This window comes from Streptomyces sp. NPDC056987, assembly GCF_042673865.1.
GTDB lineage: Bacteria > Actinomycetota > Actinomycetes > Streptomycetales > Streptomycetaceae > Streptomyces.
The window spans coordinates 54,469-109,262 of record NZ_JBHURV010000032.1 but is presented as its reverse complement, the minus strand read 5'-3'; the positions used below and the strand labels follow the sequence as shown (position 1 = coordinate 109,262).

The following is a 54,794-nucleotide window of genomic DNA, read 5'->3' as shown; positions in this document are numbered from 1 at the left end:
GTCGAGCCGACCGTCAGATGACCGTGCGGCCATGCGGCGGCCGTGCTCGACCACGCTTGAGGTGAGTGCGGTGAGCAGCGGCATCGCACCCGGGCGGGCGCGGGGATCTTCGATCGGCTCGCCCACCACATAGAGCGTGCCCCCCTCGCTCACAAAAGAATCCAGCGCGAGGGCATCGGTTCTGTTCGGCGTGCAGGCGTCGCGGATGTGCACCGATGAGAGGGCGGCGAGCGCGCGGGCCGTCAACTGCTGGGCGACGTCGCGGCGTTCGGGGTGCGCGGTGAGGGCGGACTCCAGCAGTCCGGCGAGGCCGGAGGCGGCCTTGGGGTGCGTACGGAGGATCCGTACGGCTTCCTGGGCGCCTCCGCCCTGTGCCCAGCGCAGCACCTGTTTCACCGGCCGCCCGTCCACGGCCGCGGCATGCAGCCAGCAGCGCAGCAGCGTCTCGGCCGTGTCGGCCATGGCGGCGTCGAGCAGTGCGCGCGGGCGTACGGGGGAGAGCAGGGCGGTCGCGCGGGCGCCGGCGACGGCGGGGTCCTCGCATCCGGCGGTGGGGGACCAGTGGAGCCGGTCGGGGGTGTTGCAGAGGTGGCCCGGGTCGTAGACGAGGACGGGGCCGAGCTTGGCGCGCGCGTCCTTGGTCTCGTCCCAGACGGCGGGGGCGGAGGTGACGACGAGGGCGGGGCCCGCGGCGTCCAGGACGGCCTGGACGGCGGCGGGGCGGCGGGTGGCGGGGTCGCCGTACCGTACGCGCGGGGCGGGGACGGACACCGTGGCGGGGGCGGGCGCGGCGGTCTGCGCGGGGGGTGGCTCCTGGAGCGGGGCCGATGCCGGGTGCGGGGGCGGTGCGGAGGCCGGGGCGGGCACGGGGGCCGGTTCCTGGGCCTGACCCTGAACCGGTGCCGGGCCTGGTGTCGAGCCCGGTCTCCCCTGTGGGGCGTGAAGCGGGTCCCGCGTCGGCGGCGCGTGTTCCAGGGCGGGTTCCGGTGCCGGCTCGTGGACGGGGTGGTGGGCTTGCGCGGGAGCCGGCGCGGGGGTCTGCCGGGGTACGGCGTCCCGTGGGTCCCGTGGGTCCCGTACGTCCCGTGGGTCCCGTACGTCCCGGGTGTCCCGGGTGTCCCGGGTGTCCCAGCCGTGCTGTGCCTCGCGTTCGTTCTGTCCGTACCGTTCGTACCGTGCGTCCTCCGTGCCCCGTCCGTCCCGCTCGTCGCGTGCGTCCTGCTCGTACCGCTGTTGCTCCTTGCGTCTCGCCCGTACCACCCGGTACCGCGCCGTCACCCCGAGCACGAACACCGTCAGGACGGTCAGCACCATGAGCTGGCTGATCAGCAGGCCCCAGAACAGCCCGTATCCCGACAGCTCCCCCGGTGGGGTCTCCGGCCAGGCGCCCGGGAGGTCGTGGGGTGCGGAGGCCAGTTCGCGCATGGCCATGGGCGTACGGACGAAGGTCACGCCCTGTGGCCAGGCGCCGTGGGTGAACAGTCCCGCCAGCCCCGTGGCCGTCCAGACCAGCAGCGTCAGCCCGAGCAGGAAGCCCAGCAGGCCCACCAGCAGCCCGTCGGGGATGCCGCCCGGCCCGCCCTGGCCGCCCGGTCCTGGCCGCCGCTCCTCCTGGTGGCGCGACATGTCATGCCACCGTCGACTCGGAGGACTCGTTGTACTGCCGTTGCCGTTCGAGCAGGGCCGCCCGCTGTTCCGCCTCCCACTCCGCGGCCCGCATGTCCTCGTGCGGCTCGCGCGGTTCGTACGGAGCCGGTGGCAGCAGTCCGGCGCGCCGGGCCTGGGCCGCGTCGGCGGCGTCCGACGCCTCGGAGTTCTCGGTCATCGCCCGGTCGGTGAAGACCAGCGGCCGTTCCGCCTCCGTCACCAGGTGTTTGACGACCTGGACATTGCCGTTGACGTCCCAGACCGCGATGCCGGGGGTGAGCGTCGGGATGATCTCCACCGCCCAGCGGGGCAGGCCGAGGACCCGGCCCGTCGCTCTGGCCTCGTCGGCCTTCTGGGCGTAGATCGTCCGGGTCGACGCCATCTTGAGGATGGCCGCGGCCTCGCGGGCCGCCGCCCCGTCGACCACGTCGGAGAGGTGGTGGACGACCGCCACGAAGGAGAGGCCGAGCCGCCGGCCGAACTTCAGCAGCCGCTGGAAGAGCTGGGCCACGAAGGGCGAGTTGATGATGTGCCAGGCTTCCTCGACGAGGAAGATGCGCTTCTTGCGGTCGGGGCGGATCCAGGTGTGCTCCAGCCAGACGCCGACGATCGCCATCAGGATCGGCATCGCGATCGAGTTGCGGTCGATGTGCGAGAGGTCGAAGACGATCAGCGGGGCGTCCAGGTCGATGCCGACGGTCGTCGGGCCGTCGAACATGCCGCGCAGGTCACCGTCGACCAGCCGGTCCAGGACCAGGGCGACGTCGAGGCCCCAGGCCCGTACGTCGTCCAGGTCGACGTTCATGGCCTGGGCCGACTCGGGTTCGGGGTGGCGCAGTTGCTCGACGATGTCCATCAGCACGGGCTGCCGTTCGACGATCGTCTCGTTGACGTAGGCGTGCGCGACCTTGAGGGCGAAGCCGGAGCGTTCGTCGAGGCCGTGGCCCATGGCGACTTCGATGATCGTACGGAGCAGGGCGAGCTGCCCGGTGGTGGTGATCGACGGATCGAGCGGGTTGAGCCGGATGCCGTCGTCGAGGGCGGCCATCGCGTCGAGCCGGATGGGGGTTATGCCCAGTTCCTGGGCGATGAGGTTCCACTCGCCGGCGCCGTCCTCGCCCTGGGCGTCCAGGACGACGACCTGGCGGTCGCGGAAGCGGAGCTGGCGCAGGACGTAGGTCTTCTCCAGGGCCGACTTGCCGTTGCCGGACTCGCCGAGGACCAGCCAGTGCGGGGCGGGCAGCTGCTGTCCGTACAGCTGGAAGGGGTCGTAGATGTAGCCCTTGCCGCTGTAGACCTCACGGCCGATGATCACACCCGAGTCGCCTAGGCCGGGGGCGGCGGTGGGCAGGTAGACGGCCTGGGCCTGGCCCGTCGACGTACGGACGGGCAGCCGGGTCGTCTCCACCTTCCCGAAGAGGAAGCTGGTGAAGGCTTCCGTGAGGACGGACAGCGGATCTCGCACCACAGGCCCCTTTCGACTCTTCCTACGGCGGCTACGGCGGATGTGACGGGTACAGCGGATAGGGCGGGTACGGCGGACAGGGCAGGTGAGGTGGACAGGGCGGGTACGGCGGGTACGGCGGTGAGGGATGCCGTGGCCGCCGGTGTCAGCGGCGGATACCGGTCGCGAACGGCAGGGTGTTCACGAAGGCCCGGTGGTGCTCGCGGTCGCACCACTCCAGCTTCAGGTACGACTTGCCGGCCGACGCTCTGATCGTCCGCTTGTCCCTGGCCAGGGCCTCGGGGGACCTGGACGAGACGGTGATGTACCCGACGAGGTTGACCCCCGCCGCCCCGCTGGCGAGGTCCTCGCCCCGCTGGTCCAGCCGGCCGTGCGCGGCGATGTCGCGCGGGTCGACCGTACGGTTCATCTTGGCGGCGCGGCTGGCTTCCGCGTCGTCGTTCGTCTTCTCCGTCAGCATCCGCTCGATGGCGATCTCGGTCGGTTCGAGGTCCATCGTGACCGAGACCGTACGGATCACATCGGGGGTGTGGACGAGCAGCGGCGCCAGGAAGTTGACGCCCACCGGGGTCATGGGCCACTCCTTGACCCAGGCGGTGGAGTGGCACCAGGGGGCGCGCGTCGACGACTCACGGGTCTTGGCCTGGAGGTACGTCGGCTCCATGGCGTCCAGCTCGGCCGGCCAGGCGTTTCGTTTCGTCATGGCCTGGATGTGGTCGATGGGGTGGTCCGGGTCGTACATCGAGTGGACGAGCGAGGCGAGCCGTCCCTGGCCGAGGGGCTGCCGTACGCGGATGTCCGCCTCGGCGAGGCGGGCGCAGATGTCGGTCAGCTCGCGGGCCATGACGACGGCGAGGCCCGCGTCCCGGTCGAGCTTCTTCGTGCCGGCGGCCGTGCGGGCGGCGCGGGCCATGGCCTGGCCCTCGGCGGCCAGTTCGCGGGTGTAGTGCATGCAGGCGACGAGATACGCGCGGTGCTGCTCGCTGGAGGTGGAGACCATCGACTGGAGCTGGTCGTACGAGTCCTGGAGCCAGCCCGGCGAGTTGGCGTCGCCGCGCTGGGCCACGTCCTTCTCGTGCGCGTCGGGGTCTGCGGGCAGCGTACGGGCGAGCATCTGGAGGCGGGTGACGAAGCCGTCGCCGTTGGCGACATGCTTGAGGAGGGTGCCGAAGCGGTCGACCAGGGCCTCCTGGTCCTCGCTGTCGCGCAGGCCGACGCCGGGGCCCTCGATCTCGATGGCGGCGGTGACGGTGCGCCGGTCGGCGTGGAGCAGGACGGCGATCTCGTCGGGGCCGAACGGCGCGGCCAGCCAGTTGATCCGGCCGATGCCGGGCGGCGGGCCGACCTCGACCTCGCGGCCGTCGGCGCGGGTGCCGGCCTCCATGGCGCCGGAGCGGTAGGCGGTGCCGTTGCGCAGGGTGCGCTTGAAGCTGCGGTTGATCTCGAACCACTTGTAGACCGTGCGCTGCTTGTACGGCATGTAGACGGCGGCGAGCGCGAGGAGCGGGAAGCCGGTCAGTGTCACGATCCGCAGGGACAGGACGGGCACGAGCAGGCCGCACATCATCCCGACGAACGCGCCGGCGATGATCAGGGCGATCTCGCCGGTCTCGCGGTTCTTGCCGACGATCGCGTTGGGCCTGGCGCGGCCGATGAGATACGTACGGCGGGGCGCCATCGGTTGGGACTGGGTCGTCAACGCCCTCCACCTCCAGTGCTGTTGTTGCCGGTACCGGTGCCGCGGGAGCCGCGTGCGCTGTGGGGGGTGGAGCTGGTGGGGCTGCTGCTACGGGGCGGGGGCGTGGCGGAGGGAACCGGCCCGCCTCCTCCGCCTCCGCCGCCTCCGGAGGTGCCGCGGGAGCTGTGGGCGGCGACGCCGCCGGAGACCGGGTTGGCGGGGCGTGCGCCCGCGCCGCCTCCGCCGTCGCCCTGGCCGCCGCGGCCGCTGTGGGTCTTGATGCCCTGCGAGACGAGGGCGGCGGGCGAGCTGATGAGCGCGGCGGCCTGGGAACCGTCGGTGGCCTGCTTGCGGTTGGTGCGGGCGGAGGCGATCTCGTCGCCGAAGCCGGGCACGAAGCGGTAGATCATCGCCGAGGCGAAGATCGCGAGGATGATGATGGCGAGGCCCGAGACGACGGCGGAGAGCGCGTCGGGGCCGCTGTCGGCGGAGAGCGCGCCGGCCAGGGCGAGGACGATCACGATCACCGGCTTGACCATGATGACGGCGATCATGATTCCGGCCCAGCGGCGGACGTGTCCCCACATGTTCTTGTCGACGAGCCCGGCGTAGACGACGGTGCCGAGGAGCGCGCCGACGTACAGGAGGGCCGCCCGGATGACCAGCTCCAGCCAGAGGACACCGGCGGCGAGGATCGACACGAGCGAGACGACGATCAGCATGATCGGTCCGCCGCCGATGTCGTTGCCCTTCTTGAGGGCTTCGGCGAAGCCGCCGAAGAAGACGTCCGTCTGGCCGCCGCTGGAGGTGGAGATGATCTCGGTGACGCTGTCGGTGGCGGAGACGACGGTGTAGAGGATGAGCGGCGTGAACGCCGAGGCGAGGACGGTCAGCCAGAGGAAGCCGATGGCCTCGGAGAGCGCGGTGGTGAGGGGGACGCCCCGGATGGCGCGCTTGGCGACGGCGAGGAGCCAGAGGACGAGCGTGAGGACGGTGGAGGCGGCGAAGACGACGGCGTACTGGCGGAGGAAGGAGGCGTTGGTGAAGTCGACGTTGGCGGTCTCTTTGACGGCGTCGCTGAGCTTCCCGACGATCCAGGCGGCGGCGTCGGCGCAGCCGCGGGCGAGGGAGGCGAGGGGGTCGAGGGCGTCGGTGACGCTGGGCGTGCCGCCGCCGGAAACGCCGGAGTCGCCGCTCTCGCAGTACTGCTTGCTGAGTCCGGACAGCGCCTCGCAGTCGACGTTGTCGTCGTTGGGCGTGGGGGTCGGGGACGGAGTCGGTGCCGCCGCGGCGCGCGTGGCGAACAGGAGAAGTGCCGTCTGAAGGCCCGCCAGTACGGTGACGACGGAGCGTACGCGGCGCCGGGAGCTACCTGGCATAGGTGAAGCCTCCGTACTGCTCGACAGCCTTGCTCATCTCGTCCGCCGTGGACGCCGCGACATCGCCGGGCACAGGCGCCGGGCCGTCCTTCTGCGAGTCCGCGACGATCTTCCAGTCGTCGCCCACCCACTTGAGCTCGAAGGTGCCCGTCTGCCAGGTCGTACGCACGGGGTCCGTGGAGTCGGGGCCCGACATCCCGATCAGGCCCGTGTACCAGACCGACACCTTCGCCGTGTCCCCCGACATGGTCTCGACCTTCGTCCCCACGGGGATCGTCCGGGAGATGAAGTCGCTGCCCTGCGGGGGGTTGCCGTCTTCGTCCAGGCCCAGTTTGCTCAGGAACTCCGTGGAGTACGCGCGGTCCTGCGGCCCCTTCAGGCCGGCCGCCGCCTCGGGGGTGTAGACGCCGTCGACGATGGTGTGGCGGCTGTCCTGGTGGAACATGCCGTTCGAGCCCAGGACCACCGCGTAGTTCGCCGCCGCGCTCGCCGCGCCCTGTTCGTTCCTGGCGAAGCCCGACGGGATCGTTCCGTTCTTGCCCGTCACCGGTTTCACGCCGGTCGCCGCCGTCGGGTCCGCGCCCGCGCCCGCCGCGCCCTTGGTGCCGTTGCTGCCGGTGGTGCCGCTGCCGCCGCGGTTCACGAACGCGATGGCGGCGATGAGCAGGACGACGACGCCCACCACGGTGACGAGGGAGCGCGAGGTCCGGGCCGGGCGGCGCGGGCCGCCGTAGGGGTCGGTGCCTCTGCCGTCGGGCAGGCGGGTACGGGTCTGGCCCGAGCCGCCGAAGCCGTCGCCCTTACGGCCCGGGTCGCCGCCGTAGCCGTGCTCGTCGCCGAAGCTCATGCCGGGTACGCTCCCTCAGCCGTGTGCGATTCCGCGTAGTACGACGGTAGCCGTGCTGGTTCCCGCGCGGGCGCGGTGTGGTGACTCGACATCAGGGTGACGCAACCTCAGCGGGTGGATGCGAAGGACAGGTGGGGTCGAGGGGTGGACGGGGGATAGGAGGGCCAGAGGGAGGGCTGGGCCGGGGGAGGCGGGGCCGCGTCAGACGGCCATGCCGTACACGATGGTGAAGAGTGTGCCCAGCGAGCCGATGATGAAGACGCCGGTCAGTCCGGCGACGATCAGGCCCTTGCCCTGCTCGGCGCTGAACGTGTCCCGGAGCGCCGTCGCCCCGATCCGCTGCTTCGCCGCGCCCCAGATCGCGATACCGAGGCAGAGAAGGATGGCCACGGCCATCACGACCTCGATCATGACTCGGGCCTCGTTGCCCAGTGTCCCGAAGGGCCCCCAGTTGGGCGCGATGCCACCGATGATGGTGGTGATGTCGCCCTTTTCGGCCGCCAGGTACATGTAACTCACCGCCCCTGTTGGGTCATTCACGCCCGTGCCCCATGACACGGGTCACGCTCTATCTTCGCTGATGGAACGGGCCACGTATGCCGGTTGGCGGCTCTCTTTACCCGATCCCCGCACAGATGACCGACCCGGGGCGCTGACCTGCCACGGATCGGAGTATGCGCGGACGCGTATGGTTTCTCTGTCGGTTACTCTGTGTATCACGCTGCGTGACTCCGGGCAATGAGTGTCGTTGATACACCTTTATGGCCTCGGTCACCCTGGCTCGATCTCCCCCCGGTACGGGTCCGGTCCGCCGCCGGAGGTCTCGTGCGGGGGCCGGCCGCGCGGGGCCGTGCGCCCCCTGTGTCCTCATGTCCTCGGAGTGCACCCCCTGTTGCGCGGGCCTCCCGCCTACACTGGCCAATCGGCAGTGGCCCTGAGTCGGAGGGTGGGTGACGGTGCGTAAGGCATGGCTGGTCGTGGCCGGCGTGGGCGGGCTGTCGACGTCCTTCGTCGCGCTGCTCGTCGTGGGGACCTACTCAGCCGCCGCCGGGCTCGTCGGGGGTGCGGCCGGGGGCGGCCGGGCCGTGGGGCTGGCCAAGGGGGCCGTTCCGGCGGCGTACCAGAACACCGTGTCGACCTGGGGCAACCTCTGCCCCGCCATCAATCCCGCCCTGCTCGCCGCGCAGTTGTACCAGGAGAGCGGGTGGAATCCGAGCGCCCAGAGCCCGGCGAACGCCAAGGGCATCGGGCAGTTCATCCCCGGTACGTGGGAGGCCCACGGGATCGACGGGAACAAGGACGGCGTCCGGGACATCTGGAACCCGGAGGACGCGATACCCTCCGCCGCCTCGTACGACTGTGAGCTCGCCAAGTACGTGAAGGACGTGCCCGGCGACCCGACCAGCAACATGCTCGCGGCGTACAACGCCGGGGCGTACGCGGTCATCAAGTACCAGGGTGTCCCGCCGTACCGGGAGACCCAGAACTACGTCAAGATCATTCGCACGCTGGAGAAGAGCTTCGCCCGGCCGGTCGGACGCGTCGAGCCGTCGAAGCAGGCCGCCGCGGCCATCTACTTCGCGCAGCAGAAGCTCGGCACGCCCTACCTGTGGGGTGGGAACGGAACCGCCGACCAAGGGGGGCGGTTCGACTGCTCGGGGCTGACGCAGGCGGCGTACCGGACCGTGGGGATCGAGCTGCCCCGGGTGGCCAACGACCAGTACAACGCGGGCAAGCATCCCTCGCGCGACGAGTTGCTGCCCGGGGACCTCGTCTTCTTCTCGGACGATCTCACCGACTCGCGGGCCATCCGGCACGTCGGGCTCTACGTGGGGGGCGGGTACATGATCAACGCGCCGTACACCGGTGCCGTGATCCGGTTCGACAAGATCGACACCCCGGATTACTTCGGGGCGACCAGAGTTACCGAGGACGGCGCGAAATCGCTCCCGACCGATCTGCCGGGGAGCCGGCCGGAGAGCTGAACCGGGCCGCACGGCCGCCTTCTCGGACCGTGTACGGAGCGGACGTGAGCCGGGTGCGAGCCATGCGTGAACCGGCCGATTGGCCGGAAGTGGTCGTCCGCAGCCCTCCCGGAACGGCGCTGAGCTGCGACTTTGTGTCACTCTTCGATAACGTCATGGTGATCGTTCGGTAGAGACCGGAACGGCGGCGGTGTGTGGGCCGTTCCCTGGACGAGAGCTGCGGTACTGATCACTTCGATCACGCGGCAGTCCGCGCGGCGGGTGTGCAGGCGTCACGACAGAAGTACAGAAGTACAGAAGTACAGATGTCACGGCACGCGCCACGCGGCAGGCCGCGCAGCAATTCCGTACCGACCACGGGGGTTGGCGGAAGCGGCGCACCCGGAGGTGCGCCGTGGCGGGCTACAAGGCTTAAGGGGCCGCAGCAGATGGCTGGACTCGTACTGGACGGATCGAACCCCGATGTCGGTCTGCTCTACGACATCAACGGACTGGCCAAGGACGCCCCGTCCTGGTTCGACCGCGTCATGGGGTTCACCGGCGAGTACGGGATCATGCTCGCGCTCGTCCTCGTCGTGCTCTGGTGCTGGTGGAGCGTGCGCGGGCGCGGCTCCGCCGAGGACTCGGTCACGGCCGTCGCCGGGCTGGTCTGGGCGCCGCTCGCCGCGGGGATCGCGCTGCTGGTCAACATCCCGATCCGCGGGTTCGTGGAACGGCCGCGGCCGTTCGTCGACCACAGGGGCCTCGAAGTCCTCGTCACGGGCAAGACGGACTACTCGTTCGTCAGCGATCACGCCACGATGGCGATGGCCATCGGCGTCGGGGTCTTCATCGCCCACCGGAAGTTCGGTCTGGTCGCCATCGGCCTGGCCCTCTTCGAAGGCTTCTGCCGCGTCTACATGGGCGTCCACTACCCGACCGACGTGATCGGCGGCTTCGCCCTCGGCACGGCCGTCGCCCTGCTCCTCACCCCGCTCGCGCTCGCGCTGCTGACGCCGCTGGTCTCGGCGGTCTCCCGCTCGGAGCGGCTCGGCCCGCTCGTACGGTCGCGGCGGGCGCGGGAGGCGGACCGTACGGCGGGCGCCGAGGCGGTCGGCGGTACGCGGCCCCTGGGCATCCCGGAGCAGCGCCCCGACGACAACAACCTGGCCGCCTGAGCCGCCCGTTGCGGGGCGCCTACCGGACCGCCGCCGCGCTGACCACCACGTTCGAGTCCCAGTGGCCGTTCGCGTCGATGACGCCGCCGCAGGTGATCAGCCGCAGCTGCGGGTCGGGCACCGGACCGTAGACCCGCTCCGTCGGGAACCGCCTCGTCAGGTACGTGTCGACCGCCGTCACCCGGAACGGCTGCCGCGTGCCGTCGCCGGACTCCGTCTCGATCAGGTCGCCCACGTGCAGTCGGCCCAGCTTGGCGAAGACCGCGTTCTTGATGTCGTCCCGGCCGTTGCGGACGGGGACGGTGCCCGGGTTGGCCGGGGCGTCCCGGTGGCCGACCAGCACGGCGGGGCCCGGCTCGCCCGGGCGCGGTCCCGCCGCGTACCAGCCGACCTTCATCGCGTGCCGGAAACTCGGCGGGTCCAGCGTGCCTTCCGGGGCGAGGGCGAGCGGCTGGACCGCGGCGGCGACGCCGAGCGCCGGGATCCGCAGCCGTACGGGCGCGGAGGGCGGATCCGTGACCCGGACGAGCCGGGGCTCCCTGGCCGCGGCCGGCGGGGGCGGCGCGGCGGGCCGGCCGGCCGTCAGGTGCAGCAGTACGGCGGTGACCGCGCCCAGCACCGCGACGGTGAGCAGGGTGCGTATCGCCACGTCCGAGGGCGAGGTGGTGGATGTGGATGTGGATGTGGAGCCCGGGCCGGAGGCCGGGCGCGGGCCGGCGGCCGAGGCGGGCGTGCCCTCCGCCCGCCTCGCCCGTCCGGTCAGGGCTCCCCGCCCGTCGTGCGGCGCTGGAGGCGGCGTACCAGCAGGATCGTGCCCGCGAAGGCGGCGGCGGTGGCGCCGATGGCGAGGGACACCTCGGCGACCTGGTCACGGCCGGAGCGGTCCGTGTCCGCGGCGGCGGCGACCGGGTGGTCGGCCCCGCCGCGCGCCGCGCCGGACGGGGTGACCTGGAGCGCCCCTACGGACGGGAGACCGGTGACGGAGGTGTTCCGGGTGACGGACGTCCGGGGGATCGCCGATGTCCTCGGTGTGACGGGAGTTCGGGGAGTGACCGGGGCCTTGGGTGTCACCGCGGTTCTCGGCGCGGTCGAGGACTTCCGGGGCGCCGGAGGTGTGCGCGGGGGCGTGGGAGGGGGTGTGGTGGTCGGGGGTCTCGCCCTCGACGTGGCCGAGATCGTCCCGGCCGTCGACGGCTTCCGTGAGGCCGCTGATGTCGCCGGCGCCGGCCGCCTCGGTGACGCCGACGCGCCCGCGCCGGCCGCCGCCGTCAGCGCGGCGCCGTCGGGGGCGACCAGGCTGAAGCCCGGAATGTGCTGTCCCCGGGGCCGGTTGGGCCGGTCGTTCTTGTAGTAGTACAGCGGGTGGTTGTTGTAGACGACCTGCGGCCGGCCGCTGTTCGCCGCGCGCAGCAGGGTCCGGGAGGTCGTGCCCATGACGCCGCGTGCCTTGGCGGGGAAGCCTGTCGCCGCGGGCCAGGTCCTGGCGCACTCGCCCGTGCACGGCGGGGCATCCGGCCGGTCCGCCGTCCGCATGTAGAGCGGGTTGCCCGCCCGGTCGGCCAGTGCCGGGCCCGCCGGGGTGTCGATGAGCGTCAGCTCACCCGGATCGGTCGGCCGGTCCACGGCCGACGCGGCGCCGGCGCCGGGCGCGAGGAGGAGCAGGGTGGTGGCGGTGCCGAGTACGGCTATCCGGAGTCCGGTTCCGGGGCGGTTTCCGGGTCGGTGCATGAGTACGCCCTTGCGGTCGATGGCCTGGCGGGGAACCCGGCGGTGCGGGTCTGGTACCAGGTCATCGCCGGGCGTGCCGGGGGGCCACCGCGGTGGGCCGTACGGCCTAGACGAGTAAGCCCGCGGACCGTCGCGGTCGGGTGGGGGGACCACGCGGGTGTCTGAGGGGACCACCCGGGAGGCGTCCCGCAGAGCGATCTTCGGGAAACGGAGGTTCTTGACGGCCTGGCAGTCGATCAGGCGGCCCGTACGGCGTGAGCTGCCGCGGCGAAGGCTGAGCGAGCACTCCGCGCAAGCGAGCACTCCACGCGGAGCGGACGAACTCGGTCATGCGGTGAAACTCATGCTGCCCTCAAGCTGTCCCACCAGCATCACCTCCACAAATATGTGTACCGAACGATACCGAATGAGACTGTACACTTTCCGAACCGACCAGTACAAAAGAGGTACGATCCCCTGCATGGAGACACGACGGAAGGCGCCGATCGGCCGGCCGAGAGGCTTCGACACCGACCAGGCTCTTGAACACGCCATGCGGGTCTTCTGGGAACAGGGCTACGACGGAGCCAGCCTCACCGACCTGACCCACGCCATGGGCATCACCCGCACCAGCATGTACGCGGCCTTCGGCAACAAGGAGGACCTGTTCCGCAAGGCCTTGGAGCGCTACACCGAGGGCCCCGCCTCGTACGGAGCGCGCGCCTTGCGGGAGCCGACCGCCCGCCAGGTGGCCACCGCGTTCCTCAACGGCTCCGTCCGGGCCACCACCCGCCCCGGCTGCCCCACCGGATGCCTCGGCGTCCAAGGGTCCCTCGCCGCCGGTGACCCGGGGCGCAACGCCCGCGACGACCTCGTCGCCTGGCGCAACGAGCACACCTCCCTCCTGCGCGACCGGCTCCGGCAAGCCGTCGAGGAAGGCGACCTGCCCCCGGGCAGCGCCCCCGAGCTGCTCGCCCGTTACCTCATGACCGTGGCGAACGGCATCGCCGTCCAGGCCGCCAGCGGCGCCACGCGCGACGACCTCCAACAGGTGGCCGACATGGCCCTGCGGGGCTGGCCACCGGCCACGGGCCCGACCGAGCCGGGCGGCTGAGCTCGGCACTGCCGAGGCCTGAAGCTCCGTTCGGCCTGAAGCGCTCCGTTCGGGCGCTACAGCGCCTGCGGGAAGTCGAAGAGCCGGTCGGGGTCGTACTGCCGCTTCAGCTTGCTCAGCCGGTCCGCCGCCGTTCCGTAGTAGGCGGCGCGCCAGTCGGTCAGGGTGGCGTCGACGTAGTTCTGGTAGGCGGCGCCCGACGCGTACCTGCGCATCGACCCATGGGCGTTTTTCAGCCAGGCCTGCTGCTCCGTTCCCTCGATGCCGGGACGCCACGCGCCTATGTACTGGGCGAGCATCCGCGAGCGCCGGTGGACGAAGGCCGTCGCCGCCGGATCGACGCGGTTGACCGCCCCGCCGAGCGCGGTGAGCGCGACCGAACCGCCGCCGCCCTGGGCCGCCGGGAGCCGGGTGAACCCCTCGACCGCGGTGGTCAGCGCCCGCCGCCCCGCGGCGGACAGGGAGCGGTCGAAGAAGTCGGAGGCCGCGGCGTACGTCTCGCGCCCCAGCGCGCCCCTGGGGTCCCGGCCCGGGGTCGTACCGGGCAGCCGGCACTGCTCCTCCGGGTAGCCGGCGCAGCCCGCGTACCCGAGCATCGCCTCCTCGTAGCCGCGGCGGCGTACGGAGACGGAGCGCGCGGAGCCGGGGCCGCCGGGGCCGTCGGCGAGCCGGTCGACCGCGTTCTTGAGGTCCTGTTCGGTGCCGAGGGAGAGGACGGCGAGCGAGACCGTGGGCGTGCTGCCGCCGGGGCCCGCCGCGAGATGGAGCGCGGACCAGATCTCGTCCGGCTGCTCGGGCCCCCACTTCTGCCAGGCGGCGAGCAGCGTGTCCGCCTTCGACCAGGGCCAGCTCGCGTCCGCGACGACCACCTCGGGCGCCGGGTGCGTACGGAAACGCAGCTCGGTGACGATGCCGAAGTTGCCGTTCCCGGCGCCGCGCAGTGCCCAGAAGAGGTCCTGGTTCCGCTGCGCGTCGGCGGTCAGCCGGGTGCCGTCGGCCGTGACGACGGTCGCCGAGAGCAGGCTGTCGCAGGTGAGCCCGTACGCGCGGGAGGTGACGCCGTGACCGCCGCCCAGGGTGAGCCCGGCGACGCCGACCGTGGGGCAGGAGCCGGCGGGGATCGTACGGCCGCGGGCGGCGAGGGCGCGGTAGACGGCGGAGAGCCGGGCGCCCGCGCCGATCCGGGTCTCCGTGCCCGCGTACGAGAGGGAGTCGAGCTTCGACACGTCGATGACGAGCCGGCCGTTGCCGCTGGACCAGCCCGCGTACGAGTGGCCGCCGCCGCGGATCGAGACGGGCGTACGGTGCGTGCGCGCGAAGGCGAGGCACTCGCGGATGTCGTCCTCGCCGGCGGCATAGGCGACGGCGGCGGGCTTCAGGTTGTCGTAGCGGGTGTTGTAGAGCTGCCGGGCCGTGGCGTACTCGGCGTCGCCCGGCCGGACGAGGTCGCCGTCGAGCCCCCGCGCGAGGGCGTCCCAGCGCGGTGACGCCGGGGCGGCGGCCGCGGTGGAGTCCGGAGCGGGGGACGTGCCCCTGACCGGCGCCTTGCCGGAGTCGGCGGTACCGCTCGCGGCTCCCTTACCGCTCTGCCCGCCGCCTCCGGATCCGCTCTCCGTACCGCTTCCCGGGCCGGAGCAGGCCGTGGCGGTGGCCGCAAGTCCGGCCGCGGCGGCGAGCAGTGTGCGCCGTTCCATCTGTGCCCTCCCCATGACGACGTCCCGGTGTACGGGACGGTCCACGGGGTGCGGCGGGTTCCACCGGGTTCCACCGGGCGTTTGCCGGACGGTCAGCGAGGGGCTGTCCCGGTGTAGCCGTCGGCGTGGTGGTCGGCATCGGCGCGGGCCCGGTCGCGGGCTCTTCGGGCCGGGCCCGACCAGCCGCAGGTGCAGCGCGCCAGACAGAACGACCCGCGTTCGACGGTGGTGGCCGTGTGCGCCGCGGCGTCGGCGGGCGCGGGGGGCGCGGGGGACGCCAGGGGTATGGCGCGGAGGGTGGTGGGGGGTTCGGAGACGTCATGCTCGCTCACCTCTCCACCGTACCGGTGAGTTCGCGTCCCGTGACCGGGCGCGGCGTGACCGCTCCCATGACCGGGCGGGGCACCGGGCGGGGCGTGACGAGTCACGGCGGGCGTCGTTATCCGGGTTATCCGGAACGGGCGGGCCGCGGACGGGCGCCGGTCACGCGTTGGGGGTTGGCAGGCGATGGTGGTGCGGCAGCACGGACACAGAGGGGCGGCGTTCGCCGCCATGGCCGTGGCGGGGGTCGTGGCCACCGCCGGCGGCTGTGCCGCGACCGGCGGCGCGGCCGCCGACGACCGGCCGGGCAGCGACCCCGGGGCGGTGCGGAAGGCGGCCGACGTGCTCCGTGCCTCGGGCAGTTCCAGGGCCCGTACGTCGATGGAGATGGCGGCCGGCGGGACCCGGGTGACCATCAGGGGCGAGGGCGGGTACGACTTCGGCCGGCGGATGGGGCGGCTGCGGGTCCTGCTGCCCGGTGACGCCGCGGGCACCAGCGAGCACCGGCCGATCACCGAACTCCTCTCGCCGGGCGTGCTGTACATGAAGAACCGCGGCGCCGGGGTGCCCGCCGACAAGTGGGTCCGGGTGGACTCGACGGCCCTGGAGGACGGGAATCTGGTCACCGGCGGGGTGACGGACCCGCTGATCTCCACCGAACTGCTGCGCGCCGCCCGGGATGTGACCTTCGTCGCGGAGCAGGATCTGGCCGGGGTACGGGTCTGGCACTACCGGGGGGTCACGGAGCTCGGCCGGGCCGCGAGGTCGGCGTCGGCGGACGTGCGCGGGGCGCTGGCCGCGGCGGCGAAAGGGTTCGGCGAGGACGCGGTGCCGTTCGACGCGTATCTGGACGAGGAGGGGCGGCCGCGCAAGGTCAGGCTCCGCTTCAGCTATCTCAACCAGGGGCACCCGGTCGAGGTCGCCTCGACGACGCTGCTCTACGCGTTCGGTGAGCGGGTCGCGGTGACGCTGCCGCCGGAGGACGACATCTTCACCGGAGAGATCAAGACCTGAGCGAGCGGCTTCGTCCGGTCCCTCGGACGGCACGGCAAGATCAGATCAAGCCGTAACCGGGGAGGACCAAGGCGGAAATGGTCCGGACGTGCCATGCGCGGTGTGTATCACCCTCCCTACGCTAGGAAGCCGAGACCGGCGGGACCGGACGGACCGGCAGGAAGAGGTGAGGGCACGTGGCTCTGGTGCGTACGCCGCCCGTTCACGACCATGTGGCCCTCGCCGAGATCGAGTGGTGCGGCGAGCTGATGATCGCGGCGTCCGCCACGGACGGGGAACGGCTCAGCCCGGACCGCATCGACGAGGTGCTGAACGTACGGGCCGAGCGCCCCGCCCCCCGGACCGAGCGCCCCGCGCAGCCACGCCACCCGCAGCCGCCGAGGACCCCCCGCCGACGGGAGTCCTGCCCGGAGTGAGGCACGGCGGCCGGGTCAGGTGTGGCGGCCGGGCCAGGCGCGGCGGCCGGGCCGGGTGCGGCGGCCGGGCCGGGCATCGCGGCGGGGTCAGGTGCGGAGCAGCCGGGCGATCGCCTTCGTCGCCTCCTCCACCTTCGCGTCGATCTCGTCACCGCCCTTGACCGCGGCGTCGGCCACGCAGTGCCGCAGGTGCTCCTCCAGGAGCTGGAGCGCGAAGGACTGGAGCGCCTTCGTCGACGCGGAGACCTGAGTGAGTATGTCGATGCAGTAGACGTCCTCGTCGACCAGGCGCTGGAGCCCGCGGATCTGGCCCTCGATCCGGCGCAGCCGCTTGAGGTGCTCGGCCTTCTGGTGGTGGTAGCCGTGCACCCCGCGGTCATGGTCGGTTTCGGTCACGGCCGGTGCGCCGGCCGCGTCCGTGACGGCCGGGTCCGTGGCCGCCGCCGCGGGTGTTCTGCCCATGGTGTCCGTCGCTTTCGTCACGTTCGTCACGGAGGGCGCGTCGCCCGTCGCCGCGCCGGCCGCCTCTGTGGTCGTCATCGCGTCCTCCCGCAGGTGTTCTGTGCGCTCCGTGCGCGTTGCCCGAAAAGGGGGATATACCCCACGTGGGTATATCCTACCCGTCTGTGAGCCTTGGGGTAGGGCCCTGTGCTCATCTGCTTGACCTATGAGTGACACTGGTATGCCGGTTAGCTGTGGCCGGATGATGCGCCTAGCATCACCTCTGACCGAATCCATGTAACCCGAGGACCCCACGTGCGATTTCGTCTGACCCCCAGGGAGACGAGCTTCTATGACATGTTCGCCGCGTCCGCGGACAACATCGTCACGGGCTCCAAGCTCCTGATGGAACTCCTCGGTGCGGATTCCTCCGCCCGGGCCGAGATCGCGGAGCGGATGAGGGCAGCGGAGCACGCGGGCGACGACGCCACTCACGCGATCTTCCATCAGCTCAACTCCTCCTTCATCACGCCGTTCGACCGCGAGGACATCTACAGCCTGGCGTCCCAGCTCGACGACATCATGGATTACATGGAGGAGGCCGTCGACCTGGTCGTCCTGTACAACGTCGAAGAGCTTCCCAAGGGCGTCGAGCAGCAGATCGAGGTGCTCGCGCGCGCCGCCGAACTGACCGCCGAGGCCATGCCGCACCTGCGGACGATGAACAACCTCACCGAGTACTGGATCGAGGTCAACCGGCTGGAGAACCAGGCCGACCAGATCCACCGCAAGCTGCTGGCCCACCTCTTCAACGGTAAGTACGACGCGATGGAGGTGCTCAAGCTCAAGCAGATCGTCGACGTGCTCGAAGAGGCCGCCGACGCGTTCGAGCACGTCGCGAACACGGTGGAGACCATCGCCGTCAAGGAGTCCTGAACCACGTGGACACCTTTGCGCTGATCGTGACCATCGGTGTCGCGCTCGGCTTCACGTACACCAACGGCTTCCACGACTCCGCGAACGCCATCGCGACCTCGGTCTCCACCCGGGCCCTGACGCCGCGCGCCGCGCTCGCGATGGCCGCCGTCATGAATCTCGCGGGCGCGTTCCTGGGACAGGGCGTCGCCAAGACCGTCAGCGAGGGGCTGATCGCCACCCCGCACGGCGCGCGGGGCATGGGCATCCTCTTCGCGGCGCTGGTCGGGGCGATCGTCTGGAACCTGGTCACCTGGTACTTCGGGCTCCCGTCCTCCTCCTCGCACGCGCTGTTCGGCGGCATGGTGGGCGCGGCGCTCGCCGGCGGTACGGAGGTGATCTGGTCCGGGGTCCTGGAGAAGATCGTCATCCCGATGTTCGTCTCGCCGGTCATCGGCCTGGTCGCGGGCTATCTGGTGATGGTCGCGATCATGTGGATGTTCCGCAGGACCAACCCGCACAAGGCCAAGCGCGGCTTCCGGATAGCCCAGACCGTCTCGGCGGCCGGAATGGCCCTCGGGCACGGTCTTCAGGACGCGCAGAAGACGATGGGCATCGTGGTGATGGCGCTGGTCATCGCCGATGTCGAGGACTCCGGCGACGCGATCCCGATCTGGGTGAAGGTCGTCTGCGCGCTGATGCTCTCCCTCGGTACGTACGCGGGCGGCTGGCGCATCATGCGGACGCTCGGCCGCAAGATCATCGAGCTGGACCCGCCGCAGGGCTTCGCGGCGGAGACGACCGGGGCGTCGATCATGTTCGGCTCGGCGTTCCTCTTCCACGCGCCGATCTCGACGACGCATGTCATCACCTCCGCGATCATGGGCGTGGGGGCGACGAAGCGGGTGAACGCGGTCCGCTGGGGCGTCGCCAAGAACATCATTCTCGGCTGGTTCATCACGATGCCGGCGGCGGCACTGGTGGCCGCGGTCAGCTTCTGGCTGGTCAACCTCGCCTTCGGCTGACGACGTCGGGTACAGCCGTCCCGTACAGCCGTCCCGTACAACCGTCCCGTACACGTGATGGGGCCCGCCCCCCTGGGAGAGGGGGCGGGCCCTTCGTCTTGCGGTGGCACCGCCATGCAGCACCGCAGGACGTCTGTGTCGCCGTATCCGACTATCCGAAGCGGCCGGAGATGTAGTCCTCCGTCGCCTGTACGGACGGGTTGGCGAAGATCCGCTCGGTCTCGTCTATCTCGATGAGCTTGCCGGGCTGGCCGACGGCCGCCAGGTTGAAGAAGGCCGTACGGTCCGAGACCCGCGCCGCCTGCTGCATGTTGTGCGTCACGATGACGATCGTGAAGCGCTCCTTCAGCTCGCCGATCAGGTCCTCGATCGCGAGCGTGGAGATCGGGTCGAGCGCCGAGCACGGCTCGTCCATCAGCAGCACCTCCGGCTCGACCGCGATCGCGCGGGCGATGCAGAGCCGCTGCTGCTGGCCGCCGGAGAGTCCGGAGCCCGGCTTGTTCAGGCGGTCCTTGACCTCGTTCCAGAGGTTCGCGCCCTTGAGGGACTTCTCGACGACGTCCGCCAGCTCGTTCTTGCGGGCCGAGCCGTTCAGCCGCAGCCCCGCCGCGACATTGTCGAAGATCGACATGGTCGGGAACGGGTTGGGGCGCTGGAAGACCATGCCGACCGTGCGGCGCACCGCGACCGGGTCGACGTTCGTCCCGTACAGGTTCTCGTCGTCCAGGAGCACCTTGCCCTCGACGCGGCCACCGGGGGTGACCTCGTGCATCCGGTTCAGGGTCCGCAGGAAGGTGGACTTGCCGCAGCCGGACGGGCCGATGAAGGCCGTCACGGAGCGGGGCTCGACGGTCATCGAGATGTCGTCGATGGCCCGGTGGGAGCCGTAGAAGGCGGTCAGTCCGCTGACGTCGATGCGCTTGGCCATTACAACCACTGCTTCTTTCGTGGCTCCGCGCGGCGGAGCCGGGTCTCGGGCCTCAGCGGCCGGTCTTCGGGGCCTTCCAGCGGGCTACACCGCGCGCCACCAGATTGAGGATCATCACGAACGCGATCAGCACCAGAGCCGCTGCCCAGGCACGGTCGAACGCCGCCACTTCACCGATTTTGTACTGCTCGAAAATGTAGAGCGGAAGCGAGGACTGGGCGTCGGCGAACGGGTTGTTGTTGATCAGCTGGCTGCCGTAGACCAGCAGCATGATCGGCGCGGTCTCACCGGCGATGCGCGCGATCGCGAGCATCACACCGGTCGTGATGCCGCCGATCGCGGTCGGCAGGACCACCTTGAGGATCATGCGCCACTTCGGTACGCCGAGGGCGAGCGCGGCCTCGCGCAGCTCGTTCGGTACGAGCTTGAGCATCTCCTCGGTGGAGCGGACCACGACCGGGAGCATCAGGATGGTCAGGGCGAGCGAGCCCATGAAGCCGGACGGCCCGGTGCCGGTCATCAGCATCAGCGAGAGGATGAACAGACCGGCGACGATCGACGGGATGCCGGTCATGACGTCCACGAAGAACGTCACCGCCTTGGCGAGCGAGCCCTTGCCGTACTCCACCAGGTAGACGGCGGTCAGCAGACCGAGCGGGGTGGCGATCACCGTGGCGATGCCGACCTGCTCCAGCGTGCCGATCAGCGCGTGGTAGACGCCGCCGTTCGCCTCGGATCCGAGGACCCCGGCCATGGAGTGCGTCAGGAAGTCGATGTCGAGGGCCTTCATGCCGCGGACGATCGTCGTCCACAGCAGCGAGAAGAGCGGGACGACCGCGAGGAGGAAGCACACCCAGACCACGCTGGTGGCGAGGCGGTCCCTGGCCTGGCGCTGGTTCTCGACGGTGGTCGTGACGGCGTACGAGATGACGAGGAAGGCGACGACGGCGATCAGGCCCCACTGGACCTTGCTGGTCAGGCCCGCGCCCGCGCCGACGGCGGAGCCGATCAGCAGGCCGGCCGCGGCGAAGCCGGCCGGGGCCCAGCGCGGCAGGCTGCGCTGGCTGAGGCTGCCCCGCCGGCCGCTCGGCGGCGGTACGGGGGTCGGCGTGTCCTGGATGGTCGCGTGGCTCATGCGTTGGCCCCCGAGTACTCCTTGCGGCGCGCGATGATCAGCCGGGCCGCACCGTTCACCAGCAGTGTGAGGATGAAGAGGACCAGACCGGAGGCGATCAGGGCGTCGCGCCCCAGCTCGTTGGCCTCGTCGAACTTCGCCGCGATGTTCTGGGCGAACGTGCCGCCGCCCGGGTCGAGCAGGTGGAGCGAGATCAGGTAGTTCGGGGAGAGGACCGTGGCGACGGCCATCGTCTCGCCGAGCGCGCGGCCGAGGCCCAGCATCGAGGCGGAGATGACACCCGAGCGCCCGAAGGGGAGCACCGAGAGCCGGATGACCTCCCAGCGGGTGGCGCCGAGCGCGAGCGCGGCCTCCTCGTTCATCCGCGGGACCTGGAGGAAGACCTCCCGGCTGACGCTGGTCACGATCGGCAGGATCATGATCGCCAGCAGGATGCCGACGGTCAGCATGTTCCTGGCGGGGCCGGCCTGCGTCTGGTCGAAGATGTACGTCCACGCGAAGTACTCGTCGAGCCAGCTGTTGAGACCGCCGAGATACGGCACGAGCACGAGGGCGCCCCAGATGCCGTAGATGATGCTCGGCACGGCGGCGAGCAGGTCCACCACGTACGCGAGGGGCGCGGCGACCTTGCGCGGCGCGTAGTGCGAGATGAACAGCGCGATGCCGACGGCGACCGGGACCGCGATGATCATCGCGATGATCGAGCTGACGATCGTGCCGAAGAGGAGGACCGCGATGCCGAAGACCGGCGGGCTCGCGGAGGGGTTCCAGTCGAAGGTCGTGAGGAAGTTGCCCTCGTCCTTCGAGATGGCGATGGCGGCGCGGTAGGTGAGGAAGCCCGCGATCGTCGCCATGAGGACGAGCAGCAGAATGCCCGAGCCCTTGGAGAGGCCCGAGAAGATCTTGTCTCCCGCGCGGCCGGTGGAGGGGCGGGGCGCGGAGTCGGCCGGGGATAGCGGCGGACGTTCTGTGGGTGTGGTCGAAGCCATGTCTTTCCGGTCTGTGTGGGGGAGCGCCGGCTCCCCTGGCGGCGGTGCACCGGATGGGATGGGCGACGGCCACCGGCCCGGAGGGGTGCGCCGGGCCGGCTGCCGTCACCGTGGAGCGTGCGGTACGGCGGACACTTCGACTGCTGACTGCTGACTGCTGACTGCTGCCGGAAGTGCCGATGCCCTGCCGGTACGGGGATCCCGTACCGGCAGGGCGTCAGGGCCTAGGAGAGCGACGCGACGGTCTCGCGGACCTTGGCGTTGATCTCGGCCGGGATCGGGGCGTAGCCCGCCTCGGAAAGCACCTTCTGGCCGTCCTCGCTGGAGGTGAAGGTCAGGAAGGACTTCATCGTGGCCAGCGTGTCCGGCTTGTTGCCCTTGTCGCAGGCGATCTCGTACGTGACCAGGACGATCGGGTAGGCGCCGTCGGCCTTGGTGGTGTAGTCGAGGTCGAGCGCCAGGTCCTTGCCGGTGCCCTTGATCTTGGCGGCGGCGATGGCCTTGGACGCGTTCTCCGAGGACGCCTCGACGGGGGCGCTGGCACCCGTGTCGATCTTGACCGTGGAGATCTGCTGCGAGGTGGCGTAGGAGAGCTCGAAGTAACCGATCGAGCCGTCGACCTGCTTGACCTGGGCGGCGACACCGGCGGAGCCGGAAGCGGCCTGGCCACCGGGGGCCGGCCACTTCTTCTCGGCCTCGTACTTCCAGTCCGAGGCGGCGGAGGCGCCCAGGTACTTGCCGAGGTTCTGCGTGGTGCCGGAGTCCTCGGAGCGGTGGAACGCCATGATCGGCTTGTTGGGGAGCTTGGCGTCCGGGTTGAGCGCCTTGATCGCCGCGTCGTCCCAGTTCTTGATCTTGCTGTCGAAGATCTTGGCGAGGGTGGGGGCGTCGAGGACGAGGTTGTCCACACCCTCCAGGTGGTAACCGATGGCGATCGGTCCGCCGACCATCGGCAGGTTGATGCCCTGGCCGCCGTCCGTGCACATCTTCTTCGAGTCGGCGACCTCCTCGGGCTTGAGCGCCGAGTCGGAGCCGGCGAAGCCGACCGTGCCCTGGTTGAACGCGACGATGCCCTCGCCGGAGGAGGAGGACTTGTAGTTGACCTCCACGCCGGAGCAGGTGGCCATGTAGTTCTTCACCCAGAGGTCCATGGCGTTCTTCTGCGCGCTGGAACCGGAGGCGAGCAGCTGGCCCTTGGCGTCCTTGCACACCTCGCTGGAGGCGGCGGTCGGCTTCTTGCTGCCGTCGGCCCCGCCGCCGGTGTTGTCGTCCGAGCCGCACGCCGTGAGAACCAGGGCGCCGGAGACGGCGAGGGCACCGAGCGCGGTGGCGCGCAGCCCGTTCTTGCGCTTGAGCTTCACTTTTCGGGTGTTCCTTCCAGGAGCCGCCGGTCTGAACCGTTGTACGGCGGCGTGCGTCGGGGTGGCCGGTGCGGCGCTTGAACCGTCACCGTGTAAGGCCGAAATTAGGCAGATCAGGTGAAGCCGCCGACGGAAGAGAGTGAACGGAAGGTGAACCTCGTCGGACACCCTGGGTTCGGGTGCGGGCCGCTCGTGTGAGGCGCGTAGAGGGCGTAGAAGGGAGCGTGGAGGGGGGCGTGGAAGGGGCGCGTTCGGTGGGCTCGTTGGGGCCGCCCGGGCCACGGGGACCACTGGGGCCGGTGGGGTGCGCGACCCGGCCCTGCCCGGGGCGCGGGCCGATCTTCTCGTCCGATTTCCGCCAGCGGGCAGGGGAAGGGCCGCCAAGACTTGACCCATGACTACCGAGACGACCTTGACCGCGTACACGCCCCTGCCCATCGCCCCCGGCGCGCTCCGGGAGCTCCGCGGGACGGACGATTCGGGGCGGCCCGTACGGCCGTTCACCGCGGGGGCGGACGACGCCCCGGTCGACTGTGTGGGCAGCCCGCTGCGGTGCTGTCTGCGGGCCGCCGTCGCGGGTGACCGGGTCGCGCTCGTCTCGTACGCGCCGCTGCGGCGCTGGGCGGCGGCGCGCGAGGCCGAGCCGGGGGCGTACGACGAATCGGGGCCCGTGTTCATCCACGCCGGGGAGTGCGGGGGGCCGCGGGGCGTCGCCGGTTATCCGTTCGCGCGGCCGGGGGCGCTGCGGACCGTCCGGCGGTACGACGCCGGGGGGAGGATCGTCGGCGGCCGGCTGCTCGAAGTCCCCGAGGACGCCACGGCCGGATTCGACCGGGCCCTCGGCGAGGCGTTCGCGGAGCCCGAGGTGGTGCTGGTGCACGTGCGGGCCGTGGAGTACGGCTGCTTCCAGTTCGAGGTACGGCGGCCGTAGGCGGGACCCGGGTGCCGGGGCCCGCTACGTAAGGTGCAGGGCGTTGAGCAGGGCGTCCACCAGGACGCGGTCGCGGGGCTGGGTGAGCCGGTCCCGGGCCGCCGAGGGGGTCAGCCAGAGGAGGGTGTCCACCTCGTGGTTCGGGACGAAGACGCCGGCCGTCGCCTCGGCCGCCCAGTAGGTGACCTCCTTGGGGCGGCCCTGGGCCAGGTAGTGGACGGTGTCCAGGCGGGCGCCCGGGGCGCAGTGGTGGCCCGTCTCCTCCAGGACCTCGCGGACCGCGCCGGCCAGGGCGGACTCGCCGCGCTTGAGCTTGCCCTTCGGGTGCGACCAGTCGTCGTACTTGGGCCGGTGCACGAGACAGATCTCGACGCCCTCGTCCGCGGACGGCACCCGGCGCCACAGCACGCACCCCGCCGCCAGGACCGTGCCCCGGCCCTTCGGCCCACCGGCCGCGCGGGTCGTTCCGGCCGGGTTCGCCGTCCCGGTCGGGTCAGCCGCGTGGGCCGTCCCGGTCGTCCCTGTCGTCCCTGTCGTGCCGCTCGTCCCGGCCGGGCCCGTCGCCTCGGTCATCGTGACACCGCCGCCTTCTGCCAGAGCTGCTGGAACGCGAAGCGCGCCGCCTCGACCTCGTGGCGCTGGTCGGCGTGGAGCACGCCCAGCGCGTACGCCGTCGTCGGGGCGATCCGGGGCGTACGGGCCGCGTTCGCCGCCGCCGCTGCCGCCTCGGCGGCGTCGCGGTGCCGGTCCAGGGACCGGCCCGCCGCGAGCAGGGCCGGGTCGGGGATGCCCTCCGCGCACCACACCTCCTGGGTGTAGCGGTGCAGCCGCAGCAGCCGCCGGACCTGGTGCCACGGCGCGTCCTGCGCCTCCCCGTCGGCCGCCGTGGCCAGGCCGTTGACCAGCGCCTCCGCGTTGTAGGGATGGGCCGCGCGGGTCAGCGGCAGCGCGGCCACGGCGTCCAGGAGCTGCGCCTCCGTCGTCTCGCCGGGCCCCGCCAGCACCTCGATCGCGGGCGCGCCCGCCAGCGGGGCCAGCGGCACCTCCGAGGCGAGTACGGCCACCGCGTCCGCCACGGCGTGGAAGCGCGACGAGCCCAGCGCCTGGAGCGCCGAGGAGTGGGCGCGCGTCCTGGCCAGGGTGAGCTGGCGCTCCAGCAGCGCGCCCGCGCGGGACGCCCCGACCGTCAGCGTGCCCGCGGGGAGCGCGCCGGCCGTCGGCACACCTGCCGGAACGTCGGATTCCGTCCGCGCGGACGGTACGGGCACCGCGCCCGAGAGCCGGGCCAGCGCCCCCACCAGCCGGTGCAGCCGGGCCGTGCAGGCGTGCTCCTGGGCGAGGGTGCCGGAGAGCCAGGCCAGTTCCGTACGGAGCTGGTCCGCCGGACCCTGGTCGAGCAGCGGCCGGTACGTGTGCAGGGCGCCGCCGATCCGCCGCGCCGCGCCGCGCAGCGTACGGGCCGCCTCCTCGGCGGCGGCCGTGTCCGCGCCGCTCTCGCCGTACAGCCGCAGCCCGCGCAGGAAGTCGCCCGCGCGGGCGTGCAGGTACCCGGACAGGACCTCGCCCGCCGTGCGCCGCCCCGGGGCGGCGGAATCGGAGCCCGGCACGGCCGTGCCGGACGCCGTCACGCGGCCGGTGCCCCGGTTCGCCACCCGGCCTGTGACCTGGCCCGTCACCCGGTCCGCGGCGCGGCCGGCGTCACGGTCGGTGTCCACTTCATGGTGCTGCACGCCGGCGCCTCCGGGCGTCTATGAGCATTTCCTGTACGTTCCGCAGCGGCTGGCCCTCCGCGTCCGTGGAGTGCCGCGTCCAGTTGCCGTCCGCGCCCAGGTGCCAGGAGGACGTCGTGTCGGACATCCCGGTCTCCAGGAGCCGGGTGAGCGCCGCGCGGTGCGCCGGGTCGGTGATCCGGACCAGCGCCTCGATACGGCGGTCGAGGTTGCGGTGCATCATGTCGGCGCTGCCGAGCCAGACCTCCGGCTCGCCGCCGTTGCCGAACGCGAAGACCCGGGAGTGCTCCAGGAAGCGCCCCAGGATCGACCGCACCCGGATGTTCTCCGACAGGCCCGGCACCCCGGGCCGTACGGCACAGATCCCGCGGACCCAGATGTCCACCGGGACACCCGCCTGCGACGCCCGGTAGCAGGCGTCGATGGTCGCCTCGTCCACCATCGAGTTGACCTTGAAACGGACGTACGCGGGCCGCCCGGCGCGGTGGTGCGCCACTTCCTTGTTGATCCGCGCGATGAGCCCGTCGCGCAGGGACTTCGGGGCGACCAGCAGCCGCCGGTAGGTCTCCCGGCGCGAGTAGCCGGACAGCCGGTTGAACAGGTCGGAGAGATCCGCGCCGACCTGCGGGTCCGCGGTGAGCAGCCCCAGGTCCTCGTAGAGCCGGGCGGTCTTCGGGTGGTAGTTGCCCGTACCGACATGGCTGTAGCGGCGCAGGGTGTCGCCCTCCTGCCGCACCACCAGTGAGAGCTTGCAGTGCGTCTTCAGCCCGACCAGCCCGTACACCACGTGGCAGCCGGACTCCTCCAGCTTCCGCGCCCACTTGATGTTGGCCTGCTCGTCGAAGCGCGCCTTGATCTCGACGAGGACCAGGACCTGCTTGCCCGACTCCGCCGCGTCTATCAGCGCGTCCACGATCGGGGAGTCGCCGGAGGTCCGGTACAGCGTCTGCTTGATGGCCAGTACGTCGGGGTCGGCCGCCGCCTGCTCCAGAAAGGCCTGGACGGAGGTGGAGAACGAGTCGTACGGGTGGTGCAGCAGCACGTCGCGCTCGCGCAGCGCGGCGAATATGTCGGGCGCGGAGGCGGATTCCACCTCGGCGAGATCGCGGTGCGTGCCCGCGACGAACTTCGGGTACTTCAGCTCGGGCCGGTCCAGCGACGCGATCCGGAAGAGCGCCGTCAGGTCGAGCGGCCCCGGCAGCGGATAGACCTCCGCGTCGGACACCTTCAGCTCGCGCACCAGCAGATCGAGGATGTACGGGTCGATGGACTCCTCGACCTCCAGGCGCACCGGCGGCCCGAAGCGGCGCCGCATGAGCTCCTTCTCCAGCGCCTTGAGGAGGTTCTCGGCGTCGTCCTCCTCGACCTCCAGGTCCTCGTTGCGCGTGACCCGGAACATGTGGTGCGCGAGCACCTCCATGCCGGGGAACAGCTCCTCCAGGTGGGCGGCGATCACGTCTTCGAGGGGGACGTAGCGCTGCGGCGACGCCTCCAGGAAGCGGGCCAGCAGCGGCGGCACCTTCACCCGCGCGAAGTGGCGGTGGCCGCTGACCGGGTTGCGGACGACGACCGCGAGGTTGAGGGAGAGCCCCGAGATGTACGGGAAGGGGTGGGCCGGGTCCACCGCGAGGGGTGTGAGGACCGGGAAGATCTGCTGGCGGAAGAGGGTGAAGAGGCGCGCCTGCTCCTTCTCGGTCAGCTCGGGCCAGCGGATGATGTGGATGCCCTCGTCGGCCAGCGCGGGGGCGATGTCCTGCTGGTAGCAGGCGGCGTGCCGGGCCATGAGCTCGCGGGAGCGGGTCCAGATCAGGTCCAGCACCTCGCGCGGCTGGAGGCCCGAGGCGGAGCGGGTGGCGACGCCGGTCGCGATGCGCCGTTTGAGTCCCGCGACCCGGACCATGAAGAACTCGTCCAGGTTGGAGGCGAAGATCGCCAGGAAGTTGGCGCGTTCGAGGAGCGGTGTCGTCGGGTCCTCGGCCAGCTCCAGCACCCGCTCGTTGAACGCGAGCCAGCTCCGCTCGCGGTCCAGGAACCGGCCCTGGGGCAGCGCGTTGCCGTTGCCGTGACCATTGCCGTTGCCGTCCTGGCCGCGGTCCTCCTCGTACGCGTCGAGGTCGGAGTCGAGATCGGGTTCGAGGTCGCCCGCCGACCCGGTCGTGGCGAACGTGCGGGGCCGGTGGGAAGCTATGAAGCCGACGGACGGCTGCTGAGGGTGCTGGGACGGCTGGACCGGAACCTCGGCGGGCTGGTGGCTCATGTCCCCATTCTTCCGCGCGGAGGGTACGACAGGCGCGTCGGAGAGCGCGGGGGTGAGACGGGCCCTCCCGTTCGCGGTGGTCCTGCCGTTCGGAGTGCCGTTCGGAGTGGGGGGTACAGCGGGCTCGGGCTGCATTCACCGAGGGTCGCAAGGGCTTCTGAATGGCCGGTAACGGCGACATGACATGCAGGGAAGCGGGGCGGGTCCCCCGGGGGCGGCCCGGGGACCGGCTCGTACGGATCTCCCGTACGGCCCGGCTTGTACGGCCCTGCTCGTATGGCCCGGCATGTACGAGTCGCCCCGTACCGGCGCCACCCGCGGGCGGCGCGCCGGCCGCCCCTGAGCCGACCGTACGGTACGCCGTTCGGGTGCCCGGGTCCGGGTCGGGCCGGACCCGGGCACCCGGGCGGGCTCAGGACTCCGTGCGGTACATCAGGTCGACCTCGTGCGTGGCGAAGCCCAGCCGTTCGTACACCGTCACCGCCGCCGTGTTGTCCGCGTCCACGTACAGCATCGCGGTCGGCAGTGCCTGCGCCGCGAGGTGGCGCAGGCCGGTCGCGGTGAGCGCCTTGCCGAGGCCGCCGCCCTGCGCGTCCGGGCGGATACCGACGACGTACACCTCACCGAGCTGCTCCTCGGCGTGCACCTTCGTCCAGTGGAAGCCGATCAGCTCCCCGCCCCGCTCGGCCAGGAAGAACCCCTTCGGGTCGAACCACGGCTCGGCGATCCGGTCGTCCAGGTCCCGCTGGGTCAGCGCGCCCTGCTCGGGGTGGTGGGCGAAGGCGGCCGCGTTGACCGCGAGCCAGGCCGCGTCGTCCTGCCCGGGGACGAAGGTACGGACGGTGACCCCCGGCGGCAGCACCGGATCCGCGATGTCCAGCGGGGCCAACGGGCGGCGCAGCTGCCGCAGTTCGCGGAAGAGCGTCAGCCCGAGGACCTGCGCGAGATGCCGGGCGGCCGGCTTCCCGCCGTGCGCCCAGGCCCGCAGCCGCTTCCCGGAGGCGCCCAGCAGCGCGTTGCCGAGCGCCCGGCCGTGGCCCCGGCCGCGGCGCCCGGGGCGTACGACCAGTTCGACGGCGGGCGCCTCGATCGGGTCGGTGTCCTCCAGTTGCCCGTACCCGACCAGTTCCCGCGCCCCGCCGTCCCCTTGGCCGGCGCCGGACCCGGCGGACGGGGCGGACGGGGTGGATTCGCCGTCGCCGCCCTCCCGGTCCGCGGTGACCAGGAAGTGCCGTACGCCCTCCCGGTGACCGCCGCGCAACTGGAGCCGCCCCTGTTCGGAGACGGCCTGCACGCCGTCCGTCGCGGCTGCTTCTGCCAGCAGGCCGAGGACGTCCTCCGCCTGTTCGGGGGTGAGCGCGTCGAGGGTCTGGATCTGCCGGCCGGACTCGCGGGCTACTGCGTCAGTCATGCGTCGAGGGTACGGCGGCGGCGCTTCCCCTGGGCGCGTACCGGCCGCACGCGGTGCGCGGGGCACCGACCGGTGACGTACGCGTAAAGGCAACCCACTCGTAACCCGCGAGCCCTGTATAGCTACGCGCGTTGACTCTAGGCTGCCGCTCGCAACCTCAGACTTTTGAGTTCATAAGGGGATCCATGTCAGCGACACCGCAGAAAAACCGAGCGGCACGGCGGGTGTTCGCCGCTGCCGCAGGTCTGGCCACCGCGGGCGCGCTCTTTGCCGCGCTGCCGGCCTCCGCAGGGACGCCCGCCGAGAGCGCCCAGAGCGCCGGGAACGGCTTCGGTCACTCCAAGCCCAAGCCCGACCCCAAGACGGTCGACGTACAGCTCCTGTCCTTCAACGACCTGCACGGCAACCTGGAGCCCCCGGCCGGTTCCGCCGGAACCGTCAACGAGAAGCAGGCCGACGGTACGACCAAGGCGATCCCCGCCGGCGGTGTCGAGTACCTGGCGACCTCGCTGCGCGACGCCCGTAAGGGGCACCCGTACTCCGTCACCGCCGCGGGCGGCGACATGGTCGGCGCGAGCCCGCTGCTCTCCGGTCTCTTCCACGACGAGCCGACCATCGAGGCGCTCAACAAGATCGACCTCGATGTGACGGCCGTCGGCAACCACGAGTTCGACGAGGGCGCCACCGAGCTGGGCCGCCTCCAGAACGGCGGCTGCCACCCGACCGAGGGCTGTTACGAGAAGGGCAAGAAGTTCAAGGGCGCGGACTTCCCGTACCTCGCCGCCAACGTGACGTCGGAGAAGACCGGCAAGCCGGTCCTCAAGCCGTACACGGTGTGGAAGAAGAACGGCGTCAAGATCGGCTTCATCGGGGTGACCCTGGAGGGCACGCCGAACATCGTGACCGCCGAGGGCGTCAAGGGCCTCAAGTTCCACGACGAGATCGAGACGGTCAACAAGTACGCCAAGGAGCTGGACAAGCAGGGCGTCAAGTCGATCGTCGCGCTGATCCACGAGGGCGGCTCCCCGGCCTCCACCTCGTACAACTACAACTGCGACAGCCCCGGCGCCGGTGACGGCATCTCCGGTCCGATCGTCGACATCGCCAAGGGCATATCGCCGAAGGTCGACGCGCTGGTGACGGGCCACACGCACCAGGCGTACGCGTGCACGATCCCGGACCCGTCCGGCAACCCGCGCCTGGTGACGTCCGCCTCGTCGTTCGGCAAGCTCTACACGGACACCACGCTCACCTACGACCTCCGTACCCAGGACATCGTGCGGACGAGCGTCAAGTCGGCGAACCACGTCGTCAGCCGTGACCAGGCCAAGGCCAAGGACATGACCGACCTGATCACGCGCTGGAACAAGCTGGCCGCGCCGATCGCCAACACCCCCAAGGGCTACATCTCGGCCGACATCAACGGCCGCGGCGCCACGACGCCCGAGACCCCGCTCGGCGACGTGATCGCGGACGCGCAGCTCGCGGGCATGTCCCCGGCGGACAAGGGCGGCGCGCAGATCGCCTTCATGAACCCGGGCGGGATCCGCTCCGACCTGGTCTTCAAGGCGTCGGGCAGTGAGGGCGACGGGGTCGTCACGTACGGCGAGGCGTTCACCGTGCAGCCGTTCACCAACATGATGAACGCGGTCGACCTGACCGGCGCGCAGGTCATCACCGCGCTCCAGCAGCAGGTCAGCGGCTCGAACGAGGCGTCCCCGAAGATCCTCCAGGTCTCGAAGGGCCTCACGTACACCCTGGACATGACGAAGTCGGGCGCGGCCCGTGTCGTCACGGACTCGGTGAAGCTGAACGGTGCGGCGATCGACCCGGCGAAGACGTACCGCGTCGCGATGAACGAGTTCCTCGCGGGCGGCGGCGACGGCTTCGCGGCCCTGGGCCAGGGGACGAACAAGCTGGTCGGCGCGTCGGACCTGGACATGTTCAACGCCTACCTGTCGGCGAACTCCACGGCGCAGGCGCCGCTGGCGCCCCCGGCGGCGGACCGCATCACGATCGTCAAGTAGCACGCGATCACGAAGTATTAGCTCGACCAGTAGTAACTGAACGAGAATCTCTGCCCGAAGGGCGGTGGGCCGACGGCCCGCCGCCCTTCGACGTACGCCGGGCTTGCTACGCGGGCGACGGCGCGGTGCCGGCCCGGCCGTCGAGGAAGATCCGGTCCAGCTGGTGGTGGAGCGCGGCGGTGGCGGACTCCGGCGTCCGGTGGCCGACCAGGATGCTCGTGCCGAGCCCCGCGGCCAGGGCGAGCAGGCTGATCGCGTCGCTGCGCGGGTCCGTGCCGGGCCGCGTGAGCCCGGCCTCCCGCGCCTGCTGGAGCAGGCCGGCCACGGCGTCCTCGGCGGCGGCCGGGTTGTCGGTGAACGGCTGATCGGCGAGGGCCCTGTCGGTCACGGACAGTACGGCGTAGGAGGTGTAGACGAGGTGGAAGGTACGGCTCTCCTCGTCGGTCGGCAGTGACACCAGCAGCAGGGCCTCGATCACCGCGCGCGGGCCGGGATCGTCGCCCGCGGCGGCGAGCCGGGCGGTGATCCGCTCGGTGAACCGCGCGGCCAGCTGCTCCAGTCCGTAGAGCAGCAGCTTCTCCTTGGTCTGGAAGTAGTACTGCACCAGCCGCAAGGACACCCCCGCCTCCGCCGCCACGTCCCGCATCCCCACGGCGTGCAGGCCCTGCCGCCCCGCCACCCGCACGAGCGCCTCGGCGATCTCGGTGCGCCGTTCCTCGTGGTCCACCCGCTTGGGCATCGGTCGCGTCTCCACTCGTCGGTTCCGTACGTGTCGGTTCCCCCGCCGCCCGCGGCGTCATGGTACAGCCGTACCATCATCATGGTACGGTCGTACCACAAAGGATGGCTCATGAACGCCTCTGGAGGTGGCCCGCCATGCCCGAGACGACGACCCGTGCCCGGCCCGACGTCGGTCGCTATGTGAGCGACGCTCTGCGGGACCGCTACTTCGCGGCCTGCGACGCGCTGTACGCGATGGGCGCGCCGGCCGTCGCCGAGACCGACGTGGAGACCGCCTTCGGTACCACCCACGTCTACCGGTACGGTCCCGCGGACCCCGCCGCCGCGTCCCGCACCCCGGTCGTCCTGGTGCACGGGGCGAGCAGCTGCTCCGCCATGTGGTACCCCAACACGGCCGCGCTCGCCGCCGAACGCCCGGTGTACGCGATCGACACCCCCGGCGACCCGGGGCGCAGCGTGCAGCGGGAACCCATCCACCAGCCCGAACGGGCCGCGCAGTGGCTGGACGAGACGCTCGCCGGCCTCGGCCTCGACCGCGTGCACCTCGTCGGCAGCTCGTACGGCGGATGGCTCGCCCTCAACCAGGCGCACCGCAGGCCCGGCCGCCTCGCCTCGGCCACCCTTCTCGATCCCGGCGGGCTGGAGAAGGTGGGCCTCCGCTTCTTCGTCTGGATATTCGTCAGCCTCTTCGCGACCTCGGCCCCCAAGAGGCTCCGCCCCCGGCTGGCGGCCTGGCTGGAACAACCGGTGCTCGTGGTGCCGGAGCTGCGCACCATGATCCGGGCCGGTGTCCGCGCGTACCGGGTCCGCCGCCCCGCGCCGCTCCCGCTGACCGAGGACGAACTGCGCACCATCCGCACCCCGCTCTACCTGGTGCTCGGCAAGCGGAGCCTCCTCCTGCACCCGGAGCGCCAGGCGGAGCGCGTCCCGCGCCTGATCCCGGCCGCCCGCGCCGACATCATCACCGGCACGGGCCACGGCCCCCAGATCGACCACGCGGACCAGGTCAACCCCCGGATGCTCGCCTTCATGCGCACGGCGGAGTGAGCGGGGGAGCGGGTGCGGGCGGGTTCGGGTCGAGGGGACCAGTTCCGGTCACCGGTCCGCCGCCGCCGCGTTACTCCATCCGGCCATCAGTGCGCGAGAGCGCTCAAGCCGTGCTGGTGGCGCGGACGAAGGAAGGGTGATCGGACTTTCGCGGATGTGTCCCGGCCGGGACACGTTCAGCGGTCAGCCACCTTCAAGGAGTACCTATGCGCCTGCGCGCACGCTGGGCATCGACCGCCCTTCTGCTGCTCGTTCCTCTGCTCGCCGGTACCGGTACGGATGCCATGGCGGCGGATCCCGGCAGGGGGCTCGTCCCGGTTGAGCGTTCCGCCCAGGCGGTCCCGGGGCAGTACATCGTCTCCCTCAAGTCCACGCACACGCCGCGCACCGTACTGCGGCAGCTCGGGCTCAACCCCCTGCACACGTACGAGAAGGTCTTCTCGGGGTTCGCCGTCACCCTCAGCCCGAGCCAGCTGGAGCTGGTGCGCGGCTTCCCGGGGGTGGCCGCCGTGGAGGAGAACGCGGTGGTCACGGCCGACTCCCCGACGACAGCACGGGCGACGACAGCCCCGACCCGGGCCCCCGGCGAACCTCAGGCACGGGTGCCGGCCCTGAGCTGGGGGCTGGACCGGATCGACCAGCGGTATCTGCCGCTCGACGGGCAGTACGACGCGACCGGCACCGGCAGGGGCGTCACCGCGTACATCGTCGACACCGGGATCGAGACCGCGCACAGCGAGTTCGGCGGCCGGGCGAGCGTCGGGTTCGACTCCATCGGTGACGGACAGAACGGCCAGGACTGCAACGGCCACGGTACGCATGTGGCGGGCACCACCGGCGGTTCGGACCACGGCGTGGCCCGTGACGCCTCGCTCGTCTCGGTCCGGGTGCTCGGCTGCGACGGCAGCGGTTCCTGGGCCGGAGCACTCGCCGGGTTCGACTGGGTGGCCAAGAACGCCGAGCAGCCCGCGGTCATGAACGCGTCTCTGGGCGGTCCCCGGTCCACGGCCGTCAACACGGCGGTGAACGCCGTCGCCGACAGCGGTGTCGTGCCGGTCGTGGCGGCCGGCAACGAGAACCAGAACGCCTGTGACGTCTCGCCCGCCGGCGCGTCCAAGGTGATCACGGTCGGGGCGACCGACGAGCAGGACCGGCAGGCGAGCTTCAGCAACTGGGGTACGTGTCTGGAGCTGTACGCACCGGGGGTCGGCATCATCTCCGCCAAGCTCGGCGGCGGTTACAAGGCGCTCAGCGGAACCTCGATGGCGAGCCCGCATGTCGCCGGTGTCGCCGCGCTGCTCAAGGAGGAGTACCCGACGGCCTCCCCGGCGGCCGTCTCCCGGTGGATCACCGACGAGTCCACCAGGAACCTGGTGACGTCGATCGGAGCGGGCTCCCCCAACCGGCTGCTCTACACCGACAGCCTCTGAAGCCTCTGACCCGCCTCTGACCCGCCTCGGATCGGCGGGCGACGGCGCCGCGTAGCAAGGGGGGCGGGAGGAGCGGAAGGGGCAGCGCATCTGCCTTCACCGGTGTCCTCCGGGTCCTTCCGCTCCTCGCTCCGTCATTGGTTAAGTTTGTCTCGGCCTGTGTCGGTGCTGCGCGAATGAGGCGATCCCTTGCTTGGTCACGAAGAGAAGTCGGACAGGGGCGCCCGGCGGGGTATGCCGTTGCCCGCCGTCGGCGCGCGTGGCCGGACGGCTGCCGCCCCGCCCGTTGCCCCTCTCTCGCCGGTCGCGGCACCGGGCGGCCGGAGCGGGGAGTCGGTGCTGGCGCTGCAGCGGTCCGTGGGCAACGCGGCCGTCGCGCGGATGCTGGCGGACGAGCGGCACAGCCACAGCTCGACGTGCGGTCATGGGGATGCCGGGGCGTCTCTCCCCGTGCAGCGTCGGATGCGCGCCCCCGAGCGTGAGCCCGAGGACGAGACACAAGCTCTTGACCTCGTGAAAGAAGTGACGCAGTCCCGTGGGAAGCAGTTCGCCGGGTCGGAGCTCCGCGAACTGGAGGCGTGGCACGGTGGTGCGGACCTCTCCGGGGTGCAGGTGCACGACGACGCGAAGGCGCAGCGTGCGGCGGCCGGTATCGGGGCGCGTGCGTACACCGCCGGCGAGCACATCGTGCTCGGCAAGGGCGGCCATGACATCAAGACCAAGCGGCACGAGACCGCGCATGTGCTCCAGCAGCGCCAGGGTGCGGTCTCGGGGGCGTCGGTCGGTAACGGGATGACGATGAGCAGCGAGGGTGACCCCCACGAGCGCGCGGCCACGGCCGCCGAGACGACGCAGGCCGCCCCCGTGCCTGTGCAGTCGGCGCCGCGGAGGAAGGGCGATCCGCAGGAGGAAGAGCAGTAGGAAGAGCAGTCGGGAGAGCAGTTGGGAGAGCAGGCGTCCCGTGAAGGGTGTCCGGTCGGGGTTCGGCGGAAGCGTGCGCGGGCCTGGTACAGACCAATCCCCGTGAACGTGTTCCACTCGTGACGTGTACCCGTCATAATCCGAGGGCTGTTTCCCTGATGCCCTTACGGACGACGGAGGCACCCCCACATGAGCACATCCCCCGGTACCCGCCGCGGCTTTCTCGCCGGCGCCGTTGCCATGTCCGCCACCGCCCTGGTGGGCGTGGGCGCCGGTGGCGGGACCGCTGTCGCGGCCTCCGCCCGCACGGCCACGCCCCCGCGCGTACTCGCCACCCACGACTGGATGGGCGGCTTCGCCGACTCGACCCCCGTGCAGCGCCTGACCATTCCCGGTACGCACAACGCCGGCGCCCGTTCCGGCGGCCTCTTCGTGGCCTGCCAGAACACCTCCATAGCCGAGCAGTTGACCAGCGGCGTCCGCTTCCTGGACATCCGCTGCCGGCTGTTCGAGGGCGCGTTCACCATCCATCACGGCGCGTTCTACCAGAACCTCAACTTCGACGACGTCCTCAACGCCTGCCGGAACTTCCTCCGGGCCAACCCCTCCGAGACCGTCCTCATGCGGGTCAAGCAGGAGTACTCCACCGAGAGCGACGCGGAGTTCCGGCGGATCTTCGACACGTATCTCGACGGCAAGGGCTGGCGCTCCCTCTTCCGGCTCGACAACGGACTGCCGACGCTCGGCCAGGCCCGCGGGCGGGTCGTGCTACTCGGGGACAACGGAGGGCTGCCCGGACTGCGGTACGGGGACGGCGGGCTCTTCGACATCCAGGACGACTACCAGGCGGCGCCGGGCGCCAAGTACTCCAAGATCGAGGCCCACTTCCGGAAGGCCGCGACCCAGCCGGGCAAGCTGTACGTCAACTACGTGAGTACGGCGTTCCTGTCGACGCCCCGCTGGAACTCCGACGAACTCAACCCGAGGGTGCACACCCTCCTGGACTCGGCGGAGGGAAGCGGCTGGCGCGGGCTCGGGATCGTGCCGCTGGACTTCCCGGCCACCCGGGCCGGGCTGGTGGAGTCGCTGATACGGCACAACGGCTGAGGAGAGCGAGGGAGCGGGGGCGAGGGAGCGGGGGGCGGGGCCGAATGGTTGTCCGGCGTTCCGGGGAATCGCGAGATCTCCCACATGAATAGCCGGACAACCGTGGGTAAACGGGTCGATAGCGGTGCCGGGACAAGTGTGCCCGGCCGGTGGGGCGTGTTGGTATGAGTCGATGCGACCCCCCACACGCATACCCGAGCACGTGTCCGACCCCGAGCCTGACCCCGAGCCCGACCCCGGGCCCCGCCTCGCGCCCAACCCCTATGACGAACTGGCGCGGCTCGCCCCGCCCGAGGGGGAGGACGTCCCCGGATCACGCGGTCCCGGCGGCCCGCGTGAGCCGGGTGACCCGTCCCCCCTCGGGGTGCCGTCCGACCCGGACGACGACGACTGGTCCCCGCCCGACCACCGGCGGAAGGGGAGGCGTGGCCGCCGCTCCGGCTCCCTCTCCGCCGCGCTGAAACTGACCGTCGCCCTCGCCGTCTGCGCGGCGTTCCTGCTGCTCGCGGACCGTGCCGCCGAGCTCTACGCGCAGGACAAGGCCGAGGAGCGGCTTCAGGAGTCGCTCGGTCTCACGGCCCGGCCGGCCGTCGACATCCACGGCTTCCCGTTCCTCACCCAGGTCCTCGGCAAGCGGCTCGACCGCGTGGACGTCACCGTCCCGCATGTCGCCGCCGACCGTGTCTCGCTGGCGGAGGTACGGGCCAGCGCCCGGGACATCCGCGTCGTCGGCGATCTGCCGTCCTCCGTCAAGGGCGCGGTCGTCGGGCGGATGGACGGTGACGTACTGCTCAGCTTCGACGATCTCAGCCGCGAACTCAGCGCCTCCCAGGTGAAGTTCACCGACAGCGGCGCGGGCTCCGTACGGCTGGCGGGCTCGCTGCCGGTGGCCGGTTACGACCTGCGGGTACGGGCCGAGGCGCACATCGGGAACGAGGGCGGCCGGGCCGTCACCACCACCGTGGACGGCATGCGGCTCGACATCCCCGGCGTGGCCACCTACCGGCCGGGCCGGGACCGCGCCCACTCCGGGCTGCGGCTGGCACCCGAGGCCGCCGGGCGGATCGCGGAGGAGAAGGGCCGCGCCCGGGAGCTGCTGGAGGTGCCCGCCGTCGTACGGGCGCTCGGGGTGCCGCAGGCGGACGTCGACCGGGCACTGCGCAGCGAGGCGGCGCTGAGCCGGTTCACCGGGCGGCCCGGCTTCGTCCAGGAGCTGTTGCGGCTCAATCTCCTCGATGTCGTCGCCGACAACCCGGGGCTGCTGAAACGGGCCGGCATCGACCCGACGCTGGTCGACGCGCTGCTCAACCTCCGCCCGCCGGAGCTCTCCGACCGGCTCTCGCTCTCCTTCGAACTGCCGAAGACCCCGGGTGACCTGCGGTTGCGGCACATCACGGTGGAGCCGGACGGGATCAGGGCGCGGCTGGTGGGGTCGTCCGTGCCGGTGGGTGGAGCGGCCTGACGCGGTCGGTGGGTGGAGCGGCCTGAGGCGGTCGGTGGGCGGGGCGGCGGACACTCCCGGGCCCGGGAGCCGCCGCGACCGCCGGAACCGCCCCGGCGCTCACACCCGGTGCGCGCCGTCCAGGTTGTTGCCGAGGCCGCCCAGCCCGTCCAGGCCCTCCGGCGGCGGTGTCGGGGCGCCGGGGATGCGGATCGCCGCGACCGTTCCGCCGCCCGCCGCCTGGCGCAGCGCGATCTCGCCGCCCGCCTGCTGGACCGTACGCGCGACGATCGACAGGCCGAGCCCCGAGCCGGGCAGGGCGCGCGCCGTCGGGGAGCGCCAGAAGCGTTCGAAGACGTGCGGCAGGTCCTCGGCCGGGATGCCGGGGCCGTGGTCGCGTACGGTCAGCTCGCCGGTGCCGCCCTCCCCGCCGCTCAGCGCGACCTCGACCGTACCGCCGGGCGGGCTGAACTTCACCGCGTTGTCCAGCACGTTGACCAGCGCACGCTCCAGGCTGGCCGGCTCGGCCCGTACGTACCAGGGCCGCAGGTCCGTGCTGATCGTCAGGTCGGGGCCGCGCAGCCGCGCCCGTTCCAGCGCGCTCCCCATGATCTCGTGGAGCGCGACGACCTGGAGGGGCCCGGGGCCGGCGGCGTCCGGCCGCGACAGTTCCTGGAGGTCCCCGATGAGCGAGGCCAGCTCGGTCATCTGCGCCTTGACGGACGCCATCAGCGCCCTGCGGTCGGCCGGCGGGATGGCGCGGCCGGTCTCCTCGCTGCGCGCGAGGAGTTCGACGTTGGTACGGAGCGAGGTGAGCGGTGTCCGCAGCTCGTGCCCGGCGTCCGCGATGAGCTGCGACTGCCGGTCCCGGGAGGACGCGAGGGCCGCGGTCATGGAGTTGAAGGAGCGCGACAGCCGGGCGATCTCGTCCTCGCCCTCGACGGGGATCCGGACGGTGAGGTCCTCCGTACGCGCGACGTGCTCGACCGCGCGGGTCAGCCCGTCGACCGGCCGCAGCCCCGACCGGGCGACCCAGAGGCCCGCCAGCCCGGCGCCGATCACCCCGACCCCGGCGACGAGCGCGAGCAGCACGGCGAGTTCGTTGAGGGAGGCGTCGATCTCGGCGAGGGGGCGCGAGACGGAGACGGTGACCAGTCCGCCGCCCCGGTAGGGGGCGCGCTGGGTGAAGACACGGACCTTGGCGCCGTTGTCGGTCACGCTGTCGTGGAGCGCGGTGTGGAGGGTGCCGTCCGCGACCTCCAGGTCGTCCTGCTGGACCTTCACGGGCTCCGAGCCCGGGGACACGCAGCGCTGTCCGTTGGGCAGCACCACCTGGACGTAGGCGAAGCCGGAGGTGGCGGTGGACTCGGGGTTGGTGCCCGCGTTGCAGGCGGCGATGGCCTCCTGTACCGAGCTGGCCGGCGCGGAGGTGTTCTCCAGGGACGAGTCGAGCTCGCTCGGCAGCTGGGTGCGGGTCAGCAGCCAGCAGGCGACGGCGACGGCGGCGACGGCGATCGCGACGGCCGAGGCGACCAGCAGGGCGAGGCGGGAGCGCAGCGGGAGCGTACGGAACCGCTGGACGGGACCGGTCACGCCGGGCCGCCGTTCCGGTGCCGGTGGCCGTATCCGCCGAATCCGCCGTGCCCACCAGGCCCACCAGGCCCGCCGTGGCCGCCGTCGGTGACGAAGCCTGTAACGGAGCCCGTACCGAAGCCCGTACCGAGGCCTCCGGTCCCTCCTCCCGCGGGGCCTGTTCCCGTGTCGCCGCGCAGCGCGTATCCGACCCCGCGCACCGTGTGCACCAGGCGCGGCTCGCCGCCGCTCTCCGTCTTCCGGCGCAGGTACATCACGTACACGTCGAGCGAGTTGGAGCTGGGCTCGAAGTCGAAGCCCCACACGGCCTTGAGGATCTGCTCCCGGGTCAGTACCTGGCGGGGGTGGGCGAGGAACATCTCCAGGAGCGTGAATTCGGTACGGGTCAGCTCCACGCGCCGGTCGCCCCGGGTGACCTCGCGGGTCGTCAGGTCCATCCGCAGGTCGGCGAAGGAGAGGACGTCATCGGCGGGTACCTCGCCGGTGGCGGTCGACGCGTACGAGCTGCGCCGCAGCAGCGCGCGGATCCGGGCGAACAGCTCGTCCAGCTCGAACGGCTTCACCAGGTAGTCGTCCGCGCCCGCGTCCAGACCGGTGACGCGGTCGCCGACCGTGTCGCGGGCGGTGAGCATCAGGATCGGCACCTTCGAGCCGCCCGCGCGCAGCCGGCGGGCGGCGGTCAGGCCGTCCATGCGGGGCATCTGGATGTCGAGGACGATCAGATCCGGCGCGTAGGCGGCGGCCCTGGCGAGGGCGTCGACCCCGTCGACGGCGACCTCGGTCCCGTATCCGTCGAAGGCGAGGCTCCGCTGGAGGGCCTCCCGTACGGCGGGCTCGTCGTCGACGATCAGGATGCGCTGCGGATCGCGATCGCCTTCGGCGGGACTCATTCGCTTCTACCTCGTCGGTCTCGGTCAGCGGGTGGGCGCTGAGGTGTGCTGCCTGCCTTCAGCCTCGCACGGCGGCCTTGCGGCGGCGGCCCGTTCCACGCCTCTTCGACGCGGCGGCGGTACGTATCTCGTCCGCGCGGCGCGTGGGCGCCGCGGCCTGGGCAAGATCATGGACGAGGGCGAGCGGAAGCGCCAGGTCGCTCGGTCCCGCCGGACGGGTGAGGGGGGTGTTGCCGTTCATGACTCTCTCCTGCGGGGTCGTACGGGGTGGGGCGCGGGCGGGTAGATGGGGTCAGCCGGCGCCGCCGGAGCGCAGCGCCGAGAGGTCCGCCTTGACGGTGTTGATCGGGATGGCGAAGCCCAGGCCCACGCTGCCGGCGCTGGAGCCGCCCATCGAGGACGACGAACTCGGCGCGTACATCGCGGAGTTGATGCCGATGATCTGGCCGTTCATGTTGATCAGGGCGCCGCCGGAGTTGCCCGGGTTGAGCGAGGCGTCGGTCTGGAGCGCCTTGTACGTGGTCTTCGAGGAGCCGGTGTCGCCGTTGAACTGCTGGCCGCCGAACTCGAACGGCCAGTTGCCGCCCCCGTTGCCGCCACCCTGCTGCTGACCTTGGTCCTGGTCCTTGGCGACTGTGACATCGCGGTTCAGGGCCGAGATGATCCCGCTGGTGACGGTGCCGGTCAGGCCCTCGGGGGAGCCGATCGCCACGACCTCGTCGCCGACCTTCACCTGGCCGGAGTCGCCGAGGGAGGCGGTCTTCAGGCCGCTCGCGCCCTCCAGCTTGATCAGCGCGAGGTCCTTGTCCGGGTCGGTGCCGACGACGTTCGCGGTGTACGTCTTGCCGGTGCTGAGCTGGACCTTCACGGACGAGGCTCCGGCGACGACGTGGTTGTTGGTGACGATCTCGCCGTCGGACGTGATGATCACGCCGGAGCCGGTGGCCTCACCGCTGTTCGAGGCCGCGTTGATCTCGACGATCGCCGGGGACACGGACTGCGCGACACCCGCGACGGTGCCCGCGCTGCTCTGCGAGACGGTCGTCCCGTGGATGGCGGTGTCCCCGCTGCCGACGCCGTTGCCGTTCCCCGTGTACGCGCCGATCAGTGCGGCCGACCCGCCCCCGACGACGGCGGCGGCCAGCGCGACCGCGGCCAGCAGCGCGACGGGCGCCTTGGCGCGCCGCGCGGTCCTGCCGGAGGCGTGCGCACCCTGCGGGTACGGACCCGCGGGGGCGGCGGCGGGGCCGGGCGCGGGGGTGGCGGAGTATGCCGGACCGTACGAGGGCGGCGGCGGGTAGGCCGGGCCCTGGAACCCCTGGGTGGGGTGCTGCTGCGTGCTGTCTGCGTCGCCGCTGCCGCGGTAGTTGTCGGTCATGGCAACGACTCTCGGCGCCGTACATGAGAACAGGCTGAGGAGGCGCTGAGAAGGGCAACAAAACCGTGTATGCCCCATATAAAGGCCGGGCGCAGCCCCCAGCCCCGGCCGGGTCCTGGAGGCTACGCGCAGCCGCAGGAGCGCCGCACTATCAGCGCCGACGGGAACTGCTTCACACGCTCGCGCCGTGAGCCCGCCACCCGCAGGCCGTCGTCCAGCACCAGGTCCACCGCCGCCCGCGCCATCGCGGGCCGGTCGGAGGAGACCGTCGTCAGCGGCGGATCCGTCAGGCCCGCCTCCTTGACGTCGTCGAAGCCGGCCACCGCCAGATCGCCCGGGACGTCGAGGCGCAGCTCACGGGCGGCGCGCAGGACGCCGATCGCCTGGTCGTCGGTGGAGCAGAAGATCGCCGAGGGCCGGTCGGGGCGGGCGAGGAGTTCCAGGGCGATCAGGTACGTGTCGTACCGGTTGTACGGGGCCTGGAAGAGCCGCCCCTCCACCGGGATCCCCGCCTCCAGCATCGCCCGGCGCCAGCCCTCCACGTGGTCGGCCACCGGGTCGCCGACCACCGGGGTCGACTCGACGCCGCCGAGGCAGGCGACGTAGGGGTGGCCGTGCTCCAGGAGGTGGCGGGTGGCGAGCTGCGCGCCGCCGATGTCGTCCGTGACGACCGCGACGTCGTCGATGCCCTCGGGGCGCTCGTGCAGCAGCACGACCCGGGCGTCCCACGCCTCTATCTCGGCCGCCGCGCGCTCGCTGAAGCCCTGACTGACCAGGATCAGCCCGGAGACCCGCATGCCGAGGAAGGCCCGCAGGTAGTGGACCTCGCGTTCGTCGCGGTAGTCCGAGTTGCCGACCAGCACCATTTTCCCGCGCTCGGCCGCCGCCTGCTCCACCGCGTGCGCCATCTCCGCGAAGAAGGGCTGCCGGGCGTCGGGCACGACCATCCCTATGAGGTCGGTCCGCCGCGACGCCATGGCCTGGGCGACCCGGTCGGGCCGGTACCCCAGCTCCTTGATGGCGTTGACCACCCGCTCGCGCGTGGCCGGGGCGACCGGCCGGGGTCCGTTGTTGATGACATAGCTGACGACGGCGGTGGAAGTCCCCGCCAGTCGCGCCACATCGTCCCGCGTCACCTTGGCCACGCGCGGCAGTCTACGCGTGGTGACCTATCGCTGGGCAGGCCGTACGGAGGCTTCTTCGGCCGACTCCTGCGCGGCGTCCGCTCCGGCGGCCGACCCGGCGTCGGTGCCGGGTGCCTCGGCCTTCTCGTGGCGGGGCTCCGTACGGTCCCCGGCGCGGTCCTCCGCGCGGGCCGCGGACTTCGCCCTGGCGTCCTCGGAGCCGCGCTCGGCCTTCTCCGGGGTGACGAAGCGGTAGCCCACGTTCCGTACGGTCCCGATGAGGGACTCGTGCTCCGGGCCGAGCTTCGCGCGCAGCCGCCGTACGTGCACGTCGACCGTCCGCGTACCGCCGAAGTAGTCGTACCCCCAGACCTCCTGGAGGAGCTGGGCGCGGGTGAAGACCCGGCCGGGGTGCTGCGCGAGGTACTTGAGCAGCTCGAACTCCTTGAAGGTCAGGTCCAGGACCCGGCCCTTCAGCTTCGCGCTGTAGGTGGCCTCGTCGACCGACAGGTCCCCGTTGCGGATCTCCATGGGGGAGTCGTCCGTCTGGATCTGCTGGCGGCCCATCGCGAGCCGCAGCCGCGCCTCGACCTCGGCCGGGCCCGCGGTGTCGAGCAGGACGTCGTCGATGCCCCAGTCGGCGGTGACGGCGGCGAGACCGCCCTCCGTCACGACGAGGATCAGGGGGCAGCCGGGTCCGGTGGACCGCAGGAGCTGGCAGAGCGACCGCACCTGCGGGAGGTCACGGCGGCCGTCGATCAGGATCACATCGGCACCAGGGGTGTCGACGAGGGCGGGCCCTTCGGCGGGGGCCACCCGCACGTTGTGGAGCAGCAGTCCGAGGGCCGGCAGCACCTCCGTCGAGGGCTGGAGGGCGTTCGTCAGGAGCAGCAGAGAACTCATCGCCGCTCACCTGCCTCGGCCGGAATCTTGCCAGGACTCTTGCCCGGACTCTTGCCCGGACTGTTGTCGTTCACGGTTCGTTTGCCCATTACGTCGGTTCCTCCTCGGTCCCTGCGAGGACGTATGCGGCACTGCTCACTGCTCAATGCTTACTGCGTCATGCCTACTGCCTACTGCTGTTGTACTGCCGTACGGTCCGCGCTGCCCCTCGTCCCCGGGGGCGCGGCCCGGATGTCCGTGTCTTCCGTCTGTGACATCTGGCTGTAACAACGATCGGAAAACACAAAAGGACCCGGGGGCTGCTTTGCCCGGATCCTCTTCGGAGGAGAATAACCCACATTCCTTCCGTGTCAGAGGGGTAATCACGCAGATCATGCGAGTGCACCGGTCCGCCGGACCCCGGGCACAGGCCCGTGGAACCGCTTCTGAGCAGCACCGGAACCGCGTGGGGAGGGCCCGGAACGCTCACGAAGAAGCGGTGTACTGCCTGTGTACGGGGGGTTTCGCGCGGGTGGTCCGTCCGGGGGTTCGCGGGGGGATTCACGCAGGACTTGGACCGTAGACCGCCGGGCCCCGGTTGTGCGGATCGCACAGGGGGCGCACAGAGGCGTGTCCGCGCCGTACATCATGGAGTCCGACGAAAGGAGTTGCCTCTATGGCAGCCGGCACGATCCGCTACTGGGCGGCGGCCAGAGCCGCGGCAGGCATCGCGGAGGAGCCCTACGCGGCGGACAGCCTCGCCGAGGCGCTCGACGGCGCGCGGGTCCGGCACCCGGGTGAGCTGACCCGGGTACTCCAGAGGTGTTCCTTCATTGTCGACGGTGACCCCGTGGGCACTCGCGGGCATGAGACCGTACGCCTTGCCGAGGGCGGCACGGTCGAGGTGCTCCCGCCGTTCGCAGGAGGGTGAACCGCACATCATGAGCAACGATCAGCAGTATCCGTACGGGCAGCAGGACCCGTACGGGCAGCACGGCCGGCCGGGGCAGTTCGGTCCGCCGGACCAGGGACAGGACGGCCCGCGACACGCGCAGTCCCCGCCGGCCCCGCAGCCTCCGGCCCAGGGGTGGGCCGCGCCCGAGCAGGCCGGGCCGGAGCAGCCGGACGGGGCGGCCGCCCAGACGTGGGAGGGGCAGACCTGGGACACCCAGTACCAGCCCCATGTGCAGCCCCTCGCGCAGCCTCCTGTCCAGCAGCAGGCACAGCAGCCCGTGCAGCAGCCGGCCTCGCAGCCCGTCCAGCAGACCTACGGGCAGCCGTCCTACGGGCAGCAGTCCTACGGGCAGGCCCCGGCGCAGCCCCACCCGTACCAGCAGCAGGCGGCGCAGCCGTACCAGCAGCAGGCCGCCGCCGCTGCCGACACCGCGTACCTGCCGCCGCAGGGCGCCTACACGTCCCTGCCGCAGGCGGCGCCCGCCCCGGCCCCCGCGCCCGCGCAGGCGCCCCCGCACGCCCCCCAGGCCGGGGCCCAGCCTCAGCCTCAGCCCCAGGCCCAGGGGCAGGGGCAGCCCCAGGCGGGCGGCCCCGGCTCCCTCGACTCCGCCGGCTACAGCGCGCCCACCACGCTCGGCAACGCCCGCGTCACCGACGCCCAGCGCGCCCGCGCCGAGGGCCGGTCGCCGATCATCCCGCCGGGTGTCCAGCCGGCCGCGCTGACGGCCGCGCTGGGGCTGCTGCTCGCCGGGGGCGCGGCCCTCGGCCCGTACGCGCTGCTCGTACCGCTCGTGCTGCTCCAGGCCGTCACCGCGGCCGGCTGGTTCCGGCTGAACGGCATGTGGCCGGCCCGGCAGGGCATCGCGCTCGCCTTCCTCGGCGGGGTCGTCGCGGACATCGCCGTGCTCGCCGCGGGCCGGTCCAACGGTCCCGCCGCGATCATCGGGACCCTCGGCGTGTGGGTGCTGCTCGTCCTCGTCCTGCAACTGCGCAGCCGCGCGAGCGCCGACGAGCGCATGACGGGCCTGATGGCCACCGTTGTCTCCGCCGCGCTCGCCATCCTGGCCGCGGGCCACCTGGCCGCCGCCCCGGACGCGGTGGCCGTCGGTGGCGTGGCGGTCGCCGCGGCCACGGTCGCCCGCGCGCTGCCGCTGCCGGGCTTCGTCTCGGTCGCGGTGTCCCTGCTGGCCGGCGCGGGCGGCGGGATCGTGGCGGGCGGGCTGACGGACCTGGGCGCCCAGGGCGCGCTGCTGGGGCTCGGAGCGGGCGTCTGCGCGCTGGTCGGGCTGCGGGCGGCGAGCTACGACTACCCGTCCAAGTTCGTGCACATGACGGCCGGGGTGGCGCTGCCCCTCACGGCCGCCGCGCCCGCCGTCTATCTGCTGGGCCGCGCGCTGGCCTGACGCCGGCCGCGAGGCATACGGCGGGTGACGGCGGGAACCGTACGACGGGAACCGTACGTCTCCGCCAGACGTCCTGCGACAGTACGACCGGATCCGACCAGGGGACGGCCGGGGAGCGAACCGGACCACACAGACCGGTCATGACCAGGGTTGGGGACACCGAACGATGCGCGCACTGCGGACACTGCTGATACTCGTCGTGGTCTTCGGCGGGCTCTTCGTCGCCGCCGACCGGGTCGCGGTCTCCTTCGCCGAGGACCAGGTGGCGAGCAGGATCAGGTCCAGCGCGGGCCTCGGCTCCGACCCGGAGGTCTCCATCAACGGGTTCCCCTTCCTGACCCAGGTCGTGAACACGTCCCTGGACGACGTCCGGATCGGCCTCGACGGCGTCAGCGCCAGCGCCGACGGCCACGCGGTGCGGGTGACGGAGGTCAAGGCGGAGCTGAAGGACGTGAAGTTCGACAGCAGCTTCTCCACGGCGACCGCCGCGAGCGCCACCGGTTCGGCGCGGATCTCGTACGCGGACCTCTCGGGCTCCGCGCCGCAGGGCGCGACGGTCGGTTACGCGGGCGCCGAGCGGGCCGCCAAGGGGCAGGTCAAGCTCTCGGGCCCGATGGGCGAGGTGCTGGACGGCGCGGGCATCACCGTCCCCGGCCCGTTCAAGGGGCTGCTGGACGGCAAGACCCTCACCGCGTACAGCACGGTCTCGCTGGTCGACGGCGACACGGTCCGGCTGAAGGCGGCGAGCCTGCCCGAGCTGTACGTGCCGGGCGCGGAGGACCGGATGCGGGAGGTCGTCGACTACGACCTGAAGATCGACGGGCTGCCGTCGACCATCAAGCTCGACAAGGTCACGGCGACGGAGGCGGGCCTGGACTTCTCCGGAACGGGCACGGACGTCTCCCTGTCCGGCTGACAGGCGGCTCCGTACGGTCCACCGCAGCGGTCGACGCAGCGGCCCCCGCAACGGTCCGGCGTACGGTTCGACCGATATGTGTATGACCCGGCCGGATGCTGAGACGGCCACGTCCGCTCCCCAGACGCTCCCCGGACGGCGTCCCGCGCCATCCGCCGGGGCGGGCCCGGGGCGCCGCGCCGCCTTCGTAGGACGAGTTCCACGTGCCACCCTTGAGTCCCACATTGCGGATGATCGTGTCTTGGCATGTGACACACCGGTGACATGACCGCCCGGTCGTCCCTACGATCGGACCCATGCAGTGCTTTATCGGCGGTCTCCCTCAGGGGGGACAGGCGGACCTCACGAAGCGGCGGGCAGTAGACCTGTGCCGCGTCGCCGCCATGCTCTGTCGCACTGCCTGAGCGGGACGCCGGGCCGGCGGGACGTTCAGTTCCGCATATCCCCTGCCCTCGTCTTCCCGGGCCCTTCGAGCGCTCTCAGGGCCACTCGCGCGCCGTACGCCCGCACCATCACCTCGCAGCACACTGCCCCCCGCACACTGCCCCGGAGGAGAAAAGCATGAGCCGCAGCGACGTTCTGGTCGACGCCGACTGGGTCGAGGCCCACATCGACGACCCGAAGGTTGTCATCGTCGAGGTCGACGAGGACACCTCGGCCTACGACAAGAACCACATCAAGAACGCGGTCAGGATCGACTGGAAGAGCGACCTCCAGGACCCGGTCCGCCGTGACTTCGTCGACCAGGAGGGCTTCGAGAAGCTCCTCTCGGCCAAGGGCATCGCCAACGACGACACCGTGGTCCTCTACGGCGGCAACAACAACTGGTTCGCTTCCTACGCCTACTGGTACTTCAAGCTCTACGGCCACGACTCCGTCAAGCTCCTCGACGGTGGCCGCAAGAAGTGGGAGCTGGACTCCCGCGACCTGGTCGAGGCCGTCCCGACCCGCGCCGCCACCACGTACACGGCGAAGGCCCAGGACACCTCGATCCGCGCCTTCCGCGACGACGCGGTCGCCGCGATCGGCACGAAGAACCTGGTCGACGTCCGGTCGCCCGACGAGTTCAGCGGCAAGCTGCTCGCCCCGGCGCACCTGCCGCAGGAGCAGTCGCAGCGTCCGGGCCACATCCCGTCCGCGCGCAACATCCCGTGGTCGAAGAACGCCAACGACGACGGCACCTTCAAGTCGGACGACGAGCTGAAGGAGCTGTACGCGCAGGAGCAGGTCGACCTGGCGAAGGACACCATCGCCTACTGCCGCATCGGTGAGCGCTCGGCGCTCACCTGGTTCGTCCTGCACGAGCTGCTCGGCGTCGACAACGTCAAGAACTACGACGGTTCGTGGACCGAGTACGGCTCGCTCGTCGGCGTGCCGATCGAGCTCGGCGCCAACAAGTAATCCCGCCCCGACCTGGAGGACTGAACAGTATGTGTGGAGCACAGGCCGGTGGCCCCGACGCTTCGACGATCAAGCCCGGCGAGACCACCATCCAGGGCTCGGTGACCCGCGACGGCGAGCCCGTCACCGGTTACGTACGCCTGCTGGACTCGACCGGCGAGTTCACCGCGGAGGTGCCGACCTCGGCGACCGGACAGTTCCGCTTCTACGCGGCCGAGGGCACGTGGACGGTGCGCGCCCTCGTCCCCGGCGGCTCGGCCGACCGTACGGTCGTCGCGCAGACCGGTGGCCTCTCCGAGGTCGCGATCGCGGTCTGACGCTCGCGCACGCGTAGGGCCCGCGACCTGGACCGGGGGCGTGGGCCCTACGCGCTGCTCCGGCTCCGTTCCGTTCGGCACCTGCGAGTCGTACGCTGAAGATATGTACGCGCGACGCCGTCGCCGGTATTTCACGCTGATGGGCGGATGTCTCTTCCTCTTCGTCTCCGCCTGGGCCTTCGTGCGTATCTGGTCCGTCCCCGCGGCCATCGCGCTCTGCGTGGTCGCCCTGCTGATCCCGCCGATCGCCGCCATCGTGGGCAACACGAAGGACAAGGACGACCGCTGGTGGGACGAGCCCCCACAGGGCCACGAGAACGACGAGGCGGACCGCTGGCTGGACGAGCTGGAGCGGAGAAACCGCCCGTAGCCCGACAGCAGCCGAGGGCTCGGGCTGCGTCACATCGCGAGACCGAGCTGACGCAGCATGCCGAGTTCGTCGCTGCTGCCCCAGCGCTCGACGAGCTTTCCGTCGGCGAACCGGCTGATCTGCATGCCCCGGTAGCTCACCGTCCGTCCCGTCGCGGCGTGCCCCATCAGCTCACCGAGGTGCGTACCCGTGATCGTGTACGCGAAGGCGACTTCGTCGTCGGTGGCGACGACGTGCTCGACCTCGATGTGCAGATCCGGGAAGGCCCGCCGCATCGTGGCGAACATTTCTTCGTAGCCCTCGGGCCCAGGGACCTGGCCGGGAGCCGGGTCGTGATCCACCGAATCGGAGACGAAATAGGCGTCGAGCTCACCGAGACGGTTCTCGTTGACCGCTGTTCCGAGCTTTTCCAGCGTGGCGAGGTTGCTGTTGCGGGACATGGCACTCCCCGGCGTCGTGGTGTCGGGCGGCCCACGCAGGTCCGGGCTTCCGTGGCCGCCCCTTCCTCTCCTTCCACGGTAGAGGTGACGGTGCACGGCTGCCTGTTTCCGCCGGTCCGCGTCGCCCCGGGGCCGGCGGCCCGCGCGGCCTGCTGGGTCAGGATTGGCTGACGAAGTGGTCGAACTGGCCTGCTTTGACGCCGCGTATGAAGACCGAGAGGTTCTTGGGGGTGGCGGTGACGATGGTGCCGGGCTCGTCGCTCTCGCGGAGCTTGACGGTTCCGTCGTCGGCTGCGGCGACATTGACGCAGTTGCCGGCGGTGCCGCTGTAGGAAGACTTCTGCCAGTCGTAGTGGGACATGCTCAATACCTCATCACATGCTCTGGGCCACACGCCGGATCAGATCGCGTGACTCCGTCGGCGTCAAGGCGGTCTCCTCAAGCCGGTCGAGTACCGCGCGGTACCTGATCAGTTGGGGCTGCGCGTATACGTAACCCGCGTTGGTGTCTGTGTCCAGTTGTACGGTATCGAGCTGGGGGACTTCGGCTTCGAGGTAGATGATGCCCGAGCCGGAGCTTGGATAACTGCCCGTACGGAACGGGACGACGCGCACGGTGATGTGGTCCCGTTCGCCCATGGCCACCAGGTGTTCCAGCTGAGCGCGGGCCACCTCCGGACCGCCGAACCCGATGTGCAGGGCGGCTTCGTGGACGATCGCAGTCAGCTGTGTGGGCCGCTCTCCGTAGATCACCGCCTGCCGCTTGATCCGGAACGAGACCGCGTGCTCGACCTCAGGGGGATCGAGCGGCGGAACGACGTCCCGGAACAGGGCGCGGGCGTGCTCCGTGGTCTGGAGGAGACCCGGCATGTGAATCGCCGTGGCGATGCGCATGCGCCGGGTGTGATGCTCCAACTCCGCCAGATCCAGGTGCGGTTCCGGGAGGATTCCCCGGTATTCGTCCCACCATCCGCGCGGCCGTCCGCCGGTCCTGCTCGTGAGAGCGTCGACGAGCGGTTGATCGACGCAGCCGTACAGGCGAGCCAGTGTCCGCACACGGTCGGCGCTCACCGGATACCCGCCGGATTCGATGTTGCTGATCCGCGACTGCGTGGTGCCGTGCAGCCGGCCGGCTTCCGTGGCGGACAGCTCCGCGACTTCGCGCAAGCGGCGAAGCTCGATGCCGAGGCGGCGCTGTCGGATCGTCGGCGGGAGCTTACTGGGTGGCACGTTGCCGTCCTCTCCTGGTTCGTACACACAAGTGAATTACTACCCATGCGAGTGAATGGGATCGCTACCCTCTTTGTTGTAGGTGGACTTGATACTACCCCGCTCGCTACGGTGTGAAGCAGGCCGCATCGGATGGCCGCGCCGTACGGCGCCTTCAACTCGCCATGCCCATCTCCCGATAGGGGATTTCCGTGACCGTATCGCCGCAGGACCCTGCCCCGGAGTCGTCTGATTTTGAGCGGGAGTTCGAGCAGGAGGTGTACGAACTCGTCCGTGACACCGCGCCCCGGCTCTTCGCCGTCGTCGTGGAGTACCGCGAGGGCCCGGGGGACCAGGAGCGGGACGCGGTTGTCGTCGCGTGGGGGCTCGACTACGGGGAAGGGAAGGCCGAGGTCACCTCGGTCGAGAGCGAGTCACGGTGGCGGCTGGCCTCGGCGGATCGCGCCGTGCGGTATTTCGGGCGGGCCGAGGGATGCGTTTCCCGTCTGGTGTGGCCGGGCGGGCCCGATGTTGACGGTCAGGCGCGGGAGGAGAAGGTGGAGCGGGCCGCCTGATCTCTCCTGCGGGAGCCCCGGCGGGACTTGCGGCCGGGGGCTCCCGCAAGTTCTTGCCGATCGAGGCAAGGGCGACTGGCTGCGGCCCGGGCCGGGATCGAATCCTGGGTCCCACCCTCTAGGAGGCACCGATCTCGGTTCGCCCCTGCGACCGCATGGCACGGCAGCGGATGGCAGGGGCCGTCCTCCCGGCAACGTGCGGACTCACCCGCCAGAGGAGATGAGCAGGGCCCCTGTTATCGTGCGCCGATGTCAACGATCAAGCAGTTCCAAGTGACCTTCGACTGCGCGGAACCTGCGCGTCTCGCCGATTTCTGGTGCGAGGTGCTGGGGTACGTCGTACCTCCGATTCCGACGGGGTTCGCCACTTGGGAGGACTACCACCGCTCGCTGCCGCCTGAGGATCAGGTGGTCTACTTCGCGTGCAGTGATCCCTCGGGTGTGGGCCCGCGCGTGCTTTTCCAGCGCGTTCCTGAAGGAAAGGTCGTCAAGAACCGGCTGCATCTTGACGTGCGGGCCGGTATCGGGCTCGTGGGTGAGGAGCGCCTGGCCACGCTTGAAGCCGAATGCGCACGGCTGGTCGCGCTTGGCGCGGTGCATGTGCGAACGATGCGTGCCGATGGCGAGAACGAGTCCTGCATTGTGATGCAGGATATTGAGGGCAACGAGTTCTGTCTCGACTGAACATCCTTCGAGTCGGCGGGTGGGGCCGGGTCGACTGTTCGGCGATGCTGTGGTCCCGGGTGGGCGCCAGGGTGCCGTCGACGATCAGCGCGGCGTCCTTCGCGAACCGGCGCCGAGGCTGGAGTGCGATGGGTGGGCTGGGCTCCCAAGGATCACGCTGATCGGGGCAACGGTGACCGCTGATCAGCCCTGAGGGACGGTCAGCACGCGGAACTCACGGCCGTCGGGATCCGTCATCGCCACCCGGCCGGCCTTGTCCCGGCCGGTGTCGGTCCGTGTCGCCCCGAGGGAGACGAGCCGGTCGACCTCCGTCTGCTGATCGCCGCCGGCCGGGGGAGCGAGGTCGAAATGGAGGCGGCTCTTCCCGGTCCTCGGCATCAGCGGCGGGCCGCCCCACGTGACCTTCGGGCCGCCGTGCGGCGAACGGATCGCGGTCTCCTGGTCCTGGTCCCAGACCAGCGGCCAGCCCAGCGCCGCGCTCCAGAAGTACCCGACCTCCTGCGAGCCGTCGCAGGCGAGCGCCCCGATGAATCCGCAGTCGGCGAGGAAGTTGTTGCCCGGTTCGATGACGCACAATTCGTTGCCCTCAGGGTCGGCGAGCACCACATGGCCCTCCTCCGGGCGCTGACCGATGTCGATGTGCCGGCCGCCGAGTGCGAGCGCCCTCGCCACCGTCTCCCGCTGGTCCTCCAGGGACGTGCTCGTCAGGTCGAAGTGCATATGGTTCTGGGCGGTCTTCGGCTCCTGTGAAGAGAGGAACCGGATCCGGAAGCCGGTGTCGTCGCCGGGGAGGAGGGTGAGGCCGTCGTGGGCGTTGTCGGTGGTCTCCCAGCCCAGGACGCCGGCCCAGAAGTCCGCGAGGCGGTGCGGGTCGTGCGCGGCGAAGCACAGCGCGTGGAGGTGGGAAGTCATCCTTCGGTCCCCGATTCAGGAAGGCTTTCGTCCAGGTCCTGGCTGGAGCCTGCCCAGACGGTGCCACCCGGTCAACCGATTAACGGCCCACCCCCCCGGGTCGTTCAGCGGGGCACGCCGACCGCGCGGGAGATGGCGGCGTCGAAGGCGCGGTCGGGCAGGATGCGGCGCAGCGCGATGAGGGGGCGGGCGCCGAAGCCGGTGGCGTAGCGGGTCCGGGGGCGGCGGGCGGTGACAGCCTTGGCGATGGCGTCGGCGATGACCGTGGGCGGGGAGTTGCGGCGGTTGCCGGCCTCGGAGCGCAGCGCGGTGGCCACGGCCGTGGCCTGGCCCGCGTAGGGGCCGCTGCCGGAGGAGTCCCTGAGTTTGTCGGCAGCGATGCCGCCCCATTCGGTGGCGATGCCGCCCGGTTCGATGACGACGACATCGATGCCGAAGGGAGCGGCCTCCAGGCGCAGGCAGTCGCTGAGGGCTTCGAGGGCGAACTTGGTGCCGTGGTACCAGCCGCCGAGGGGTGTGTAGATCTTGCCGCCCATGGAGGTGATGTTGACGACGGTGCCGGAGTGCTGGGCGCGCATGTGGGGCAGCACGAGCTGGGCCAGGCGCAGGGCGCCGAAGACGTTGACCTCGAACTGGTGGCGTGCTTCGTCCAGAGGGACCTCCTCAAGGGCGCCGTAGGAGCCGTAACCGGCGTTGTTGACCAGGACGTCGACGCGGCCCGTCTCGGCCATGACGCGGTCGACGCCGTCTCTCATGGACGCGTCGTCGGTGACGTCCATCGCCAGGGGGCGGATGCCGCGGTCGGCGAGTTTCTGGAGCCGGTCGGTGCGGCGGGCGGCCCCGTAGACGGTGTAGCCGAGTTCGTGCAGTTTGAGGGCGGTGGCCTCGCCGATGCCGGAGGAGGCACCGGTGACGAGGGCGGTCTTGTCGGGCATGATGTGTCCTCACACGTAAGATGAACTTAGGTTCACTCTCTATCCTGAACCTTGGTTCATCTTGATGCAAGTGCTGGATGCACATGGAAGGGCAGGCGAATCCCGTGACCCAGGCCAGGGCGCCGCGCGCCGACGCGGTCCGCAACCGCAAGAAGATCCTCGAAGCGGGCGGGGAGCAGATCACCCGGCACGGGCCCGAGGTCGGGATGGACGAGATCGCCGCCGCGGCGGGCGTGGCCGTGGGGACCCTGTACCGGCACTTCCCCACCAAGACGGACCTGGTCGCGGCCGTCGTCGCCGAGTACGTCTCCCATGTCGCCGAGGACGCCCAGACCGCGCTCGCGCGCGTCGGCGCCGGCGCGCGCGCCGTGGACGAGCTGGCCGCGTTCCTCGGCCGCGTCGTCGAGGTGTCCGTGACCGACCGCGCCGTCAAGGCCGCCGCCCAGGCCTTGGGCGCCGAGCCCGGCGACCGGGCCGACGAGGACCGCGCGGGGGCGGCTGTCGCCGCTCTCATCCGCGCCGGTCAGGCCGACGGCGACATCCACCCCGAC

The 54,794-nt window shown here is 71.3% G+C and carries 54 protein-coding genes and 2 pseudogenes (2 of these 56 only partly in view); 24 read left to right on the top strand and 32 right to left on the bottom strand.

The features are described 5' to 3' along the window. From ACFTZC_RS30730 to ACFTZC_RS30705, 6 genes are all read right to left on the bottom strand, one after another. A protein-coding gene (locus ACFTZC_RS30730; RefSeq protein ID WP_382895203.1) for a type VI secretion protein crosses the window boundary here: on the bottom strand, positions 1 to 1,626 show its 5' portion. It extends 174 nt beyond the left edge of the window; 1,626 of the gene's 1,800 nt are visible here — the first part of the coding sequence; the start codon lies at positions 1,624 to 1,626; its stop codon lies beyond the left edge, outside the window. 1 nt (position 1,627) lies between these two features. Then, positions 1,628 to 3,112, bottom strand: coding sequence for an ATP-binding protein (locus tag ACFTZC_RS30725; protein ID WP_382895202.1), 1,485 nt, complete (start codon positions 3,110 to 3,112; stop codon positions 1,628 to 1,630). Positions 3,113 to 3,257: 145 nt separating this feature from the next. Continuing rightward, complete coding sequence (locus tag ACFTZC_RS30720; RefSeq protein WP_382895200.1) at positions 3,258 to 4,811, bottom strand: SCO6880 family protein; 1,554 nt, start codon at positions 4,809 to 4,811, stop codon at positions 3,258 to 3,260. Then, entirely contained in the window at positions 4,808 to 6,169 is a 1,362-nt protein-coding gene (locus ACFTZC_RS30715; RefSeq protein ID WP_382895198.1) for a hypothetical protein, read from the bottom strand. Before ACFTZC_RS30715 ends, ACFTZC_RS30720 begins: the two co-directional genes overlap by 4 nt. Then, positions 6,159 to 7,016, bottom strand: a complete 858-nt coding sequence (locus ACFTZC_RS30710) for a hypothetical protein (RefSeq protein WP_382895196.1) — start codon at positions 7,014 to 7,016, stop codon at positions 6,159 to 6,161. Before ACFTZC_RS30710 ends, ACFTZC_RS30715 begins: the two co-directional genes overlap by 11 nt. Before the next feature lie 201 nt (positions 7,017 to 7,217). Beyond that, entirely contained in the window at positions 7,218 to 7,526 is a 309-nt protein-coding gene (locus ACFTZC_RS30705) for a hypothetical protein (protein WP_003985768.1), read from the bottom strand. 446 nt (positions 7,527 to 7,972) lie between these two features. Here ACFTZC_RS30705 and ACFTZC_RS30700 point away from each other — a divergent pair, with 446 nt between their 5' ends. Together ACFTZC_RS30700 and ACFTZC_RS30695 are read left to right on the top strand one after the other, a co-directional pair. Further along, positions 7,973 to 9,001: an NlpC/P60 family protein gene (locus ACFTZC_RS30700; RefSeq protein ID WP_382895227.1), complete on the top strand. Its 1,029-nt coding sequence runs from the start codon at positions 7,973 to 7,975 to the stop codon at positions 8,999 to 9,001. 428 nt (positions 9,002 to 9,429) lie between these two features. After that, the gene (locus ACFTZC_RS30695) at positions 9,430 to 10,158 is read left to right on the top strand and encodes a phosphatase PAP2 family protein (RefSeq protein WP_382895194.1); all 729 of its coding nucleotides are present in this window, start codon (positions 9,430 to 9,432) and stop codon (positions 10,156 to 10,158) included. Between the two features lie 19 nt (positions 10,159 to 10,177). On the opposite strand, the gene ACFTZC_RS30690 is transcribed toward ACFTZC_RS30695, so the two are convergent. Together ACFTZC_RS30690 and ACFTZC_RS30685 are read right to left on the bottom strand one after the other, a co-directional pair. Beyond that, the gene (locus ACFTZC_RS30690; protein WP_382895192.1) at positions 10,178 to 10,807 is read right to left on the bottom strand and encodes a sortase domain-bontaining protein; all 630 of its coding nucleotides are present in this window, start codon (positions 10,805 to 10,807) and stop codon (positions 10,178 to 10,180) included. Positions 10,808 to 10,917: 110 nt separating this feature from the next. After that, positions 10,918 to 11,886 carry a hypothetical protein gene (locus tag ACFTZC_RS30685; protein ID WP_382895190.1) on the bottom strand — a complete coding sequence of 323 codons (969 nt, stop codon included), beginning with the start codon at positions 11,884 to 11,886 and terminating at the stop codon, positions 10,918 to 10,920. 460 nt (positions 11,887 to 12,346) lie between these two features. On the opposite strand from ACFTZC_RS30685, the gene ACFTZC_RS30680 reads away from it, so the two are divergent. Beyond that, the gene (locus tag ACFTZC_RS30680; protein ID WP_382895188.1) at positions 12,347 to 12,979 is read left to right on the top strand and encodes a TetR/AcrR family transcriptional regulator; all 633 of its coding nucleotides are present in this window, start codon (positions 12,347 to 12,349) and stop codon (positions 12,977 to 12,979) included. A 56-nt stretch (positions 12,980 to 13,035) separates the two neighbouring features. Here the strand turns inward: ACFTZC_RS30680 and ACFTZC_RS30675 are convergent, their stop codons facing one another. Together ACFTZC_RS30675 and ACFTZC_RS30670 are read right to left on the bottom strand one after the other, a co-directional pair. Then, positions 13,036 to 14,673, bottom strand: coding sequence for an FAD-binding oxidoreductase (locus ACFTZC_RS30675; protein ID WP_382895187.1), 1,638 nt, complete (start codon positions 14,671 to 14,673; stop codon positions 13,036 to 13,038). A 92-nt stretch (positions 14,674 to 14,765) separates the two neighbouring features. Beyond that, entirely contained in the window at positions 14,766 to 14,960 is a 195-nt protein-coding gene (locus tag ACFTZC_RS30670; RefSeq protein ID WP_382895225.1) for a hypothetical protein, read from the bottom strand. Positions 14,961 to 15,180: 220 nt separating this feature from the next. Here ACFTZC_RS30670 and ACFTZC_RS30665 point away from each other — a divergent pair, with 220 nt between their 5' ends. Continuing rightward, on the top strand, positions 15,181 to 16,008 hold the full coding sequence (locus ACFTZC_RS30665; RefSeq protein ID WP_382895185.1) for a hypothetical protein: 828 nt from the start codon (positions 15,181 to 15,183) through the stop codon (positions 16,006 to 16,008). Positions 16,009 to 16,184: 176 nt separating this feature from the next. Further along, complete coding sequence (locus ACFTZC_RS30660) at positions 16,185 to 16,424, top strand: hypothetical protein (protein ID WP_382895184.1); 240 nt, start codon at positions 16,185 to 16,187, stop codon at positions 16,422 to 16,424. Positions 16,425 to 16,511: 87 nt separating this feature from the next. Here the strand turns inward: ACFTZC_RS30660 and ACFTZC_RS30655 are convergent, their stop codons facing one another. Continuing rightward, positions 16,512 to 16,964, bottom strand: coding sequence for a metal-sensitive transcriptional regulator (locus ACFTZC_RS30655; protein WP_382895182.1), 453 nt, complete (start codon positions 16,962 to 16,964; stop codon positions 16,512 to 16,514). A gap of 216 nt (positions 16,965 to 17,180) precedes the next feature. On the opposite strand from ACFTZC_RS30655, the gene ACFTZC_RS30650 reads away from it, so the two are divergent. Together ACFTZC_RS30650 and ACFTZC_RS30645 are read left to right on the top strand one after the other, a co-directional pair. Further along, entirely contained in the window at positions 17,181 to 17,801 is a 621-nt protein-coding gene (locus ACFTZC_RS30650) for a DUF47 family protein (protein WP_365818959.1), read from the top strand. A 5-nt stretch (positions 17,802 to 17,806) separates the two neighbouring features. Next, positions 17,807 to 18,805: an anion permease gene (locus ACFTZC_RS30645; protein ID WP_382895180.1), complete on the top strand. Its 999-nt coding sequence runs from the start codon at positions 17,807 to 17,809 to the stop codon at positions 18,803 to 18,805. A 151-nt stretch (positions 18,806 to 18,956) separates the two neighbouring features. Here the strand turns inward: ACFTZC_RS30645 and pstB are convergent, their stop codons facing one another. The 4 genes from pstB to pstS all read right to left on the bottom strand — a co-directional run bounded on the left by pstB (position 18,957) and on the right by pstS (position 23,218). Then, positions 18,957 to 19,733 (bottom strand): phosphate ABC transporter ATP-binding protein PstB, encoded by a 777-nt coding sequence (pstB, locus tag ACFTZC_RS30640; protein ID WP_382895178.1) that lies wholly within the window; start codon positions 19,731 to 19,733, stop codon positions 18,957 to 18,959. Positions 19,734 to 19,785: 52 nt separating this feature from the next. After that, entirely contained in the window at positions 19,786 to 20,868 is a 1,083-nt protein-coding gene (gene pstA / locus ACFTZC_RS30635) for a phosphate ABC transporter permease PstA (protein ID WP_382895176.1), read from the bottom strand. After that, positions 20,865 to 21,857 (bottom strand): phosphate ABC transporter permease subunit PstC, encoded by a 993-nt coding sequence (gene pstC / locus ACFTZC_RS30630; RefSeq protein ID WP_382895175.1) that lies wholly within the window; start codon positions 21,855 to 21,857, stop codon positions 20,865 to 20,867. Before pstC ends, pstA begins: the two co-directional genes overlap by 4 nt. A 224-nt stretch (positions 21,858 to 22,081) precedes the next feature. Then, positions 22,082 to 23,218: a phosphate ABC transporter substrate-binding protein PstS gene (gene pstS, locus ACFTZC_RS30625; RefSeq protein ID WP_382895173.1), complete on the bottom strand. Its 1,137-nt coding sequence runs from the start codon at positions 23,216 to 23,218 to the stop codon at positions 22,082 to 22,084. Positions 23,219 to 23,630: 412 nt separating this feature from the next. Between pstS and ACFTZC_RS30620 the strand changes: the two genes are divergently transcribed. Continuing rightward, on the top strand, positions 23,631 to 24,149 hold the full coding sequence (locus ACFTZC_RS30620; RefSeq protein WP_382895223.1) for a DUF1203 domain-containing protein: 519 nt from the start codon (positions 23,631 to 23,633) through the stop codon (positions 24,147 to 24,149). Positions 24,150 to 24,173: 24 nt separating this feature from the next. Here ACFTZC_RS30620 and ACFTZC_RS30615 read toward each other — a convergent pair whose 3' ends face one another. The 4 genes from ACFTZC_RS30615 to mshD form a co-directional block, all read right to left on the bottom strand. Next, positions 24,174 to 24,722, bottom strand: coding sequence for an NUDIX hydrolase (locus ACFTZC_RS30615; RefSeq protein WP_382895171.1), 549 nt, complete (start codon positions 24,720 to 24,722; stop codon positions 24,174 to 24,176). Then, a complete protein-coding gene (locus tag ACFTZC_RS30610; protein ID WP_382895221.1) occupies positions 24,719 to 25,756 on the bottom strand; it encodes a CHAD domain-containing protein in 1,038 nt (345 codons plus the stop codon). The genes ACFTZC_RS30615 and ACFTZC_RS30610 overlap by 4 nt, the downstream gene beginning before the upstream one ends. 109 nt (positions 25,757 to 25,865) lie before the next feature. After that, complete coding sequence (locus tag ACFTZC_RS30605) at positions 25,866 to 28,136, bottom strand: RNA degradosome polyphosphate kinase (protein ID WP_382895169.1); 2,271 nt, start codon at positions 28,134 to 28,136, stop codon at positions 25,866 to 25,868. 412 nt (positions 28,137 to 28,548) lie between these two features. Further along, a complete protein-coding gene (gene mshD, locus ACFTZC_RS30600) occupies positions 28,549 to 29,547 on the bottom strand; it encodes a mycothiol synthase (protein WP_382895167.1) in 999 nt (332 codons plus the stop codon). Between the two features lie 185 nt (positions 29,548 to 29,732). Between mshD and ACFTZC_RS30595 the strand changes: the two genes are divergently transcribed. After that, on the top strand, positions 29,733 to 31,574 hold the full coding sequence (locus ACFTZC_RS30595) for a bifunctional metallophosphatase/5'-nucleotidase (RefSeq protein WP_382895165.1): 1,842 nt from the start codon (positions 29,733 to 29,735) through the stop codon (positions 31,572 to 31,574). Between the two features lie 106 nt (positions 31,575 to 31,680). Here the strand turns inward: ACFTZC_RS30595 and ACFTZC_RS30590 are convergent, their stop codons facing one another. Further along, on the bottom strand, positions 31,681 to 32,313 hold the full coding sequence (locus ACFTZC_RS30590; RefSeq protein WP_382895163.1) for a TetR/AcrR family transcriptional regulator: 633 nt from the start codon (positions 32,311 to 32,313) through the stop codon (positions 31,681 to 31,683). Positions 32,314 to 32,450: 137 nt separating this feature from the next. Between ACFTZC_RS30590 and ACFTZC_RS30585 the strand changes: the two genes are divergently transcribed. From ACFTZC_RS30585 to ACFTZC_RS30565, 5 genes are all read left to right on the top strand, one after another. Continuing rightward, on the top strand, positions 32,451 to 33,362 hold the full coding sequence (locus tag ACFTZC_RS30585) for an alpha/beta fold hydrolase (RefSeq protein ID WP_382895161.1): 912 nt from the start codon (positions 32,451 to 32,453) through the stop codon (positions 33,360 to 33,362). 206 nt (positions 33,363 to 33,568) lie between these two features. After that, positions 33,569 to 34,792 carry a S8 family peptidase gene (locus ACFTZC_RS30580; RefSeq protein ID WP_382895159.1) on the top strand — a complete coding sequence of 408 codons (1,224 nt, stop codon included), beginning with the start codon at positions 33,569 to 33,571 and terminating at the stop codon, positions 34,790 to 34,792. Between the two features lie 336 nt (positions 34,793 to 35,128). Then, positions 35,129 to 35,713 (top strand): DUF4157 domain-containing protein, encoded by a 585-nt coding sequence (locus ACFTZC_RS30575; protein WP_382895157.1) that lies wholly within the window; start codon positions 35,129 to 35,131, stop codon positions 35,711 to 35,713. A gap of 189 nt (positions 35,714 to 35,902) precedes the next feature. Continuing rightward, entirely contained in the window at positions 35,903 to 36,820 is a 918-nt protein-coding gene (locus ACFTZC_RS30570) for a phosphatidylinositol-specific phospholipase C (protein WP_382895155.1), read from the top strand. 202 nt (positions 36,821 to 37,022) lie between these two features. Then, complete coding sequence (locus tag ACFTZC_RS30565; RefSeq protein WP_382895153.1) at positions 37,023 to 38,282, top strand: DUF2993 domain-containing protein; 1,260 nt, start codon at positions 37,023 to 37,025, stop codon at positions 38,280 to 38,282. 99 nt (positions 38,283 to 38,381) lie between these two features. Here the strand turns inward: ACFTZC_RS30565 and ACFTZC_RS30560 are convergent, their stop codons facing one another. The 6 genes and pseudogenes from ACFTZC_RS30560 to ACFTZC_RS30535 form a co-directional block, all read right to left on the bottom strand. Beyond that, complete coding sequence (locus tag ACFTZC_RS30560; RefSeq protein ID WP_382895151.1) at positions 38,382 to 39,854, bottom strand: sensor histidine kinase; 1,473 nt, start codon at positions 39,852 to 39,854, stop codon at positions 38,382 to 38,384. A 173-nt stretch (positions 39,855 to 40,027) separates the two neighbouring features. After that, positions 40,028 to 40,744 (bottom strand): annotated as a pseudogene (locus tag ACFTZC_RS30555) (response regulator transcription factor); the annotation flags it as partial. 58 nt (positions 40,745 to 40,802) lie between these two features. Further along, a complete protein-coding gene (locus ACFTZC_RS30550) occupies positions 40,803 to 40,985 on the bottom strand; it encodes a hypothetical protein (protein ID WP_382895149.1) in 183 nt (60 codons plus the stop codon). A gap of 51 nt (positions 40,986 to 41,036) precedes the next feature. Then, entirely contained in the window at positions 41,037 to 42,122 is a 1,086-nt protein-coding gene (locus tag ACFTZC_RS30545; RefSeq protein ID WP_382895147.1) for a S1C family serine protease, read from the bottom strand. A gap of 122 nt (positions 42,123 to 42,244) precedes the next feature. Continuing rightward, the gene (locus ACFTZC_RS30540) at positions 42,245 to 43,267 is read right to left on the bottom strand and encodes a LacI family DNA-binding transcriptional regulator (protein WP_382895145.1); all 1,023 of its coding nucleotides are present in this window, start codon (positions 43,265 to 43,267) and stop codon (positions 42,245 to 42,247) included. A 24-nt stretch (positions 43,268 to 43,291) separates the two neighbouring features. Then, positions 43,292 to 44,149: a winged helix-turn-helix domain-containing protein gene (locus ACFTZC_RS30535; RefSeq protein WP_382895143.1), complete on the bottom strand. Its 858-nt coding sequence runs from the start codon at positions 44,147 to 44,149 to the stop codon at positions 43,292 to 43,294. 655 nt (positions 44,150 to 44,804) lie between these two features. On the opposite strand from ACFTZC_RS30535, the gene ACFTZC_RS30530 reads away from it, so the two are divergent. From ACFTZC_RS30530 to ACFTZC_RS30500, 7 genes are all read left to right on the top strand, one after another. After that, positions 44,805 to 45,059, top strand: coding sequence for a MoaD/ThiS family protein (locus ACFTZC_RS30530; RefSeq protein ID WP_382895141.1), 255 nt, complete (start codon positions 44,805 to 44,807; stop codon positions 45,057 to 45,059). A 10-nt stretch (positions 45,060 to 45,069) separates the two neighbouring features. Further along, a complete protein-coding gene (locus ACFTZC_RS30525) occupies positions 45,070 to 46,485 on the top strand; it encodes a hypothetical protein (protein WP_382895140.1) in 1,416 nt (471 codons plus the stop codon). A gap of 166 nt (positions 46,486 to 46,651) precedes the next feature. Further along, a complete protein-coding gene (locus ACFTZC_RS30520) occupies positions 46,652 to 47,401 on the top strand; it encodes a DUF2993 domain-containing protein (protein ID WP_382895138.1) in 750 nt (249 codons plus the stop codon). A gap of 296 nt (positions 47,402 to 47,697) precedes the next feature. Further along, complete coding sequence (locus tag ACFTZC_RS30515; protein ID WP_382895136.1) at positions 47,698 to 47,805, top strand: putative leader peptide; 108 nt, start codon at positions 47,698 to 47,700, stop codon at positions 47,803 to 47,805. Positions 47,806 to 47,962: 157 nt separating this feature from the next. Further along, positions 47,963 to 48,802 carry a sulfurtransferase gene (locus tag ACFTZC_RS30510; RefSeq protein WP_365813640.1) on the top strand — a complete coding sequence of 280 codons (840 nt, stop codon included), beginning with the start codon at positions 47,963 to 47,965 and terminating at the stop codon, positions 48,800 to 48,802. 29 nt (positions 48,803 to 48,831) lie between these two features. Further along, complete coding sequence (locus tag ACFTZC_RS30505) at positions 48,832 to 49,119, top strand: DUF1416 domain-containing protein (protein WP_030590573.1); 288 nt, start codon at positions 48,832 to 48,834, stop codon at positions 49,117 to 49,119. Between the two features lie 40 nt (positions 49,120 to 49,159). After that, positions 49,160 to 49,489, top strand: coding sequence for a DUF3099 domain-containing protein (locus ACFTZC_RS30500; protein ID WP_382895134.1), 330 nt, complete (start codon positions 49,160 to 49,162; stop codon positions 49,487 to 49,489). A gap of 29 nt (positions 49,490 to 49,518) precedes the next feature. Here ACFTZC_RS30500 and ACFTZC_RS30495 read toward each other — a convergent pair whose 3' ends face one another. The 3 genes from ACFTZC_RS30495 to ACFTZC_RS30485 form a co-directional block, all read right to left on the bottom strand. After that, positions 49,519 to 49,929: an ester cyclase gene (locus ACFTZC_RS30495; protein WP_382895132.1), complete on the bottom strand. Its 411-nt coding sequence runs from the start codon at positions 49,927 to 49,929 to the stop codon at positions 49,519 to 49,521. A gap of 157 nt (positions 49,930 to 50,086) precedes the next feature. Beyond that, positions 50,087 to 50,290 (bottom strand): DUF397 domain-containing protein, encoded by a 204-nt coding sequence (locus ACFTZC_RS30490; protein ID WP_382895130.1) that lies wholly within the window; start codon positions 50,288 to 50,290, stop codon positions 50,087 to 50,089. A 13-nt stretch (positions 50,291 to 50,303) separates the two neighbouring features. Next, positions 50,304 to 51,158 carry a helix-turn-helix domain-containing protein gene (locus ACFTZC_RS30485; RefSeq protein ID WP_382895128.1) on the bottom strand — a complete coding sequence of 285 codons (855 nt, stop codon included), beginning with the start codon at positions 51,156 to 51,158 and terminating at the stop codon, positions 50,304 to 50,306. A 191-nt stretch (positions 51,159 to 51,349) separates the two neighbouring features. Between ACFTZC_RS30485 and ACFTZC_RS30480 the strand changes: the two genes are divergently transcribed. Continuing rightward, entirely contained in the window at positions 51,350 to 51,712 is a 363-nt protein-coding gene (locus tag ACFTZC_RS30480) for a hypothetical protein (RefSeq protein ID WP_382895126.1), read from the top strand. A gap of 249 nt (positions 51,713 to 51,961) precedes the next feature. Beyond that, positions 51,962 to 52,396, top strand: a complete 435-nt coding sequence (locus tag ACFTZC_RS30475; RefSeq protein ID WP_382895124.1) for a VOC family protein — start codon at positions 51,962 to 51,964, stop codon at positions 52,394 to 52,396. Positions 52,397 to 52,427: 31 nt separating this feature from the next. Here the strand turns inward: ACFTZC_RS30475 and ACFTZC_RS30470 are convergent. The 3 genes and pseudogenes from ACFTZC_RS30470 to ACFTZC_RS30460 form a co-directional block, all read right to left on the bottom strand. Next, positions 52,428 to 52,532, bottom strand: a pseudogene (locus tag ACFTZC_RS30470) (IS5/IS1182 family transposase); the annotation flags it as partial. A 47-nt stretch (positions 52,533 to 52,579) separates the two neighbouring features. After that, positions 52,580 to 53,308, bottom strand: a complete 729-nt coding sequence (locus ACFTZC_RS30465) for a VOC family protein (RefSeq protein WP_382895122.1) — start codon at positions 53,306 to 53,308, stop codon at positions 52,580 to 52,582. A 104-nt stretch (positions 53,309 to 53,412) separates the two neighbouring features. Beyond that, positions 53,413 to 54,243, bottom strand: a complete 831-nt coding sequence (locus ACFTZC_RS30460) for an oxidoreductase (RefSeq protein ID WP_382895120.1) — start codon at positions 54,241 to 54,243, stop codon at positions 53,413 to 53,415. A 104-nt stretch (positions 54,244 to 54,347) separates the two neighbouring features. Between ACFTZC_RS30460 and ACFTZC_RS30455 the strand changes: the two genes are divergently transcribed. Then, positions 54,348 to 54,794, top strand: the 5' portion of a protein-coding gene (locus ACFTZC_RS30455; RefSeq protein WP_382895118.1) for a TetR/AcrR family transcriptional regulator. Its footprint extends 129 nt past the window's final position; 447 of the gene's 576 nt are visible here — the first part of the coding sequence; it begins with the start codon at positions 54,348 to 54,350; its stop codon lies beyond the right edge, outside the window.

Excerpts from the sequence above, each read along its gene's own strand:
- ACFTZC_RS30510 (WP_365813640.1), top strand. The coding sequence starts at position 47,963 with ATGAGCCGCAGCGACGTTCTGGTCGACGCCGACTGGGTCGAGGCCCAC.
- ACFTZC_RS30535 (WP_382895143.1), bottom strand. The coding sequence starts at position 44,149 with ATGAGTTCTCTGCTGCTCCTGACGAACGCCCTCCAGCCCTCGACGGAG.
- pstA (WP_382895176.1), bottom strand. The coding sequence starts at position 20,868 with ATGAGCCACGCGACCATCCAGGACACGCCGACCCCCGTACCGCCGCCG.
- ACFTZC_RS30680 (WP_382895188.1), top strand. The coding sequence starts at position 12,347 with ATGGAGACACGACGGAAGGCGCCGATCGGCCGGCCGAGAGGCTTCGAC.
- ACFTZC_RS30495 (WP_382895132.1), bottom strand. The coding sequence starts at position 49,929 with ATGTCCCGCAACAGCAACCTCGCCACGCTGGAAAAGCTCGGAACAGCG.
- ACFTZC_RS30475 (WP_382895124.1), top strand. The coding sequence starts at position 51,962 with ATGTCAACGATCAAGCAGTTCCAAGTGACCTTCGACTGCGCGGAACCT.
- ACFTZC_RS30545 (WP_382895147.1), bottom strand. The coding sequence starts at position 42,122 with ATGACCGACAACTACCGCGGCAGCGGCGACGCAGACAGCACGCAGCAG.
- ACFTZC_RS30695 (WP_382895194.1), top strand. The coding sequence starts at position 9,430 with ATGGCTGGACTCGTACTGGACGGATCGAACCCCGATGTCGGTCTGCTC.
- mshD (WP_382895167.1), bottom strand. The coding sequence starts at position 29,547 with ATGACTGACGCAGTAGCCCGCGAGTCCGGCCGGCAGATCCAGACCCTC.
- ACFTZC_RS30705 (WP_003985768.1), bottom strand. The coding sequence starts at position 7,526 with ATGTACCTGGCGGCCGAAAAGGGCGACATCACCACCATCATCGGTGGC.
- ACFTZC_RS30570 (WP_382895155.1), top strand. The coding sequence starts at position 35,903 with ATGAGCACATCCCCCGGTACCCGCCGCGGCTTTCTCGCCGGCGCCGTT.
- ACFTZC_RS30530 (WP_382895141.1), top strand. The coding sequence starts at position 44,805 with ATGGCAGCCGGCACGATCCGCTACTGGGCGGCGGCCAGAGCCGCGGCA.
- ACFTZC_RS30710 (WP_382895196.1), bottom strand. The coding sequence starts at position 7,016 with ATGAGCTTCGGCGACGAGCACGGCTACGGCGGCGACCCGGGCCGTAAG.
- pstB (WP_382895178.1), bottom strand. The coding sequence starts at position 19,733 with ATGGCCAAGCGCATCGACGTCAGCGGACTGACCGCCTTCTACGGCTCC.
- ACFTZC_RS30615 (WP_382895171.1), bottom strand. The coding sequence starts at position 24,722 with ATGACCGAGGCGACGGGCCCGGCCGGGACGAGCGGCACGACAGGGACG.
- ACFTZC_RS30715 (WP_382895198.1), bottom strand. The coding sequence starts at position 6,169 with ATGCCAGGTAGCTCCCGGCGCCGCGTACGCTCCGTCGTCACCGTACTG.
- ACFTZC_RS30515 (WP_382895136.1), top strand. The coding sequence starts at position 47,698 with ATGCAGTGCTTTATCGGCGGTCTCCCTCAGGGGGGACAGGCGGACCTC.
- ACFTZC_RS30675 (WP_382895187.1), bottom strand. The coding sequence starts at position 14,673 with ATGGAACGGCGCACACTGCTCGCCGCCGCGGCCGGACTTGCGGCCACC.
- ACFTZC_RS30525 (WP_382895140.1), top strand. The coding sequence starts at position 45,070 with ATGAGCAACGATCAGCAGTATCCGTACGGGCAGCAGGACCCGTACGGG.
- ACFTZC_RS30550 (WP_382895149.1), bottom strand. The coding sequence starts at position 40,985 with ATGAACGGCAACACCCCCCTCACCCGTCCGGCGGGACCGAGCGACCTG.
- ACFTZC_RS30685 (WP_382895190.1), bottom strand. The coding sequence starts at position 11,886 with ATGCACCGACCCGGAAACCGCCCCGGAACCGGACTCCGGATAGCCGTA.
- ACFTZC_RS30585 (WP_382895161.1), top strand. The coding sequence starts at position 32,451 with ATGCCCGAGACGACGACCCGTGCCCGGCCCGACGTCGGTCGCTATGTG.
- ACFTZC_RS30655 (WP_382895182.1), bottom strand. The coding sequence starts at position 16,964 with ATGACGACCACAGAGGCGGCCGGCGCGGCGACGGGCGACGCGCCCTCC.
- ACFTZC_RS30490 (WP_382895130.1), bottom strand. The coding sequence starts at position 50,290 with ATGTCCCACTACGACTGGCAGAAGTCTTCCTACAGCGGCACCGCCGGC.
- ACFTZC_RS30505 (WP_030590573.1), top strand. The coding sequence starts at position 48,832 with ATGTGTGGAGCACAGGCCGGTGGCCCCGACGCTTCGACGATCAAGCCC.
- ACFTZC_RS30590 (WP_382895163.1), bottom strand. The coding sequence starts at position 32,313 with ATGCCCAAGCGGGTGGACCACGAGGAACGGCGCACCGAGATCGCCGAG.
- ACFTZC_RS30665 (WP_382895185.1), top strand. The coding sequence starts at position 15,181 with ATGGTGGTGCGGCAGCACGGACACAGAGGGGCGGCGTTCGCCGCCATG.
- ACFTZC_RS30465 (WP_382895122.1), bottom strand. The coding sequence starts at position 53,308 with ATGACTTCCCACCTCCACGCGCTGTGCTTCGCCGCGCACGACCCGCAC.
- ACFTZC_RS30520 (WP_382895138.1), top strand. The coding sequence starts at position 46,652 with ATGCGCGCACTGCGGACACTGCTGATACTCGTCGTGGTCTTCGGCGGG.
- ACFTZC_RS30580 (WP_382895159.1), top strand. The coding sequence starts at position 33,569 with ATGCGCCTGCGCGCACGCTGGGCATCGACCGCCCTTCTGCTGCTCGTT.
- ACFTZC_RS30460 (WP_382895120.1), bottom strand. The coding sequence starts at position 54,243 with ATGCCCGACAAGACCGCCCTCGTCACCGGTGCCTCCTCCGGCATCGGC.
- pstC (WP_382895175.1), bottom strand. The coding sequence starts at position 21,857 with ATGGCTTCGACCACACCCACAGAACGTCCGCCGCTATCCCCGGCCGAC.
- ACFTZC_RS30595 (WP_382895165.1), top strand. The coding sequence starts at position 29,733 with ATGTCAGCGACACCGCAGAAAAACCGAGCGGCACGGCGGGTGTTCGCC.
- ACFTZC_RS30605 (WP_382895169.1), bottom strand. The coding sequence starts at position 28,136 with ATGAGCCACCAGCCCGCCGAGGTTCCGGTCCAGCCGTCCCAGCACCCT.